This window comes from uncultured Sulfuricurvum sp. (assembly GCF_937936435.1).
GTDB lineage: Bacteria > Campylobacterota > Campylobacteria > Campylobacterales > Sulfurimonadaceae > Sulfuricurvum.
In genome coordinates this window covers 1-57,671 of the sequence record NZ_CALDDG010000037.1, presented here as the reverse complement: position 1 = coordinate 57,671, position 57,671 = coordinate 1, and the positions used below count along the sequence as shown (strand labels likewise).

Annotated in this window: 60 protein-coding genes, 1 other RNA gene and 1 pseudogene (1 of these 62 running past the window's edge); 26 read left to right on the top strand and 36 right to left on the bottom strand. The window is 43.7% G+C overall.

The window, feature by feature from the left end; all coding sequences use genetic code 11:
• Positions 1-324 carry the 3' end of an ABC transporter substrate-binding protein gene (locus tag Q0389_RS04690; RefSeq protein WP_298692113.1) on the top strand. It extends 2,235 nt beyond the left edge of the window, so the window shows 324 of its 2,559 coding nt (coding positions 2,236-2,559); the start codon falls outside the window, past its left edge; the stop codon is at positions 322-324.
• Here Q0389_RS04690 and Q0389_RS04685 read toward each other — a convergent pair.
• From Q0389_RS04685 to Q0389_RS04670, 4 genes are all read right to left on the bottom strand, one after another.
• Positions 284-1,540 carry an ArsS family sensor histidine kinase gene (locus Q0389_RS04685; RefSeq protein ID WP_298692111.1) on the bottom strand — a complete coding sequence of 419 codons (1,257 nt, stop codon included), beginning with the start codon at positions 1,538-1,540 and terminating at the stop codon, positions 284-286. The genes Q0389_RS04690 and Q0389_RS04685 overlap by 41 nt on opposite strands.
• 3 nt (positions 1,541-1,543) lie before the next feature.
• Entirely contained in the window at positions 1,544-2,209 is a 666-nt protein-coding gene (locus Q0389_RS04680) for a response regulator transcription factor (protein ID WP_298692109.1), read from the bottom strand.
• A 10-nt stretch (positions 2,210-2,219) separates the two neighbouring features.
• Positions 2,220-2,462: a hypothetical protein gene (locus tag Q0389_RS04675; protein ID WP_298692107.1), complete on the bottom strand. Its 243-nt coding sequence runs from the start codon at positions 2,460-2,462 to the stop codon at positions 2,220-2,222.
• 108 nt (positions 2,463-2,570) lie between these two features.
• Positions 2,571-3,740, bottom strand: coding sequence for an FAD-dependent oxidoreductase (locus Q0389_RS04670; protein ID WP_298692105.1), 1,170 nt, complete (start codon positions 3,738-3,740; stop codon positions 2,571-2,573).
• A 390-nt stretch (positions 3,741-4,130) separates the two neighbouring features.
• Here Q0389_RS04670 and Q0389_RS04665 point away from each other — a divergent pair, with 390 nt between their 5' ends.
• On the top strand, positions 4,131-5,195 hold the full coding sequence (locus Q0389_RS04665) for an SO_0444 family Cu/Zn efflux transporter (RefSeq protein WP_298692103.1): 1,065 nt from the start codon (positions 4,131-4,133) through the stop codon (positions 5,193-5,195).
• An 85-nt stretch (positions 5,196-5,280) separates the two neighbouring features.
• Positions 5,281-5,805: a peptide-methionine (S)-S-oxide reductase MsrA gene (gene msrA, locus Q0389_RS04660; RefSeq protein WP_298692225.1), complete on the top strand. Its 525-nt coding sequence runs from the start codon at positions 5,281-5,283 to the stop codon at positions 5,803-5,805.
• A gap of 41 nt (positions 5,806-5,846) precedes the next feature.
• Here the strand turns inward: msrA and Q0389_RS04655 are convergent, their stop codons facing one another.
• Positions 5,847-6,896 (bottom strand): OmpA family protein, encoded by a 1,050-nt coding sequence (locus Q0389_RS04655; protein ID WP_298692101.1) that lies wholly within the window; start codon positions 6,894-6,896, stop codon positions 5,847-5,849.
• A 79-nt stretch (positions 6,897-6,975) separates the two neighbouring features.
• On the bottom strand, positions 6,976-7,308 hold the full coding sequence (locus Q0389_RS04650) for a hypothetical protein (RefSeq protein ID WP_298692100.1): 333 nt from the start codon (positions 7,306-7,308) through the stop codon (positions 6,976-6,978).
• 109 nt (positions 7,309-7,417) lie between these two features.
• Here Q0389_RS04650 and Q0389_RS04645 point away from each other — a divergent pair, with 109 nt between their 5' ends.
• Positions 7,418-8,371 carry an NAD(P)-binding domain-containing protein gene (locus tag Q0389_RS04645; protein ID WP_298692098.1) on the top strand — a complete coding sequence of 318 codons (954 nt, stop codon included), beginning with the start codon at positions 7,418-7,420 and terminating at the stop codon, positions 8,369-8,371.
• Here Q0389_RS04645 and Q0389_RS04640 read toward each other — a convergent pair.
• The 4 genes from Q0389_RS04640 to topA are packed head-to-tail and all read right to left on the bottom strand — an operon-like array spanning position 8,352 to position 12,327.
• Positions 8,352-8,708 (bottom strand): AMMECR1 domain-containing protein, encoded by a 357-nt coding sequence (locus tag Q0389_RS04640; protein ID WP_298692096.1) that lies wholly within the window; start codon positions 8,706-8,708, stop codon positions 8,352-8,354. The two genes, Q0389_RS04645 and Q0389_RS04640, sit on opposite strands and share 20 nt — an antisense overlap.
• Positions 8,709-8,742: 34 nt before the next feature.
• Complete coding sequence (locus Q0389_RS04635) at positions 8,743-9,594, bottom strand: biotin synthase (RefSeq protein ID WP_298692094.1); 852 nt, start codon at positions 9,592-9,594, stop codon at positions 8,743-8,745.
• Positions 9,595-9,598: 4 nt separating this feature from the next.
• The gene (locus Q0389_RS04630; protein ID WP_298692092.1) at positions 9,599-10,114 is read right to left on the bottom strand and encodes a metallophosphoesterase; all 516 of its coding nucleotides are present in this window, start codon (positions 10,112-10,114) and stop codon (positions 9,599-9,601) included.
• A complete protein-coding gene (gene topA, locus Q0389_RS04625) occupies positions 10,111-12,327 on the bottom strand; it encodes a type I DNA topoisomerase (protein ID WP_298692090.1) in 2,217 nt (738 codons plus the stop codon). The genes Q0389_RS04630 and topA overlap by 4 nt, the downstream gene beginning before the upstream one ends.
• Before the next feature lie 156 nt (positions 12,328-12,483).
• Here topA and Q0389_RS04620 point away from each other — a divergent pair, with 156 nt between their 5' ends.
• From Q0389_RS04620 to Q0389_RS04560, 13 genes and pseudogenes are all read left to right on the top strand, one after another.
• On the top strand, positions 12,484-14,004 hold the full coding sequence (locus Q0389_RS04620) for a flagellin B (RefSeq protein ID WP_298692088.1): 1,521 nt from the start codon (positions 12,484-12,486) through the stop codon (positions 14,002-14,004).
• 176 nt (positions 14,005-14,180) lie between these two features.
• A complete protein-coding gene (locus tag Q0389_RS04615; RefSeq protein ID WP_298692087.1) occupies positions 14,181-15,710 on the top strand; it encodes a flagellin B in 1,530 nt (509 codons plus the stop codon).
• 95 nt (positions 15,711-15,805) lie between these two features.
• Positions 15,806-18,964 (top strand): 6-hydroxymethylpterin diphosphokinase MptE-like protein, encoded by a 3,159-nt coding sequence (locus Q0389_RS04610; protein WP_298692085.1) that lies wholly within the window; start codon positions 15,806-15,808, stop codon positions 18,962-18,964.
• A 15-nt stretch (positions 18,965-18,979) separates the two neighbouring features.
• Complete coding sequence (locus Q0389_RS04605) at positions 18,980-19,900, top strand: sulfotransferase (protein WP_298692083.1); 921 nt, start codon at positions 18,980-18,982, stop codon at positions 19,898-19,900.
• Between the two features lie 17 nt (positions 19,901-19,917).
• Complete coding sequence (locus Q0389_RS04600) at positions 19,918-20,679, top strand: class I SAM-dependent methyltransferase (RefSeq protein WP_298692081.1); 762 nt, start codon at positions 19,918-19,920, stop codon at positions 20,677-20,679.
• Entirely contained in the window at positions 20,672-21,745 is a 1,074-nt protein-coding gene (locus Q0389_RS04595) for a DegT/DnrJ/EryC1/StrS aminotransferase family protein (RefSeq protein WP_298692079.1), read from the top strand. Before Q0389_RS04600 ends, Q0389_RS04595 begins: the two co-directional genes overlap by 8 nt.
• Positions 21,742-22,509, top strand: a complete 768-nt coding sequence (locus Q0389_RS04590; RefSeq protein WP_298692077.1) for a WbqC family protein — start codon at positions 21,742-21,744, stop codon at positions 22,507-22,509. Before Q0389_RS04595 ends, Q0389_RS04590 begins: the two co-directional genes overlap by 4 nt.
• Positions 22,502-23,260 carry a class I SAM-dependent methyltransferase gene (locus tag Q0389_RS04585; protein ID WP_298692075.1) on the top strand — a complete coding sequence of 253 codons (759 nt, stop codon included), beginning with the start codon at positions 22,502-22,504 and terminating at the stop codon, positions 23,258-23,260. The genes Q0389_RS04590 and Q0389_RS04585 overlap by 8 nt, the downstream gene beginning before the upstream one ends.
• Positions 23,221-23,691: a flavodoxin domain-containing protein gene (locus Q0389_RS04580; RefSeq protein ID WP_366936852.1), complete on the top strand. Its 471-nt coding sequence runs from the start codon at positions 23,221-23,223 to the stop codon at positions 23,689-23,691. Before Q0389_RS04585 ends, Q0389_RS04580 begins: the two co-directional genes overlap by 40 nt.
• Positions 23,681-24,655, top strand: a complete 975-nt coding sequence (locus tag Q0389_RS04575; protein WP_298692071.1) for a hypothetical protein — start codon at positions 23,681-23,683, stop codon at positions 24,653-24,655. The genes Q0389_RS04580 and Q0389_RS04575 overlap by 11 nt, the downstream gene beginning before the upstream one ends.
• An 8-nt stretch (positions 24,656-24,663) precedes the next feature.
• On the top strand, positions 24,664-25,476 hold the full coding sequence (locus tag Q0389_RS04570) for a sulfotransferase (protein ID WP_298692069.1): 813 nt from the start codon (positions 24,664-24,666) through the stop codon (positions 25,474-25,476).
• 23 nt (positions 25,477-25,499) lie between these two features.
• Positions 25,500-27,236 carry a glycosyltransferase gene (locus Q0389_RS04565; protein WP_298692067.1) on the top strand — a complete coding sequence of 579 codons (1,737 nt, stop codon included), beginning with the start codon at positions 25,500-25,502 and terminating at the stop codon, positions 27,234-27,236.
• Positions 27,237-27,457: 221 nt separating this feature from the next.
• Positions 27,458-27,943 (top strand): annotated as a pseudogene (locus Q0389_RS04560) (hypothetical protein); the annotation flags it as partial.
• A gap of 85 nt (positions 27,944-28,028) precedes the next feature.
• Here the strand turns inward: Q0389_RS04560 and Q0389_RS04555 are convergent.
• From Q0389_RS04555 to Q0389_RS04475, 17 genes are all read right to left on the bottom strand, one after another.
• Positions 28,029-30,734: a glycoside hydrolase family 99-like domain-containing protein gene (locus Q0389_RS04555; protein ID WP_298692065.1), complete on the bottom strand. Its 2,706-nt coding sequence runs from the start codon at positions 30,732-30,734 to the stop codon at positions 28,029-28,031.
• 115 nt (positions 30,735-30,849) lie between these two features.
• Entirely contained in the window at positions 30,850-32,322 is a 1,473-nt protein-coding gene (locus Q0389_RS04550) for a hypothetical protein (RefSeq protein WP_298692063.1), read from the bottom strand.
• On the bottom strand, positions 32,319-33,749 hold the full coding sequence (locus Q0389_RS04545; RefSeq protein WP_298692061.1) for a CDP-glycerol glycerophosphotransferase family protein: 1,431 nt from the start codon (positions 33,747-33,749) through the stop codon (positions 32,319-32,321). The genes Q0389_RS04550 and Q0389_RS04545 overlap by 4 nt, the downstream gene beginning before the upstream one ends.
• Complete coding sequence (locus Q0389_RS04540; RefSeq protein ID WP_298692059.1) at positions 33,742-35,124, bottom strand: bifunctional cytidylyltransferase/SDR family oxidoreductase; 1,383 nt, start codon at positions 35,122-35,124, stop codon at positions 33,742-33,744. Before Q0389_RS04540 ends, Q0389_RS04545 begins: the two co-directional genes overlap by 8 nt.
• Positions 35,121-36,461 carry a fatty acid--CoA ligase family protein gene (locus Q0389_RS04535; RefSeq protein ID WP_298692057.1) on the bottom strand — a complete coding sequence of 447 codons (1,341 nt, stop codon included), beginning with the start codon at positions 36,459-36,461 and terminating at the stop codon, positions 35,121-35,123. Before Q0389_RS04535 ends, Q0389_RS04540 begins: the two co-directional genes overlap by 4 nt.
• A 9-nt stretch (positions 36,462-36,470) precedes the next feature.
• Positions 36,471-37,172, bottom strand: coding sequence for an SDR family oxidoreductase (locus Q0389_RS04530; RefSeq protein WP_298692055.1), 702 nt, complete (start codon positions 37,170-37,172; stop codon positions 36,471-36,473).
• Positions 37,165-37,455: an acyl carrier protein gene (locus Q0389_RS04525; RefSeq protein WP_298692053.1), complete on the bottom strand. Its 291-nt coding sequence runs from the start codon at positions 37,453-37,455 to the stop codon at positions 37,165-37,167. The genes Q0389_RS04530 and Q0389_RS04525 overlap by 8 nt, the downstream gene beginning before the upstream one ends.
• Entirely contained in the window at positions 37,452-37,994 is a 543-nt protein-coding gene (locus Q0389_RS04520; protein WP_298692051.1) for a GNAT family protein, read from the bottom strand. The genes Q0389_RS04525 and Q0389_RS04520 overlap by 4 nt, the downstream gene beginning before the upstream one ends.
• Positions 37,991-39,019 (bottom strand): pseudaminic acid synthase, encoded by a 1,029-nt coding sequence (pseI, locus tag Q0389_RS04515; RefSeq protein WP_298692049.1) that lies wholly within the window; start codon positions 39,017-39,019, stop codon positions 37,991-37,993. The genes Q0389_RS04520 and pseI overlap by 4 nt, the downstream gene beginning before the upstream one ends.
• Positions 39,016-39,843 carry a UDP-2,4-diacetamido-2,4,6-trideoxy-beta-L-altropyranose hydrolase gene (pseG, locus tag Q0389_RS04510; protein WP_298692047.1) on the bottom strand — a complete coding sequence of 276 codons (828 nt, stop codon included), beginning with the start codon at positions 39,841-39,843 and terminating at the stop codon, positions 39,016-39,018. Before pseG ends, pseI begins: the two co-directional genes overlap by 4 nt.
• On the bottom strand, positions 39,840-40,523 hold the full coding sequence (gene pseF / locus Q0389_RS04505; RefSeq protein WP_298692045.1) for a pseudaminic acid cytidylyltransferase: 684 nt from the start codon (positions 40,521-40,523) through the stop codon (positions 39,840-39,842). The genes pseG and pseF overlap by 4 nt, the downstream gene beginning before the upstream one ends.
• A complete protein-coding gene (gene pseC / locus Q0389_RS04500; RefSeq protein ID WP_298692223.1) occupies positions 40,523-41,650 on the bottom strand; it encodes a UDP-4-amino-4,6-dideoxy-N-acetyl-beta-L-altrosamine transaminase in 1,128 nt (375 codons plus the stop codon). The genes pseF and pseC overlap by 1 nt, the downstream gene beginning before the upstream one ends.
• A 5-nt stretch (positions 41,651-41,655) precedes the next feature.
• Positions 41,656-42,663 (bottom strand): UDP-N-acetylglucosamine 4,6-dehydratase (inverting), encoded by a 1,008-nt coding sequence (pseB, locus tag Q0389_RS04495; RefSeq protein WP_298692043.1) that lies wholly within the window; start codon positions 42,661-42,663, stop codon positions 41,656-41,658.
• A 65-nt stretch (positions 42,664-42,728) separates the two neighbouring features.
• Entirely contained in the window at positions 42,729-44,717 is a 1,989-nt protein-coding gene (gene fliD, locus Q0389_RS04490; RefSeq protein ID WP_298692041.1) for a flagellar filament capping protein FliD, read from the bottom strand.
• Between the two features lie 114 nt (positions 44,718-44,831).
• Positions 44,832-45,521, bottom strand: coding sequence for an SDR family NAD(P)-dependent oxidoreductase (locus tag Q0389_RS04485; protein WP_298692039.1), 690 nt, complete (start codon positions 45,519-45,521; stop codon positions 44,832-44,834).
• Positions 45,503-46,522: a spore photoproduct lyase family protein gene (locus Q0389_RS04480; protein WP_298692037.1), complete on the bottom strand. Its 1,020-nt coding sequence runs from the start codon at positions 46,520-46,522 to the stop codon at positions 45,503-45,505. Before Q0389_RS04480 ends, Q0389_RS04485 begins: the two co-directional genes overlap by 19 nt.
• Complete coding sequence (locus Q0389_RS04475; RefSeq protein WP_298692035.1) at positions 46,491-47,279, bottom strand: hypothetical protein; 789 nt, start codon at positions 47,277-47,279, stop codon at positions 46,491-46,493. Before Q0389_RS04475 ends, Q0389_RS04480 begins: the two co-directional genes overlap by 32 nt.
• 58 nt (positions 47,280-47,337) lie before the next feature.
• On the opposite strand from Q0389_RS04475, the gene ffs reads away from it, so the two are divergent.
• Positions 47,338-47,435, top strand: an RNA gene (gene ffs / locus Q0389_RS04470) — signal recognition particle sRNA small type.
• A 35-nt stretch (positions 47,436-47,470) separates the two neighbouring features.
• Here the strand turns inward: ffs and Q0389_RS04465 are convergent.
• The 9 genes from Q0389_RS04465 to Q0389_RS04425 form a co-directional block, all read right to left on the bottom strand.
• A complete protein-coding gene (locus tag Q0389_RS04465; RefSeq protein WP_298692033.1) occupies positions 47,471-47,701 on the bottom strand; it encodes a hypothetical protein in 231 nt (76 codons plus the stop codon).
• A 62-nt stretch (positions 47,702-47,763) separates the two neighbouring features.
• Positions 47,764-48,981, bottom strand: coding sequence for an ArsS family sensor histidine kinase (locus Q0389_RS04460; protein WP_298692031.1), 1,218 nt, complete (start codon positions 48,979-48,981; stop codon positions 47,764-47,766).
• 2 nt (positions 48,982-48,983) lie between these two features.
• Positions 48,984-49,655 (bottom strand): response regulator transcription factor, encoded by a 672-nt coding sequence (locus tag Q0389_RS04455; RefSeq protein WP_298692029.1) that lies wholly within the window; start codon positions 49,653-49,655, stop codon positions 48,984-48,986.
• A complete protein-coding gene (locus tag Q0389_RS04450) occupies positions 49,648-50,031 on the bottom strand; it encodes a periplasmic heavy metal sensor (protein WP_298692027.1) in 384 nt (127 codons plus the stop codon). Before Q0389_RS04450 ends, Q0389_RS04455 begins: the two co-directional genes overlap by 8 nt.
• A gap of 13 nt (positions 50,032-50,044) precedes the next feature.
• Entirely contained in the window at positions 50,045-51,148 is a 1,104-nt protein-coding gene (locus Q0389_RS04445) for a cytochrome b/b6 domain-containing protein (protein ID WP_298692025.1), read from the bottom strand.
• A 26-nt stretch (positions 51,149-51,174) separates the two neighbouring features.
• Positions 51,175-51,711 carry a diheme cytochrome c gene (locus Q0389_RS04440; RefSeq protein WP_298692023.1) on the bottom strand — a complete coding sequence of 179 codons (537 nt, stop codon included), beginning with the start codon at positions 51,709-51,711 and terminating at the stop codon, positions 51,175-51,177.
• Between the two features lie 17 nt (positions 51,712-51,728).
• Positions 51,729-52,136: a DUF1924 domain-containing protein gene (locus Q0389_RS04435; RefSeq protein ID WP_298692021.1), complete on the bottom strand. Its 408-nt coding sequence runs from the start codon at positions 52,134-52,136 to the stop codon at positions 51,729-51,731.
• A gap of 105 nt (positions 52,137-52,241) precedes the next feature.
• A complete protein-coding gene (locus Q0389_RS04430; protein ID WP_298692019.1) occupies positions 52,242-52,793 on the bottom strand; it encodes a ribonuclease HII in 552 nt (183 codons plus the stop codon).
• Complete coding sequence (locus Q0389_RS04425) at positions 52,790-53,866, bottom strand: ATP-binding protein (protein ID WP_298692017.1); 1,077 nt, start codon at positions 53,864-53,866, stop codon at positions 52,790-52,792. Before Q0389_RS04425 ends, Q0389_RS04430 begins: the two co-directional genes overlap by 4 nt.
• A 172-nt stretch (positions 53,867-54,038) precedes the next feature.
• Between Q0389_RS04425 and rpsJ the strand changes: the two genes are divergently transcribed.
• The 8 genes from rpsJ to rpsC form a co-directional block, all read left to right on the top strand.
• Positions 54,039-54,350: a 30S ribosomal protein S10 gene (gene rpsJ / locus Q0389_RS04420; RefSeq protein WP_013459053.1), complete on the top strand. Its 312-nt coding sequence runs from the start codon at positions 54,039-54,041 to the stop codon at positions 54,348-54,350.
• A gap of 9 nt (positions 54,351-54,359) precedes the next feature.
• Complete coding sequence (rplC, locus tag Q0389_RS04415) at positions 54,360-54,935, top strand: 50S ribosomal protein L3 (protein WP_298692015.1); 576 nt, start codon at positions 54,360-54,362, stop codon at positions 54,933-54,935.
• Positions 54,932-55,546, top strand: a complete 615-nt coding sequence (rplD, locus tag Q0389_RS04410) for a 50S ribosomal protein L4 (RefSeq protein WP_298692220.1) — start codon at positions 54,932-54,934, stop codon at positions 55,544-55,546. The genes rplC and rplD overlap by 4 nt, the downstream gene beginning before the upstream one ends.
• A gap of 1 nt (position 55,547) precedes the next feature.
• Positions 55,548-55,829: a 50S ribosomal protein L23 gene (locus Q0389_RS04405; RefSeq protein WP_298692014.1), complete on the top strand. Its 282-nt coding sequence runs from the start codon at positions 55,548-55,550 to the stop codon at positions 55,827-55,829.
• A 1-nt stretch (position 55,830) separates the two neighbouring features.
• Positions 55,831-56,676 carry a 50S ribosomal protein L2 gene (gene rplB, locus Q0389_RS04400; RefSeq protein WP_298692012.1) on the top strand — a complete coding sequence of 282 codons (846 nt, stop codon included), beginning with the start codon at positions 55,831-55,833 and terminating at the stop codon, positions 56,674-56,676.
• Positions 56,677-56,678: 2 nt separating this feature from the next.
• A complete protein-coding gene (rpsS, locus tag Q0389_RS04395; protein WP_294923003.1) occupies positions 56,679-56,960 on the top strand; it encodes a 30S ribosomal protein S19 in 282 nt (93 codons plus the stop codon).
• Between the two features lie 9 nt (positions 56,961-56,969).
• The gene (gene rplV / locus Q0389_RS04390) at positions 56,970-57,287 is read left to right on the top strand and encodes a 50S ribosomal protein L22 (protein ID WP_298692010.1); all 318 of its coding nucleotides are present in this window, start codon (positions 56,970-56,972) and stop codon (positions 57,285-57,287) included.
• A 2-nt stretch (positions 57,288-57,289) separates the two neighbouring features.
• A partial coding sequence (gene rpsC / locus Q0389_RS04385) for a 30S ribosomal protein S3 (RefSeq protein WP_298692008.1) occupies positions 57,290-57,671 on the top strand: 382 nt, incomplete at its 3' end.

Here is a 57,671-nt window from a genome sequence, read left to right as displayed (position 1 = left end):
AATAATGCCCGAGAAGCAATTGAACACCATAGAGGAGCCGAGAGGTGGATTCTCATCCGTTCCCAGAGTGATGAACGCTATTGTACGATCAGCGTAGAAGACAGCGGCGGAGGGATACCGATGACGATTATCGATAAAATATTCGACCCGTACTTCACCACTAAATTCGAATCGCAAGGAACGGGAATCGGATTGTATATGGCCAAGACGATTATCGAAAAACATTTTTTGGGAAAACTAAGCGTTTATAATACGCCGAAGGGAGCTTGTTTCGATATCCGCCTTAATCGAGCGGTACAAGCGGATTCCGGCATTCCAACGTAAAATAATGCTCGTTTGTGCTGTAATGGTGAGTGAGTTTGAAATTATGGGCATCGATGATGGATTGGACGATATAGAGCCCTAAGCCAAAACTGTACGAGTTCTCGTTCGAATGAAAAAAAGGCTCGCTCAATGCTTTGAGAGAGGTTCCTGCGGGCCACGGTTCTCCGCGGTTGCAGAAGACGATAGAAGAGCCCTGCTGAGTGATCCGGACCATATGATCCGGACTATACTTGATTGCATTATCGATTAAATTTTTAAAGACGGTGATAAAAACATCGCAATCGGCATAAAACACACTATCATCGTAGAGGGTGACGACGGTTTCATCGGAGAGAAAAAGGAGCTCTTTGGCTTTGTCGATCAGGGCTTTGGGCTGGCAGGGTTGTATGTTCGGGGCGAGTGCGCCGGAGGTGATTTGTTCGACTCGTACCAATTCGCCGATGAGATGTTCCATCCGAAAAAAAGCACGTTCCAAAATCGATTTTTCTTCGCCGCTATGTAAAAACGGCAGTGCCAATTTACCGACGGTAATCGGCGTTTTCAGCTCATGCATGATATTCCGAAGAAAAAGGCGGCGTGCTTCCATCAGGGTTTGATTTTTACGCATCGCTCCATCTAGGGCATTGGCAACGAGGGCGATTTCATCTTTTTTGGGACTGTTGATCGGCGTATAGTTTCCTTCTTTGCCGTAATGTACAATCGCATGGATCAATGTTTTCAAAGGGAAAAGCGTTTTGATGATAAGCCAATATAAAAGGAGAAGTGAAATCATCAAGACTAAAAAAACGATTTCGGGCCATACGGGCTTGGCGGCAGCCCCGGATTTGACGATCAGCATGGGTGGAGTGGCTTTAGTCAGATAGATATAAAGGTTTCGTTCATCTTTTAAAACCTGGATTCTCCCCTCCTGCATCGATTCTTTGATCTCTTCGGGGAAATTTTCGGGGATTGTATCAAACGTATTTTTGAGCGTTTTCAACAGATTCGCAGAAGGGCTGATAATACTGTATCCCCGTTTTTGGAGATAGATTCGGCGCATGGGATACGAGAGCGGGACACTTTTTCGCAAATGCAAAAAAAGATTTCCCGCTTCCATCTCCAGCTGATGTCGATGTTCTTTGAGAAGCTCTTCGTGGACGGCAAAAAAGCCGATTCCCATACCGATAAACGTGATTAGAAACAGAAGTGTGATTTTTAAAAAGATACTCTGACGCATCGATCAGCCGGTGAATCGGTATCCGCTTCCGCGGATGGAATGGATATAACGGGGATTTTTAGGATCGGCTTCGATTTTTTGGCGCAAACGGCTGATAATGACATCGATCGTACGTGCCGAACTTTCCCATGAAATGGATTCGCAGTTGTTCGCTAGATAGTCGCGGCTGAGCGTTTGATTTTGATGCATAATGAAGAGAGAAAGAATCTCGTATTCGGCTCGGGTCAATGAGAGGGGGGCGTCTCGATAGGTTATGAGCTGTTCGCTTTCGTTTAGCACGAAAGGTTTGTTCTTATTTTCCACAGATGGGCGGTAGCGTCTGAGGACACTTTTGATTCTGGCAATCAATTCTCTGGGTTCATAGGGTTTGGGCAGATAATCATCGGCACCGTATTCCAAGCCGACCAATTTATCATTAATATCGCTGCGGGCACTGGATATTAGAATCGGAATGTCCGTTTTAAGACGAATTTCCTTACACAGTTCGAGACCGTCCATTTGCGGCAGCGTCAGATCCAAAATAATCAGATCGAAATGATCGGTGTCCAGCAGATTCAGGCCTGCTGAAGGGGTTGAAACGGCATTGACGAGAATACCGTGCTGTTTGAGGTAATTGACTAACAGGGTTGTAATATCGGGATCATCTTCGACCATCAATGCTTGGATCATAGGCTCTCTTTCAGTAGTTGTCACATAGCGGTTTTTGTCGGGTACAGAAACGGGTTCTTTGATCAGGGGTAAGAACTTCGATCTGTTTGGCATAAGAGTGTCGTTTAACCTGTTCTACCGCGGCATCGATCCGTTGCAGTTTTTTGATTTGCTGTGTAGAAAGATTCAGATCGGTTGCCATGGACATCGGTGAGGGAACGGATGCACTGAGAAAGGTAAAGGCTAATGTCGACAATACGAGGGTTCGTAACATAGGGGGCTCCTTGTTTAAAATAGTGCTTCTTGATGAAGCGCTCGTATGACAGTATGACGCAGCGATGTTAACGAAAAGCAAAACAAAGATCAATAGAGGTAAATGTGTTTACAACCCAGGAAGGCGTGGAATACGACCCATTTTTGAGTTTTTATAGTAATGTCCCCACAACTGTTTCATCCAGTGCCCGACAAACGGCATCGGGATTAATAACGCTTTGGCGTCATCTCGATACACAAATCCTGCACCGTTTCCCATGTCCATAACGCATAAAATGTTCAGATGCTCATGATAGGTTTGAGGATCGTCTTGTTTGAGATGATGTTCGATTGCAAGATTGTGTGCCGTTATACGGGCCATCACTTCTGCGATATGCCCTTGTTTGGCCCTCCAATCGGGCCCTTCTATGGCTGCGGCATCGCCGATGGCATACCAAGAAGAGACCCCTTCGACCGCACACGTCGAAGTAATTCGGATAAATCCCGCTTCATTTTTCGGCAGATCGCTCTTAGCTATCATATCGCTTCCGTTTCCAGCAGGGATAAACATCGTCAAATCGCTTTCTAATACGGAATCGTCTTCAAAAACTACGCCATTTTCCTGAAATGCTTTGATCTTCTTCCCGTATCGGGTACAAAAGTTGTTTTTTTCGAACATATGTTCCATCATGGAGAGTGCTTTCGGTCCCATACGTGCTCCGGGTTGTGCCATCGGAGCAAAAAATGTCATGGTGTAACGATCTCGTATTCCAAGTTTTTTAAGTTTATGATGAAGATTGAAAAAAAGTTCGAATCCCGGTCCTCCGCGTACGGCACTGGTATCTTTGGGGTTGCCGCCGAAACCGAATGCGATCGAACCGCTCCCTTTTTCGATCAATCGGTCGATCTGTGTTTTTAGTTGAAGCGATTGCTCAGGTGTACCGCATATGCTAAGTGTATGTTCCAACCCCGGATGTCTCATCTTGCCGCTTCCCGTTGCGATAATCAGGATCTCTTCGATGCGGATTCCCCCTTTTTCCAGAGTGAGTGTTTTTGTATCGGTATGAATGGCTGTAACGGTATCGACGGTTAAAGAAAATCCGTGTTTTTCCGCCAATGTACTAAGCGACATTTTGGCTTCTTCAAAAGAGAGCGTCGATACGGGGATCCAAATAGCGATAGGATAAATAAAAAGATAGGTGCGATCACTGATCAGTTCGACCTCAAAACCCTCTTTCCGGCAGAAAATTGCAGCTTCGATTCCGGCGATTCCGCCGCCGATTACGGTTACTTTTTTCACAGGATTACGCTCCGATACGGTAATAAGTAAAGATATTGCTACGAATAATAGAGGATTATACGTTATGTGGCGGATAAAGTCAATAAGCGAAGATTATTAAAACGTCAGAAAAGCAGATGCTCTTGCGAGCAAAAAAAGTGTTTTAGTCAACCATCCAGCTGGCGCGTTTAGACTTGCGTAGTTTTTTAAGCAACATTTTTTCAAATGGCGTTAATTTGTCCATCGGGTTCTCCTTTTTATAAATTGAATGTCATTGTATCTTTAAATAGTTACTGAACGATAACTGTACTAACCCCGAGGTTATTGCAGTAATTACGCTATTTCAATAAAGCAAAAGATGAAAAGGGGATAATTCGATAATAATTATTAATTTAATAACTGGAAAAAGCCATGGAAGCGTTATGGGAATCGTTTTGGAATTTGACGGCGGCAATGGGAATTTATATCGTTATAGGATTATTTATTGCGGGAGTATTGCATGAATTGATCCCGGAAGGTTGGATCGGACGCCAATTGGGTGCCAAAGATACGAAGTCTGTCCTAAAGGCGACCCTTTTTGGAATCCCTCTGCCGCTTTGCTCGTGCAGTGTCATCCCTTTTGCCGCGGAATTAAAACGCAAAGGTTCATCAGACGGCGCCGTTCTCGCATTTTTAATTTCCACCCCTATTACCGGAATCGATTCGATTCTGGCTACGTATGGGATGTTCGGTTGGGCGTTTACTCTCTATCGTGTCGTTACGTCAAGCATCATCGCCGTAGTTGCCGGAATCGTCGCTAATTTAGGAAGTGATCCGAAAGTTGTCGCTACGCCGAAATTTTCGCTTTCTCCGAATGTTCCCCTCCAAAATACGATACAGGTCAAATCGCCATCTGAATCCGTGAAACGCCCATTTTCTCTTAAAAATGCACTCTATTACGGCTATGTATCGCTATTGGGAGGAATTGCGACCGCACTGTTTTGGGGATTGGTGATCGGATCTTTTATCTCAATGATGATTCCTGAGAGTTTGGGTCATTATTTCAGCCACAACGTTTGGCTGGGATATCTTATCGCCGTAGCGATAGCCGTTCCGATGTATGTCTGTGCCACTGCATCGCTTCCGATAGCAGCATCGTTGATATTGGCGGGCGTCTCTTCTGGAGCGGCTTTTGTCTTTTTGAGTGCCGGCCCGGCAACCAATACTGTGACGATGGGGGTGGTTAAATCGATGCTCGGCACACGAGCCTTGATTATTTATCTGGGGAGTATTATTGTAGGAAGTGTAGGATTCGGAATGATATTTGATACGTTTTTCGATCCCATGAGTCTCAAAACGATGATCATGCATCATGAAGAAAACGGATGGATCGAGAATATTGGAGCGGGGATATTATTGACCCTTCTTGCGTACAACTTTATACTGCTTCGCCGCAATAAGAAGAGTTCGTGCGGCGGCGGTTCATGTTGTGCTTAAACTTTTGGTTAGATACGATATCTCAAGACAGCCATAGTAAAATTAACGGATAATCCTCCTAAAAAAAGGGATTCCGATGAAGGCAATAGAAAAAGCTCTTTTGGGCGGCGGATGTTTTTGGTGTATCGAAGCCGTCTATAATCGGGTTCGTGGAGTTGAGTCGGCCATCAGCGGATATGCCGGAGGTGCACGTCAAAATCCGAGTTACGAGCAAGTATGCAGCGGTGCGACAGGACATGCGGAAGTAGTCGAAATCACCTTCGACCCCGACACGATTTCGTATGAAGAGATATTGGATATCTTTTGGGCTATTCATGATCCGACGACCTTGAATGCGCAAGGGGCCGATCGCGGGACGCAATACCGATCCGTCATTTATTATTACAATGAAACGCAGAAAGAGAAAGCGCAACTATCGATTGCAGAAGCACAAAAAAATCTGAACGATCCGATAGTTACGGAATTGACGGCGGCTCCGACATTTTATCCGGCGGAAACATATCATCAGAATTATTATAATGAGCATCCGACGCAAGGGTATTGTTATGCGGTGATTGCACCGAAGATTCAAAAGTTTATGATGAAGTTTGGAGATAAAGTACGAGAGTAAGAGGAAAAGTATTTCCCTCGACAGAGGGAAATGTTAAAGCGTTATTGGCAAAGTTCCACTTCGATACGGCGATTTTCAGCACGTCCCGCTTTTGTTTTGTTTGTAGCGACAGGCATTTTCTCACCCATCCCTTCAGATGTTAAACGTTCTGCGGCTACACCGTCTTCAACAAGCATTGCTTTTACTTTTTCTGCCCGTTTTTCAGAAAGTTTTTGGTTATGTTTGTCTGATCCGGTGCTGTCGGTATGTCCGACAATGTTTGCTTTATAGGCAGGACTTTCTTTTAAGAATGTAGCAAACTCGTTAACTTTTGCTGTTCCTTCCGCATCCACTTTAGCGGAATCGGTAGAGAAATTAAGGTGCAAAGTCGCTTTTAACGGACATCCGTCAACATCTACTTTGAAACCTGCCGGAGTGTTCGGACATTTGTCCTGAGGATCAAATACACCGTCTCCGTCGCTATCAATCGGAGCCGCTACAACCGGTTTCGGTGCAGGTGCAGGAGCCGGTTTCGGTGCCGGAGCGGCTACCGGTTCAGGTTTTGGCTCAGGTGCAGCGGCAACGGGTGCTGCCGGTTGCGCTTTTTCGCCGAACGCGAAAGAGAGACCCGCCATGATTAGGAGGTTGTTGTCCCAGCTATAGTTATTGAATTTAACCATATCGATCGCTTCGAGTTTAAGCGCTACTTGCTCCGCAAGGGCGATTTTTAGCCCTGCACCCGCATCGGCAAATGCGCTGTTATGATTGTCGAATGCATGTTCGCTCATTGTTTCGTATCCGAGACCGGCTTTAACAAACGGTGTTACGCCGTTGCTTGGAGTGAGGTTATAAACTCCGTTTAACGCCATACGGAAAATATCGGTATCGAGGTTGCTGTTGTCGTAATCGGCGTTGCTGTATAGAACCGACAATTCAGGTTTGATATCAGATTCAACACCGTTGTATTGGAACTCGGCACCGTAAACACCGTGATCATCCAAATGCTGTCCGCTAGGGAACGCATAGCCCGCCATCGGGCTGATTTCGAAATTGTATTCGCTTGCGCCCAGCAATGTAGCGGCAAGCAAAGCAGAGAATGCTATTTTTTTCATAATCTAAGTCTCCTTAAGACGTTTAGTTGATGGTGTCATTATAACATGCAATTGTAATTAAAATGTTGCAGGAGCCGAATTACGAGCCTTTTTTGATGGTCTCGAATTCGGATTTCATAGTCTGCAGTAATGCGGATATTTCGTGGTTCAATTGTGCTTCTGCGGCATCAATTTTTTCCAGATGGGTCCGTTTGAGACTTTCGAGTTTTTCGAGCGTGGTTTGAAAGAGTTCTTTATCATCCGTTAGAAGGATAATTTCTTCTTTTGGTGCCCATTTTCGTTTTACGACACCGTTTTGGGTAAATTCAAAAATAATATTTTGACTGGTATTTGAGCTGATATACCGCGGAACAGTGTAAGCAAGATAATGCTTTTTTATATCTCCGTGGTGACGTTGAATGACATAGTACATTTGAAAATGATAGCATAAATCGGATTTTATCCCTCTTTGTGATAAAGTATATCTCTAAATGGTTCTCTGCAACTTGGCAGCGTTTAGATTGAGAAAGTGAGGAGTCTTGATGGAACATACATACCAATTGGCAATTATAGGCGCAGGACCTGCTGGGATTGCGACGGCGATTGAGAGTTACGCGCTAGGAATGCGCGATATCGTATTGCTGGAAAAAGACGAGAATCATAATGCTACGATCCGAAAATTTTATAAAGACAACAAGCGGGTAGATAAAGATTGGAAAGGGCAAAAGGTCGAATTGGACGGGACGATCTATTTTGTCGATGGGACAAAAGAGAGTACTCTCGATTTTTTTGATCAACTGCTCGATAATGAGGTTGTTGAATTAAAAACGCATACCGAAGTACAAAAAATCGTCAAACAAGATGATGTATTTGATGTTTTCATCGCCGGGGGGACGCTTCGTGCAAAAAATGTCGTAGTGACGATAGGTCGGATGGGAAAACCGAATAAACCCGATTACAAGATTCCGCCCTCAATCAAAAATCAGGTCCATTTTACGTTGGACGGATGCGGAAACGGCGAAAAGATTATGGTTGTCGGCGGTGGAGATTCGGCGATTGAATATGCCGTAGAACTGTGTGAACGAAACGATGTTACGATTTGTTACCGTCGCGGAACGTTTCGCCGTGCCAATCCTACCAACCAAGCCGATATCGAACGTGCCGTTGATACAGGAAAAGTACGTCCTTTGCTAAACACGGAGATTACGGAGCTTGAAAGTGAAGGCGGACAAATCAAAGTGATCTTCTCGGACCGCGAGGCTGAAGTGTTTGATCGGCTGGTATATGCGATCGGAGGAACGACTCCGAGCGGTTTTTTGCAAAGCAGCGGTATTCGTGAAGAAGACGGTAAACCGGTACATGATGAAAATTACCAGACGAATATCCCCGGCCTTTTTGTCGCGGGGGATATTACGCAAGAATCAGGCGGTTCCATTGCTTTGGGATTAAATCACGGATTTGCGATTGCCCACTATATTATGGCTCTTTCAAAATAGGGCCGCTTTTGTGACTGAGTGTCCCCTCTTCGGTAAAGAGGGTAAGTTCGATCGTCGTATGCAGATATTCGGAAGTAACAAGAGGGTCAAAATCCTCATCTTGAAATGCGGCTATTTTGGCATTATGGATAATGTCGTCCAAAAGAGTTCTTTGCGGCTCTTCGCTTTTTGCTTTACCACGTATTTTATTATCTAGATATAAAGTCACCTCTGTGGCGATCGGTTGACTTAATATCGGGTACTCGCTGAGAAGTTTTTCTCGTTCAATCGAAAGTTCGGCTTGCAATACCTCTTCGATGGAACGACGGGCGATGGTCAATAATACCGACTGTGACACGGATTACCTCCTCTCCCTTTTACGTTATTATAGCTCACTTATCCTCAGGTGAAGAAGCAATTTCAAATCCGAGCTCTTGAAGCATCATAAGATCGGCATGGGCTTCACGGCCGGCAGTCGTAAGATAGTTGCCGATAACGATGCTGTTGGCACCCGCTTGAAAGATTTCGTGTTGGCGCTCTTTAAAGGTGATTTCGCGTCCCCCCGCAATCATAATCCGATCGGCTTTGTCCAGAATTTTTCGTGCTAAAGTGATTAAATCGAGCGATTCCTCTACTGTCAGCGGATTAGGATGCAGCGGCAGTGCCGGGTTGTGATGGTAAAAATTTAACGGCACGGAGATCGGATTGAGCGTTTTTAAAGATTCCAGCATACTGATACGGTCTTCTGGCGTCTCTCCCATTCCGAAAATTCCGCCGCTGATCAGTTTTAGACCCGAACGATTGACGTTTTCACAGGTCTCATACCGTTCATCCCACGGATGGGTAGTACAAACTTGGGGATAGAAAGCACGGCTCGTTTCAAGATTGTGGTTATAGGCGGCGACACCGGCTTGTTTTAATTCGCTTAATTGTTCCAACGACGCTGTCCCGTTACAGGCGATCAGACGCAGACGGGGCACTTCGCGTTTGATCGCCGATGCTACGGTGCAGACAAATTCCAGCGTTTTATCGTCTAAGCCTTTTTGGGCCGTTACGAGACAAAAACCGAGTGCTCCCAGTGCTTCGAGACGTCTGGCCTCTTCCATGATTTGATCGAGAGGCTTTTGTTTATAGCGTTCGATATCCGCTTTGTATTTGACGCTTTGCGAGCAGAACTTGCAGTCTTCGTTACAGGTTCCGCTGTTGATATTGCAGATAGAGCAGAGAAAAATCTTTTGTCCCATAATGTTATGGCCTTTCAAACGAATAATGTCGCTCTTCGAAATCGTCGCTTCCGATCGGACGGGAATAGTGGGTCACCTGAAATGTTTTTGCCGTCGTTTCCAACATGGCACAACTCGAAAACTCTTTGTCCCGTGCACAGGCTTCACCCGGGTTTAGAAACAGAGTACGGTTTTTGAAATCGCATTCGAAAATATGGGTATGTCCGAAGATAATCACTTCGGCGTCCGCATTCATGTAAAACGGCAGATGCATCAGTTTGAAATTGACACCGTCTAGTTTAAAATAATAGGGTTCTTGAACCAGATTATATTGGGTGTGATATTCAATGAGTTTCGCATCATTGTTTCCATATACCGCGATATAACGCAGGCCGCTGTTTTTGAGTTGGTCGAGAATTTCCGGTCGAACGATATCTCCGGCATGGATTAAAAACTCTGCCCCTTGTGCGATGAGGTGGTCAATCACTTTTTGGGAACGCCCTTTTTTGGTATGGGTGTCAGAGAGAAGACCGATTTTCATTCACCGGTTTCCCTTGGTGTTCGGTCTTTGCATTTGACACACTCGTAGACCTCTTTGTTACGGTATGTCCGCGGAGCCAAGGCACCGCCGCATCCTTCTACCTGACATTTTTTATCGCTCGGTTCGAATTTGGAGATGAATTTACATTTTGGATAGTGTTCGCATCCCCAAAACGCTCCTCTGCGGGATTGACGCCACAAGAGTTTTCCGCCGCATTCGGGACAAGGAACTTCGGAGGTTTTTTGTTCGGCAAGCGTTTTGGTGTTTTTACATTTCGGATAAGCGCTGCATGCGAGGAATTTCCCGTTCCGTCCGCTTTTGACTACCATCGGACTGCCGCATTTATCACATACTTCTTCACTCACTTCATCCGGAGTTGCCGGATTCTCTTTTTGGTTCTCTTCGGTTTGTTCGGTGTATTTACACTTCGGAAATCCGCTGCAGGCGATAAACTCTCCGAAACGTCCTGAACGCAGCAGTAATTCGCTGCCGCATTGCGGGCAGTTGCGCCCGAGAGGTTTTGCCATTTTGAGGCTGGCGATATTGGTTTTTCCCGCTTCGATCTTTTCGATAAACGGATAATAGAAGTCGAGCAGGATTTTATGCCACGATTTTCCTTCGTCACTGATTTCATCGAGCGTCTCTTCCATAGTAGCGGTAAAGGAGGCATCGACGATCTCTTCGAAGTTTTTTTCAAGCATTTCGGTTACGGTAAAGGCGATCTCGGTAGGGATGATTTGCCGTTTTTCGATGTCGATGTAATTGCGCGCCTGAAGTGTGGAGATCGTCGGTGCATAGGTAGAAGGGCGTCCGATCCCTTCACTCTCGAGTTTTTTGATCAGACTCGCTTCGGAGTAACGCGCCGGCGGTTCGGTAAAGTGCTGTTCGGGGATGATGCTTTGGATATCAATGGAATCGCCTGTTGTCAAAGATGGAAGAAGTTTATCTTTGTCGTCGCTTCCGATGACACGGTAAAACCCGTCAAACAGAAGTTTGCGTCCCGTTGCACGGAATTGTGCTTTGGAACTCTCAAATGTAATGCTCTGTTGCTCAAATTTTGCATCGTTCATTTGACAGGCTAAAAAGCGGTTATAGATGAGACGGTAGAGTTTGATCTCATCCGGCTTAAGGTAGGTTGCCGCTACTTCAGGGGTAAAAGCGAGCATTGTCGGACGGATCGCTTCGTGCGCCTCCTGTGCCCCTTTGGATTTTTTGGTATAGACTTTTGCCTGTGCAGGCAGATACTCTTTGCCATAGCGGCTTAGGATCACCTCACGTGCCGCTTCGACGGCTTCTGTCGCAAGATTCAGAGAGTCGGTACGCATATAGGTGATGACACCTGATGTCCCCTCGGGTGTTTTAACCCCCTCATACAGAGCTTGAGCTACCATCATCGTCTTTTTAGGAGAGAACCCGAGTTGGGAACTGGCCGTTTGTTGTAATGTCGAGGTCATAAACGGCGGAGGTGTGGAAGATTTACGCTCTTTCGTTTCGATTTCACCGACTTTAAAAGATTCGGATTTGAGAATATTGACGATTCGTGCAGCTTCATCGGCCGTTTTGATTGTCAATTTTTCAATTTTTTCGTTTTCAAAGATAACAAGCGTTGCTTCGATATCTTTTTTGAACAGGGTATCGATGCTCCAGTACTCTTCCGGAACGAATGCACGGATTTCGCGTTCTCGGTCGACGACGATTTTGAGGGTAGAAGATTGTACCCGTCCCGCGGAAAGCCCTTTTTGGATTTTATTGGCAAGCAGCGGCGAGAGTTTATACCCGACGATACGGTCGAGTAATCGGCGTGCCTGTTGTGCATTGACCCGATCCATATCAATGATACGCGGAGTTTCAAGAGCGTGAACGATAGCGTTTTTAGTGATTTCGTGAAACACAATTCGCGGCAATGAAGCGGGATCTTTATCAATCGCATGGGCGATATGCCATCCGATCGCTTCTCCTTCGCGGTCTTCGTCGGTCGCGATGTAGATTTGATCTGATTTTTTAGCCAGTTCCTGAATCTGTTTGACGGTGGCGGTACTGTCTTCGCTGATGCGATATTCGGGAATCAAGGTTTCATTATCGATTTTGATCCCGAAGCGATTTTTCGGAAGATCCCGAATGTGTCCTTTGGAAGCGATCACTTCGTAATCTTTGGAGAGAAAGTTTTTGATAGTCTTGGCTTTGGCCGGAGACTCGACGATGATGAGTTTCAAAAAGTGAATCCTATATATATGGATGAATTGCGAAAGTGTAACAAATTTTTTTACAAAACCGTTAAAGTTTTTCTTTTATGTCCCGATATAGTCTCTAACAGCAAGGACGCTGAACTAACTTAAGAGCAAAAAGCTCTTGCGATAAAAGGATTTATCATGGGTTTCAAAATTAATACTAACATTGCGGCAATGAATGCACATACCAATGCATTGGTTAATAACCGTAATTTGGATAGTTCACTCTCTAAACTCTCTTCAGGTCTCCGTATCAATACGGCTGCAGATGATGCTTCAGGTATGTCTATTGCAGACTCTCTTCGCTCACAAGCGTCAACTCTTGGACAAGCCATTTCGAATGCGAACGATGGTATCAGTATGATTCAAGTCGCCGATAAAGCGATGGATGAGCAGCTTAAAATTTTGGATACGATCAAAGTCAAAGCGACACAAGCGGCACAAGACGGTCAAACAACCCAGTCTCGTAATGCACTTCAAGCGGATATCAAACGTCTTATGGAATCATTGGACAATATCGCTAAAACAACATCGTTCAACGGACAATCGCTTCTTTCGGGTTCATTTACCAATAAAGAGTTCCAAGTAGGTGCGTACTCTAACCAAACGGTAGGTGTATCTATCGGTGCGACATCATCTGACAAAATCGGGAATGCCCGTTTCGAAACAACGGATGCGATCACTGCAAGCGGTGCCGTAACTTTGAAATTTAAAAATGTTGACGGTGTCAATGACTATACTCTTGAATCGGTTACTATCGGAACCGACGCGGGAGAAGGGCTTGGTGCATTGGCTGAAGTTATCAATAAAAACTCTGATATGCTTGGCGGAATTCAAGCGAGCGTTCAGGTTGTTTCAACCGGTACTCAAGCAATTGCAACCGGTACGATCACCGGATTGAAAATCAACGGCGTTACTATCGGTACGATTAAAGTCGAAGATAACAATGATGCAAACGGTGTATTGGTAGCAGCTATTAACAACTTTAAAGATACTACAGGCGTCGAAGCAAGTACAGATAGCCGTGGTCATTTGGTTCTTACCAGTCGTGACGGTCGCGGAATTCAAATCTCCGGTACAGGAATGGGTTCTGTAACAGGGCTTAATACTGCAAATGCAACTAGCGGTACAGCTGACAAAGTTGAAAACTATGGGCGTTTGACATTGACCCGTGTCGGTGCGGCTGATATTATTATCAGTGCTTCAGGCGCTGCTGCAACAAACGTTAATACTGCTATTACAGGTTCTGCAGAGGCAACGGTTAACTTACGAAGTATCGGCGGTCAATTTACTGCGGATCAAGCGAGTGCAATGGGTGTTAATGCGAACGTAAATGCGATCAATATCGGTGCTAAAATCGGAGCAGGGGTTACAACGTTGAAAGGTGCAATGGCGGTTATGAAAATTGCCGATGCTGCGATCCAACGTCTTGACCAAGTTCGTTCAGATCTCGGTTCTGTACAAAATGCGTTGGTTTCAACTGTGAATAATATTTCGGTTACACAGGTTAACGTCAAATCGGCGGAATCACAAATCCGTGATGTCGATTTTGCGGCAGAATCTGCAAACTTCTCTAAATACAGTATTCTTGCTCAGTCTGGCTCTTATGCTATGTCTCAAGCGAACTCTGTACAACAAAACGTTCTAAGATTGCTACAATAGTTCGGTTAATCTACCATAGAGTAGATAGGAACGTTTTTCAGGTACCCGTATCTCGCGGGTGCCTTTTCTCACATCTTTTTTTCTTTTCTCCCTTATAAATATAATTTTTGGAATACCTTTTGCTTAGGGATAGTTTTACTATTGCATGGACTGCAAAAAACACCTAAGGATTTATCATGGGTTTTCGAATCAATACTAATATTGCCGCAATGAGTGCGCATACTAATGCCGCAATGAATAACCGTAGTTTGGACAGTTCACTCTCTAAACTCTCTTCAGGTCTCCGTATCAATACGGCCGCTGACGATGCTTCCGGGATGGCGATTGCAGACTCTCTGCGCTCACAAGCTTCGGCACTAGGTCAAGCGATTTCAAATGCGAACGACGGTATCAGTATGATCCAAGTCGCCGATAAAGCGATGGACGAGCAGATCAAAATTCTCGATACGATCAAAGTTAAAGCGACACAAGCGGCACAAGACGGTCAAACGACTCAGTCACGTAACGCACTTCAATCAGACATCAAACGTTTGATGGAATCTTTGGATAATATCGCTAAAACAACGTCGTTCAACGGACAATCGCTTCTTTCCGGTTCATTTACGAATAAAGAATTTCAAGTCGGCGCATATTCCAATCAGTCAGTGAATATCTCTATCGGTGCAACTTCTTCGGATAAAATCGGTAACGCCCGTTTTGAAACATCCAGCATTATTACTGCGGCTGCTACCGGAGTATCGATGACGTTTAAAAACGTTGACGGTGTCAATGACTATACGCTTGAATCGGTAACGATCGGAACCAATGCCGGTGAAGGGATCGGGGTTCTCGCAGAAGTTATCAATAAAAACTCGGATATGCTCGGCGGTATTCAAGCCAGTTATCAGGTTATTACTACCGGTTCATCTGCGATCGCAACCGGTACGATCACCGGATTGAAAATCAACGGTGTCACTATCGGTACGATTAAAGTTGACGATCCGAATGATGCGAACGGCGTCCTGATCGCAGCGATTAACAATTTTAAAGAAACAACCGGTGTCGAAGCCAGTACGGATAGCCGTGGTCATTTGGTTCTTACCAGCCGTGACGGACGCGCTATTCAAATAACAGCATCCGGCGTTATCGGATCTTCGTCGACGAATATGAATCAAATGATCGGAATCGGCGGAAGCACGACAAGCAACTCAGATTTTAACGGAGGGCGATTGACGTTAACACGTGTTGGAGCTGCCGATATTATAGTGAGCGGCGGAGTAGGTACTTCTGTGACGCAAGCTTTAAACGGTTCTGCACAGGCAACTTCAAATCTCCGTGATATTGGTGGACCGATTAGTGCGGATATGGCCAGTGCTATGGGATTTAATGCAAACGGTAATATTGCGAATATTGGTACTCAACGAGGAGCAGGTGTTACAACGTTGAAAGGTGCGATGGCGGTTATGAAAATTGCCGATGCTGCGATTCAACGTCTCGATCAGGTACGTGCGGATATGGGATCGGTTCAAAATCAGCTGACATCCATCGTGAACAATATTTCGGTAACTCAGGTTAACGTCAAATCGGCAGAATCGCAAATCCGTGATGTCGATTTCGCAGAAGAATCTGCAAATTTCTCAAAATACAATATTCTCGCTCAGTCTGGTTCGTATGCCATGTCGCAGGCAAACGCGGTGCAACAGAACGTTCTTAAACTTCTCCAATAGATTTTTTTCGATAAAGCTGCATTTATGCAGCTTTCTACAGTCAAGATCAAATTATCCGATAGTAGTCTACGACATAGCCTCATTCAAGGAAACATATGAATACGTTTGAATCCAATTTGCAGTCCATAATCGCTCAAAATCCGATTTTAGGCGCAAGGCTGTTGGGCGTTGAAGAAAACAAACGTTTCGAAGTTTTCCAAGATCCGAAAGACACTCTCAATGTTAATTTATTCGATCACAATCACAACACAGTGTTATATCAGGATATTCCGCAGCAGGAGATATTGCAAAAGGTTGATACCTTTGAAGCCGAGTTTAACCGGTATCCGATACTGTTTATCTACGGAGTTGCAAACGGGTTATTTGTAAAGCTTTTGCTGCAAAATGCAAACCATGCGCATATATTTATTATCGAACCTGAGATAGAACTTCTCTATATTGCGTTTAATTTAATCGACTTTTCACAAGAAATTACTACAAAACGGCTCTTTTTCTTTTTAAACGATGAAATGGATTTTGTAAAAGCGACGGAGATTTTTAGCGATTCCGCAATTAAAGTGTATTGCAAAACATACCATTTAGAACCGAACATAGAATACTATGAGCATTACTATGGGGATTCTTTATTGCAATGTAACGCCAATATGATTCGTGCAATCGAACATGTCGTGACCGGGCTCGGGAATGATACCTCAGATGCATTGGTAGGATTGGAATGGCATTTAGCGAATGCTTCTAAAATTATAGAAACGCCAACTTTGGTAGACTTGATCCAAAAAGTTAAGAGCACGGAAACGGTTGTTATCGCCTCTACCGGTCCGTCTCTGGCGAAGCAGCTGCCGTTACTGAAAACGATCAAGAATCATGTTACTTTGTTTTGTGTCGATGCGAGTCTGCCGATCCTGGAAAAACATGATATTAAGCCGGATGTTGTTTTCTCAATAGAGAGGGTTGCCCTGACCGCCGAGTTTTATCGACGAACTTCGCGTGAATTTCAGGAGGGGATTATTTGTGCAATGTCATCAATATCCCATCCTGTATTAGTAGATAGCGTCAACGGCGCAACATTGCAGATGAGTATGCGTCCATTTGGGTATACGCGTTATTTCGATTTACCGGAGTATGGATATATCGGTGTCGGTATGTCTGCTGCGAATATGGCGTACGAAGTGGCATATCATGCCAAATTTACAACAGTGATCCTCATCGGACAGGACTTAGCTTATGGTGCTGATGGCAGGTCTCATAGTGAAGGGCACGTTTTACATACCATCAAACACAAAGAGAGTGATCTATATATTGAGGCATACGGCGGTTCAGGAATGGTCAGAACCGGAGTGTTATGGAATATGTTCCGGAATTTTTTCGAAAGTGATATTCAAGTAGCCAGAGCTGAAGGTATCGTAACGGTGAATGCTACTGAAGGTGGAGCGCGTATTCACGGCGCGCTGGAAATTCCTTTTGCCGAAGCGATTGAACAGTATGTCGATCCAAATGTAGTGAAAGCAAAAATCGTATTGGATACACCGGATACGGCTTTGGTCGCCGAGCATAAGGCATCGGTTGAAAATAAAATTACGGCTATGCATGAGTATGTTATCTCCATGCAAAAACATGTTTCGGATTTATTCGAAAAAGTTGCCGCATGCGTTGACGGTTTGGATCGGATCGATGCAAGATCGAATTTAAAATCAGTCGATTACGATGAGATTGCAAAATTGATGGGTGAAATTGATCAGGTAAAAGCCAAATTCGATGACCAGGAATTTGTCGATATTTTTATCGATGCCACTCAGGCAATCATCGTTCATAACGAATTGGAATTGGCGCGTATTCAAGTACGACCGGTACAAACTGATGATGACCGTCGTCTGAAAATGATCGATTGGATATATGCACATAAAACATGGCTTTTTTCTCTGGCGGGGATTATGGAAGCTGAAAGAATCGTTATTGAACGCAGGGGATCTCAAGCGTATATTATTCGTGATGCGCTGGTTATCGCAAATCAAGTAACCGGGTATATTTTTGATTTAAAAAATACGGATGCCATATTTGAGATTGAACTTTTTATCGACGGTGAAATAGTAGAAAAGAAATCGTCCGATCAGAAACTTCATCATCATCTTTTGAATCGGGACGGTAAAGGAAGATTCACCTTTGAAATACCGGAGCGTTTTTTTAATAATCATGTCCATACGCTTGCCGTAAAAGAGGTGAAAAACGGTATATACCTCAGTACCGATATAAGACCGATGATTTTATTGGAAGCGCAAAAAACGTATGGAGCGGCGTATCAAAAAACGGCAGCCGTATACTATGGATGGTGTAAAAAAGTTGGCACGGATGAAAAGCAAACCCTTGAAATTCTGATTGATAACGAGTCTATCCATACTCTTATATGCGATCAAAACACTCCTGAATTTAAGTATTTATTTGGAGAGGAAGGCTACGGATTCGAATTTGTAATCCCCGTTCGATATGCGGATGGAAAAGAGCATTCGATACGATTCGTATCCTTGGAAACAATGATCGTTTTGGAAGAGGGAGAGTATCGCTTTGTATTGGATATCGATGCAGCGGATGCTATTCGCGAAGAGTTGCTTCTTCAATCGTTGGATGAGCGTTTTTATGAACGACAAGAGACGAAGCTTAACGATAGCATCGGATTTTTAGCAACAAAAGAGAATATAGAAGATGAAAGTTTCATCTCTTATCTCAGAGAAGTTCAAAAACGTTTTCAAGGCGTTTCGTTCAAAGCGTTGTGTCTATCTAATGAGTATGATACTCGAATTGGAGAGCTATTTCCCGCTGTTGAAACCATTGACATTCAAACTGCTCTTGATATACAGGCAGTCGTAACCGTTTTGATTGTTAACGATCAGAGAACTTTTGACAAGAAAATAATGAACAAATGCTTGTATGAAAATCTTTTTATCTCCGTTTATAATCGAAACAATATTGATAAATCTCTTAACGATTGCAACTATTCGGTACTTGTTGATAAATACAGAGAAAATGCTGAACAGTTCTCTTTGGATTCGGCAGAGGTAGAACTCTATAACAATCATATTACGATAGCCACAAAAATTATTGTGAAAGGTACTAAGTTTGAATTTCAAGATGAGGCGATGATCGCTTTGGATCAAACAATGAAAGAGAGAAACTTTAAATTTATATCTGCTGCATTAAATGATCCACAATTTGTTAAAAATAGTAATAAGCTAAAAAGAACGTTGAATAAACTTTTATGACAGAGGATAAGAAGCGTGGAAACAAAAAGTTTTTTAAATACAGATGATTCTTTTGACTCCCACAATATACATTTTATAGTCGGTACGGGGCGTTGCGGAACGACCATTTTGGCACGAATATTAAATAACCATTCGGAAGTTGTGGTTCCTCATGAGCTTCAAATTCTATTTGAAATAAGTAATAATGGAAAAAGGCTTTATGAATTTTTTGACGAAGGTACGGCACAACAATGGGATGCCGAAGAGTTTATAAAACATATTTCAAGAATGTGTCCGCATGATTTTCAAAAATATTTTGACTATAAAAGTTTTTTTACCAATTATACCTATCCCGTCGTCAGCCTTGCGAAAATGGTTAGCGATATGTATCACGAAATCGCGAGAAGTCGACACAAAAGAATTTTTTTGGAACAAACACCTTGGTACGGCTTGAGACTGGATATAATCAAAAGTATATTTCCGCAAGCAAAGATTATTCATATTCTAAGAGACGGCAGAGATGTCGCCCTCTCTTTTAGTAAAACTCCATGGTGGCATGATGATCCGGAAGAAAATTTAGAGAGATGGAGTCAGGAAATTACCACAATTTCAAATGATCTTCAAACATTGTTTTCCAGTGACAAATATATTGAGGTGAGATATGAGGATTTGGTCAATGACCCTGCCAATGTATTGAAGGATATTTGTGTGTTTTTAGATATAGAATTTGAAGAAACCATGTTAAATCCTCAAAGCCTTATCGATTATAGTCTTTACAAAAAACGTAAGGATGGAGAGAGTATATCTTCAAATGAATATGAAAAATGGGAAAATGAGAAAGAAAAGATTACATTTTCCGATAATGTGTATGGTTGGAAAAAGAGTGCTGTATTCAGTTGTTTATCAGAAGAAGTAAGGTCTTCGTTGAATAGATACCAATACGATACAAATCCATAAGAAAGAGGTGAATGATAATGCCGGATATGATTAAACAAGCAAATATAGAGAGCTCCGTTCACTGCTTCTGTCCAATATGTAAAAATACAGATATACAATTCAGACCCTTACCCGATTTTTATAGAATTCAAGCGGAAAAACACGGTTATCAATATTTTGGTCAAGGTGAAATGACGGCACATGAGACATATTCCTGTTCCAAATGCGGAGCTTCCGACCGAGAACGATTATACGGATATTGGCTCGAACAAAAGCTTCAAACGTGCAGTACGAAATTAAATATACTTCATATTGCACCGGAATCCGGCTTATCAACATTACTACAAAAACAGAGTTGTTTAAATTATAAGACAGCTGATTTGATGATGGATAATGTAGATTATAAGATTGATATGATGGCAATGCCTATAGAAGACAACAGTATCGACTGTTTTATATGCAGCCATGTTTTAGAACATGTTGAAAATGACGATAAAGCAATGAAAGAGTTATACAGAATTCTTTCACCCGGCGGATGGGGTATTTTGATGGTGCCGATATGCACGACAATAGAACATACTTTAGAAGACGCGTCTCATATCTCGGAAGCAGAAAGATGGAAACATTATGGTCAAAATGATCATGTCAGGCTCTATGCACATGATGATTATGTGAAAAAAATCAAAGAACACGGTTTTAAGCTTACTGAATATGGCGAAGAATATTTTGGAATCGAAACATTTAAAGGCTTGGGCTTGAAGCAGACTAGTATTCTCTATATTGTAGAAAAATATGATTAATGTAACCAAGACATATTTGCCGGATAAAGAAAAGTATAAAAAATATATTGATGAAATATATGCTGCCGGAAAAATAACGAATAATGGTTTTTTGGTACAAAAATTGGAAAAAAAACTTGCTGAATATCTGGGAGTAAAAAATATTGTATTGGTAGCAAACGGTACGGTAGCGTTAGAAATCGCATATCGAACGCTAGGGCTTAAAGGTTTCGCCGTTACCACGCCGTTTAGTTTCGTCGCCACGACAAGTTCGCTCGTAACAAACGGATTATTACCTATTTTCGCAGATATCGATCCTGAAACTCTGAATATCGATCCTGAAAAGATAGAAGAAAAAATTACGCCGAATACTTCTGTCATAGTCGGTACGCATGTCTTTGGCAACCCTTGTGCCGTTGATAAGATTGATGCGATTGCAAAAAAATATGACCTTAAAGTGATTTATGACGGAGCGCATAGTTTTGGAGTCAGGCACAAAGACAAAAGTATCGCCGAATACGGTGATATTATGACGCTCAGTTTTCATGCTACCAAACTTTTTCATACGATTGAGGGGGGTGCTTTAGTCATCAATGATGACGCTTTGGTCGAAAAAGCACGATACCTCATTAATTTTGGAATTAAGAATCAAGAAGAGATTCCAGAACTCGGGACAAACGCTAAAATGAACGAATTTGAAGCTGCCATGGGGTTGTGTGTTCTTGATGACATCGCGGAGATCAACGCAAAACGAAAAGAACTATTTGACCGCTATAAGCAGGCGCTGGAATCGGCGGTTACTTTTCAGAAAGTTCATCCGCAAACGATAAAAAACTACAGTTACTGTCCTGTGCTTTTTCAAAATGAAACCCAACTGCTTAGAGTGCAAAGAGGGCTAAATGAGCATAATATCTTTCCACGGCGGTATTTCTACCCTTCCCTCGATACATTAAGCTATATCGAACCGAAACAATACATGCCTATAGGGAGAGATATTTCTAAACGGATACTGTGTCTTCCTATCTATGCTGAACTCTCTTTCGAAGAGCAAAGTTCAATTATCGATATCGTCAAGGCTCATTTATGAATGTTGCTATCATGCAACCTTATTTTTTCCCGTATTTAGGCTATATTCAACTCATTGCGCATTGTGACCTTTTTGTATTTTTTGATGTAGTCCAATATAATCAAAAGAGCTGGATGAGTAGAAACAGGATTCTGCACCCTGATCAAAAACAAGGGTTTCAATATATAAACGTGCCTGTTAAAAAACAGACGAAAGGTACATATATTAAAGATACCTATATCGACAATACACAAGATTGGCAAGAGAAAATACGGGGACAGTTAAGTATATATAAAAAGCTGCATGCCCCGTTTTATACCGAAACACTCAAATTATTAGAAAGCATTTTTCAAAAGAAGTATGAAAAGCTGCTGGATCTTAATCAAACCGCAACCGTGTTGCTCATGGAGTATCTTGATATCGGAATAGATTATAAAGTAGCTTCTGAACTGCAACTGGATTATGGTGCCATAGCATTGGCAGGGGATTGGGCTTTCGAGATATCAAAAGCACTCAATGCAAAAATGTATACTAATCCCTATAGCGGATATGAAATTTTCGATGAAGAAAAATTTACGTCATCCGGTATACAGCTCACTTTTTTGAAATCAAATCTTAGCCCGTATAAACAATCACAAAGAGAACCGTTTATACCGGGGCTCTCAATTGTCGATATACTGATGTTTTATTCTAAAGAAGATGTGAAAAATTTAATACTCAATGATTATAAGCTCTACGGTAAAAAAGATTTAGAGCAATTATTGCGAAAGGATTGTAATGGATAAGTTCGAAGAGGAAAAAGAGTTTTTAAAAAATGTGTATTCCTCTCATGTTACCAAACCGTCAATGCAGACCAAAGTATTGAGAGAACTGACATTTAGAACTTTGTCGCGTTATTTAAATAGCGAAAGCAGTGTCTTAGAATTAGGATGTTCAGACGGTTATCTAACGCAGAAATACGCCATGATCGTCAAGGAGATAGACGTAGTGGATGGATCAGATTTCTTTATCAGCATGGCAAAAGAACGGATAGAGGCTTCCGGCGTCCAAAACGTCACTTTTTATACGTCGTTGTTTGAAACGTTTGAAAGCAGCAAACGGTATGATGTGGTTGTAGCAAGTTTTATTTTAGAGCATGTCTTAGAGCCTTTGGACGTATTGCGTATGGCACGTAATGTGCTTAAAGATGATGGATTGCTTCTGGTAGTCGTTCCTAATGCAAATGCACTCTCTAGACAATTAGCCTTGGAAATGGGACTTTACAAAGATTTGAAAGAACTCACTGAACATGATTATAAAGTCGGGCATCGAAGAGTGTATGATAGAGAAGCGTTAACGCAAGATATGGAAAATGCAGGATTTGAAAGTATAGAGGACGGGGGGATAATGGTCAAGATTCTGGCCGATTTTCAACTGGATCAACTTTATGAGCACGGGATATTGCAAGAACGGCAGATAGAAGGGCTATATCGATTAGGGTTAAAATATCCTGATCTATGCGGAGGGATCTATTCGATATGCAAAAAATCAAAATAGGTATTTTTTACGGAAGCACGCATCATACTACTGTAAAGATAGTGAAGCATGTGTCGGAAGTTTTAAATATAGAATCCGTCTATGATGTGAAAAATATCGATGATGTATCAATTGTTTCGCAATACGATTGGTTAGTGTTTTTTTGTCCTACATACGGAGATGAAGAGTTGCAAAGCGATATGGAAGATTTTTTTCAAAAGCAGGCGTTGGTATTAACGGATAAAAAATTTACCATATGCGAAACGGGCAATTATTACGGATACGATGATTTCACCTTCGGTGCCAGGAAGATATTGGAATACGAGATGGAAAAACACGGTTGTCGGCAGCTATATAAAAACCTCTCTCTCGATACACTTCCGAGGATTGATTGGGAGTATTTGAATGAATGGCTCATCGGATTAAAGGAGTATATCCAAGATGAACGATAGTGATATCCTTGCGAGATTAAAGATTCTGATAAAAGATGAGTTTCAGTATAAACTTGACAATGACAAATGTATAGAATTGAGCCTAAGCGATAAAAACTACATTTATCACGGATTGATCAGACACTATACGATTGATGAGAAAAAAAATATTTTAGATTTGATCGCGAGATTGGAATCTTTGCAAAAATTAGATCTCAGACGAAATAAGCTTTTGCATATTGAAAGTAATTTTTTTGAAAGATTGAACGCTTTGGAGTATTTGGACTTAGGTTCAAATTATTTGCAAACCATTCCGGAATCCATCAGTCAATTAAAGCAGTTGAGGTATTTGAATATCGGGGTAAACGATCTCGAGACCTGCCCATCATTTTTTTCTGAGTTTGAGAATCTTCAAACTCTTTCTCTGCATAAAAATCGCTTTAGCGTATTGGATGCCTCCGTCGGAACATTAAAAAATTTAAAATCTCTGAATGTATATGGTATGAATTTTAAGTCCGTACCTGTATTTATCTTCGATTTGACGAACCTATACAATTTGACTTTGTCCCATTTCTCACAGATTCCAAGAGAAATTGCTAATTTGCAGAAATTAGAGTATTTTACCAACAATATCGCAATAAAGCTAACATCTTTGCCAGACGAATTTACCTCGCTGAAACGATTAAAGATGACACGACTTTATCAAAACTCATTGAAGTATCTGCCTGAGGAAATTGGTAATTTACAAGAGTTGGAACAACTCTCTTTGTATCAAAATCATTTGACATACCTGCCGAAATCGTTTGAGAAATTGCAAAAATTAGAAAAATTGAATTTAGGATGGAACGATTTTGAAGCTTTTCCACGGGAAGTTTTGTCACTGAGACATTTAAAATGGTTTGGATATTTCAAAAATTCGACAGAGATACCCGATTTGAGTTTTATAGATACCGTCGTAACGGATAGAATTAACGAGGTGGAATAGCGATGAGTATGAAAAGAGTTATAGCAATTGTAGGAATGCCGCGTTCGGGGACAAGTTTTGTCGGACAGATTTTTGACAGCCATTATGACACAGTTTTTCGGATGGAGCCCTTGTTCGCCTATAAGCTGAAAAATATGATAGATGAACATTCGACAAAAGAAGAGTGTATGGACTTCTTGCAAAAAGCGTATGATTCCGACGAAGACTATTTCATGAATCAGCTTGATAAGAGGGAGAGTGGAAGTTACCCTATTTTTCAAAAAAAACATAAAGATATTTTAGTGATCAAATCAACAAGATTTCATGAAATGCTTCCTCTCTTTTTGAAATATTTCGATGAAGATTTTTTGAAAGTCGTTTCGATAGTAAGACATCCTGCCGGTTCCGTAAGCTCGTGGATCAATCATCCCCGAGAATTTCCAAAAGGGTCCGATTATCGTCAAGAATGGAGAAGCGGAAGCTGTAAAAAGACGGCGAAAGAGGAATATTGGGGATTTGACGATTGGAAAAAAGTGATGCAGCAGCATCTGGAACTTGAACAACGTTATGCACATTTTAAGATTTTTCAGTACGAGCATCTTGTGAATGATATTCACAACGAGACAAGCAAACTTTTCGAATTCACGGGACTGGAGATGAATGAACAAACTCGACAGTTTTTAATCGATTCTCAAAGTAAAAATATACAAGATCCCTATGCCGTTTTTAAAGATAAGTCTGTAACGTTAAAATGGAAGCGAGAGCTGGATGAAGATATTCAAAAAACGATTATACAAGAGATCGAAGGTACTGTATTAGAGAAGTTTTTAGTTGAATTGTAGATGTTTAAAAAGGGGAAAATGGAATGACTGTCAGTGTTATATTAACATCGTATAATCAAGCAAAATATATTCATCAGGCAATTGATTCCGTTTTGAATCAGACGTACACCGATTTTGAATTTTTAATTTGGGATGATGCTTCGACGGATAACAGTTGGGACATTATTGAGAGCTATCGTGACGAGAGAATAAAAGTCTTTAGAAATGAAACGTCAAAACGCGGTATCCATGCTCTCAACAAGGGGATTTTAGAAGAAACGGACGGGAAATACATCGCGGTTCATCATGCCGATGACGTATGGGAACCGACAAAACTTGAAAAACAGGTCGCGTATCTGGAATCGCATCCGGATATCGGAGCGGTTTTTACCAATGCGATGGCAATAGATGAAAACGGTGCCATATTTGAAGATAAAGACCATTTTTATTACTCTATTTTCGACCAGCCGAATCGTTCTCGATATGAATGGCTCAACTTCTTTTTTTATCAGGGAAATGCCTTGTGCCATCCCAGTGTATTGATACGAAAAGAGTGTTACGACGAATGTGGATTATATCGGTTTGGACTGGCGCAAATCGGTGACTTTGATATGTGGATACGGCTTTGTATGAAGTATGATATTCATGTTATACCCGATCAGCTAGTTAGATTCAGAGTCAGAGAAAATGAAGCAAATAGTAGCGGGAATACCCCTGTTACACGTATAAGACGCATGAATGAGCATTTCATTGCTACACAAAATTTTTCAAAAATAACTTCCAAAGATACGATGCGAAAAATTTTTCCCCGTGCTGAGAAATATATGGAAGCTGATGGGTTTGTTCCTGAATTTATACTCGCGATGATGGCTTTAGAAAATAATTCTTGGAGGGATGTCAAGCTCTTTGGTCTGTCACTGTTATATGAATTGATAAACGACCGAGAAAAATCCCAGAAAATCAAGGAACTGTATGATTTCGATTATTTGGATCTAGTCTCTTTATCGGGTAAACATGATGTATTTAACGTGGAAGAGTTGAATAATAATGTGATTCGACTTTTTATTGATTACGGAGAGGGGTTTTCAGGGAAAAATTTCCTTGAGCAGTATGTTTCGCCACACGATAAAGTCCAAACGTTTGTTTTCGATCTCACCGAGCAATCGGATATTCGATCCCTGCGGTGCGATTTGCTCGATGAGAGCTGCATCGTCTACATAGAAAAAGTGGCTTTGATCGGATACGATGGGGTAGAAATCGACTTAATTCCGGAACTGCGTACTAATGCCTTAATAGATGAGGGGGATGTTTACTACTTTGACACGGAAGGGCCTCAAATACAATTTAACGCGATAGAGCGGGATGTTTTGTCCGGTTGCCAGTCTCTATGTGTTCAGATAAAATATTTGTATTTCGGTAAAGAAGCGCTGGCTGAATGCGTCAAGAAGCTTAAGAGTGAAAAAAATAAATCGTTAAAACTTCTTTTAACAAGAGACAATCATCATAAAATTGTTTTTTTCGGGGCTTCCGGTGCATTGGAAAAGCAGTTTGACTCATTATTGGAACACCGTATTGTGCCGGACTATATCTGTGACAACGATATCCGAAAACACGGTCAATTATTTAGATCATCCGTTCCGGTTCGATCTCCGGATGAAGTATTGTGTCAGGATAGCAATTTTTATGTGCTTATTACGAGTTCGTATATCGATTCCATTAAACATCAATTGCAAAAATATACAAATATTGTGAAGATAATGAGTTTGACGGATATAAAATAGCAATTGTTGAAAAAAGCGATATTCATCCATATATAAAAAAACAGCGGGAAGCACCATGGTGGATTTGATACGTCAAACCTATGGAAATGGTCAGGTGATCAGTCACGGCAATTTCGTGGATACGGGTAGAAATATTTTGAAACACAAGGATATCGCATTTGTATCCGGCCATTTTAGATTCGAATATGCTGCTCCGTTGATAAAGTCAGTTTTCTTTTACATTTCTAAGAGAGCCGAGAGACAGAGTGGTTTCGCTGTATTGCTATACACGTTCCAGATACAGAAATGAGGGACCGTTGTATGCGTTGGCACAAGAAGTTTCATTGGAAGATTTTCTATTGACAGGACGGGTTCGTCCTGAGATAGAATACGCCATTCGAAATCATCAGACATGGGAATTTGCAAGCGGATGGGGCAGTGCAAAGATGTATCAGGATTTTGGCGATGAAAACGAAATGCTAAAACTTGCCAAAAAACATCTAGGCATGCTTCCATTTGTAGGGTTGACGGAAACGTTTGAAGAGGGTCTAGATATTATATTAAGAGAGCTCGGTATCGAGCCTGCTCAAAAAGTGGTCGTTAATGCAACCGGCGAAAGACTTCAGCTGGAAGATTTGCCACAATCGACACTATCCATTTTAGATGAATTGGTGAATTTGGATAACGAGTTATATTATTATGCCTTGTCGAAACGCAACAGGATTTAAATTTATACATTAAGCGTCTCAATCAGCATTTTTATGGATTTGTCAATAATGCTAATTTCATTTTAGCAAAGCCTCCTAAAAAGCTTTACAAAAGAATAATTTTTTCTTTCGCAACATTATGCGAAAGCAGAGTTTTAATCACTTCTTTTTCTCGGCCGATAACCGTTACAATGATACAGTCATAGTCGTAGGCTTGAATTTCCGAAGGGTGTATAACAGGAAACGTTGCTGCATTTTTATTCATATTTTTGTCAATGACGGCAACAACTTTTTCTTCAAGACTTTGAAGTACTATTTTCCCCAGGTAACCGTAACCGTAAATAACGATATGTTGGTAATCTTCTTTTATTTGATCAATCTTTTTAAACATTAGACTCAATTTGTTTGAGAGGGCTAGGGTATTTGATTTTGGGATTTCAATATCGTCTTTTGCGTCCAATTGATGGATAAGGTTGTCGATGTTATCGGCAGTATCTTTCGATGGGATTTCTTCATCTTCTTCGTTTAATGCAAGAAGAGAGTCCGGATCACAAAATTTTACATCTAAATAATTAGACAGTTCTGCAATCTTCTTGTCGTCGTAGTCAAAATGAACTAACAGTAAGTTGTATTGATAATCTTGATCCGGAGAGAGACGTAAATAAGCTTTCCGTTTTGAATGAAGTTTCCAAATGTGTTGATATCCGAGAGGTTGTATCTGTCTGTAAATTTGTAAAAAAGAGAGGGCATCTTCCCCCGCTCTTTCTACCAGCGTGATACGGATATTTGGATAATGCTGTCGTAACTGTTGTACCAGATTTTCTGAAAATGTCACGATCGTTGCGTAAAGATCGTAATCGATACCCTCGTATTTATCCAGGAGCTGTTTAATGCAGTCAAAATCATCCCCCTCATGCACATGCAAAATGATTGCCGTGTTTTGTTGTTTAGATAACGGTCCGCTGTTTAAAGAACTTAAATTGTCGAGATCGTAATTTTTGAGGACATTATAAGTTGACTCGAGATACCCGTAACCGAATTTTCTATCCGGTTCCAGATGGGTGCCTTCCGCCCATTCGTTCCATGCATTGACAAATATGAGCTTTTCGTTGTCCGGCAAATTGCTGTTATAGGTATTGTGTGCGATATGCGACAACCATTGTTTGTATTTATGCAGTGTGAAATTAGTAAAGATATTGCTGTCATTTTGTTTTCGGGCTGTATTGTCCCAAGACAAGGTAACAGCTTGAAAACATTTATAGTCCGGAGTTTTTTTCGTGCATTGATCGTTGACGATTTTTGAGTAATCGTAAATATTACCTTTGAATTGCGTATTGATCATTTTTTTACGCGTGGTGAATTCAAGATTTAGAGCATTATGCGGAGGAAATTCCATAGCTGCGTCGAATCCGTAATCTTCAGGATTCGTTACTCCGTATGTTTGAGCACATACCAAATAGATTCCGTCATAGCCTGCTTTTTCGACTTCTCGCCTCCATAGTTTGACGGTATCGACGATATTGGGGATGATATCGCATCTGTAGATGACAAGCAAAGGTTTATTGTCGATCGTAATGTAGCGTTTATCATTGAAATACGGAAACAGGCTATGGATAAATTTGATTGAATCTTCATCCGAATGTTTTTGCGCGATTAAAATGTCATTTTCGGAAGCATCCCAAATCCTTGTCCAATTTTCATTGGCCCATGTTATACAAAAATTGATATCGATATTCTTATTGTTGAGCAGAATTTCAAACGGTTTATGCATCAATACTTTACCGTCAAACCAATAATAGTAAAAATTAAAGCCGTGGATACCGTAGTTTTTTGCTAAACGAGCCTGTTCGATCATGACTTCGGGGAGTCTTAAATCGTAAAATCCGTTGTGAATCGGCAGATGCGGTTGATAATGACCAAAGAAATTCGGAGTTGCTTTTGTAACATTGGTCCATTCGGTAAAACCTTTTCCCCACCATTTGTCGTTTTCTTCAAACGGATGAAATTGAGGCAGGTAAAACGCGATTGTTTTAATCTTGGACGAGAAACTCTCATGTTCTTTAAAATCGACGAAAGGTTCTTCTTGATAAAAGAGTTCGATGTCTTCGGCGGTATTGATATCTGAAATAACCTGCTCAGGTTTGTCGGCCACAAGTTCCAAAATGAACTGATAAGCCTCGGAAAACGGTTGATGTTTTAAAAAAGAAGCCACTTCGGAAGGAAGCTCGTTGTAAGAATTATGAAATTCGGTTGTTTCGGGATGTTTATTGACACTGGTTTCGTATTTGATGAATAATCCGCTCTCTTGTACAAGAGCATTTAATGTCGTTTTGGTAAAAAACCGTATATGAGTATCATCCAATAGACCGACTGAGCGATACGTGAAATTATTATGTAATAAGTCAATAAGGATAGAAGCGTGAGCGACATTCGGGATAGAAATAAGTATGCTTCCGTTTTCTTTCAAATATTTTTTTGCAGTGAGTAATACGTTTTTCGGACGATATAAATGCTCGAGAACATCGGCAAAAATGATATGATCAAAGAGATGCTCTCCAAAATGTTTTTCCCAGTAGAAACTTTCGATATCGCCTACAAGCATCTCTTCTGCATATTGAGAAGCTTCCGCAGCTGCATTTTCGTCAAGCTCGACGCAATAAACGCGGCATTCCATTTTTTCTTTTAAAAACTTTGTCAATCTTCCATGGGATGGACCGAATTCTAATATCTTACTTCCGCGTTTAACTCTATTTAGAATCAAAGCTAGACTGTTTTTGGTTTCTAAGTCTAATTCTATATTGTATTTACTCACTAGACACTCCTAATCCTTGAAAATAGAACATTATCCGAATGCTTTTAAAATTTAAGATATTATAGCCCACTTGCCTTAAGCCAAAAAAACAGTAGTGCTATTGTTGATAGGACGATTACTGTAATATATCCTCCAAAAATACTAATCGAGGATGAACGTCGATTGGAATTGAATCATAGAGCGTTTGTTTCCTGAAAAGTATCGTAACAAGTATTGGATTACTAGTAAATGATTGTAGAGTATCGAGCGGTCGGATAGGTATGGATGCAATGGTTGATTCCCATTTTTTTGGATCATTGTCCACAATAAACGCGACTTTTTCCTGGATCATCGGGATAATGATAGAGGCAGCCGTCCCGGCACCCCAAATGATGAGTGAATCGTATTCGCTGAGACGAGACGGGATATCGGCGATTTTTGCAAACATCAACTGCAGATTTTCTCCCCCATCCGTACTGTTGTGTTCGAGACGGGGGGCGTGCAGTTTGGGGACGAAATCGGGTGTCGCACGATACTGTGCAGCGAAGTGATAGAGTTTCTCGATATGCTCTTTCCAGATGTCGGGATGGTCGAGATAGCTTTTAATGGCGATATACAGTGCATCATCTTCGGAGTCATAAAAAAAAGAGGTATCCCTAAGAGCTTCCCGTGCGATGTCATGACCGTTAGTGAGGTAAGGCGTTAAAGTCCCTAAAAAAGAGCGATAACGGTTTCGAATCGCAAAAAAATCTTCTGCTTCAGCACTTTTGAGCGTTGTAACGCCTAAATGCGCTTGGCGTATCAGGGTATGATATTCATCGGCATTGAGCCATGTCTGCGATCGAATACTGATAATGGAACCCTCGGGGTCGAGACGTTTTATCTCATCGAGCAGCCGGTTGTTTAAGTGTGCCTGAGAGTGATCGAACCGGTTTAAAATCGGAAAAATCAATCTAACGGAATACCCCTCGCGATATAAACGGCAAACCGTTTCGATGAGAGAAAAAGGATCGTACCAATCGTATAATGCGCCGCCCCATACAATAGTGAACGGGGTATATTGTGACGACAAAGAAAGTTTGTGCTGTTTCAAAGCAAAGAGCGTTTCATGATCGAGCTTCGGTATCCAGGCGGGTTCATCGATGATGCAGCGCGAAAAGAAAGATGATTTATCCGCATTCATTCCTGCAACGTAGGAAAAGATTCTTTCCGATTGAAAATAAAACGAAGATACCGGAAACGGGGTTTGCATCAAACGAACGTAATACGAGTAGAGCCCCTGGTCGGAGTAGAGTTTTTCAATCGGATAGATAAGATCAAAAAAGATAATCGTGTTGTTTTGCTCAAGCTGCGAGACGAGAGTCAGCGGTGCTAAATAACGGAGAGTATCGGTATCGGCTGAAGCCGCCTCGAGCGTAGAAACACGGTAGGTAACGGTGTTTGAGAAACATACTCGATACAATTTTTTTTCTGCAGCGCAATAGATGATACCTTTAAAATCAGGGCACCACGAAAGTAAATCGAGCATTTTAATCTCGGTCGGAGAGAGAATGTTTAGAGCCAAGTTCTTTTGAACGTTTTTAAAAACCGGAACGATCACGGGGGTCATTGCGTATCTCCGGAAATGAGAAGTTGACTGAGTAATTCCGAACTTGATTGTCGTTTTGATGAGAGAAAGAGTCTTTTTAGCGCACATTGTCTGTGTGAGAGAGAGACGTTTTCTGTCGAATGTTTCAATAAGTCGATTAAATCAGAACCGTTTTCAATTTCGATACCGGGCGTATAGCGGTCATAATCGAATAAAAAATTTTCCATAGTATGTTCATACTGTTTTTTATCATAATTGAACAGGATAATAGGTCTGTCCAAAAGAAGAAAATCATATATGACGGAAGAGTAATCGCTGATGAGAATATTGCTATGTTTTAAAATAGGATAGACATCGCTTTGCGGCGGATAAAAAACAATATGGCTTAGATTCTCTTGTTGCAGGGTATTGCCCAATTGTTCCATCACAAAAGGGTGAAGTTTGACGATAAACAGCATATTCAGCGAGCAAAGCGTTTCGTTGAGCAACTTAAAATCTAGAGGAAGCAAAGGCTCGTCGCAATGAGCGGCAGAGTCGGTGAAGATATATTCACGGGTCGTCGGCATATAGAGTATCGTTTTGGTATACGTTTGGTTCCGTACTGCGTCGTAAATATCCCGATCGCAAAACAATAAATCCAACGGATCGTCATCTTTTTGGAGTAGAAAATCATTTCTCGGATAGCCGTAGTCTAAAAACTGTTTTGCTTTAAAAATATGTTTGAAATTGGTTTCGTTAGTCCACGTGGACGTTGAAACAAAATAGTCATACGTAATGTGAGTATGCGGTGCCATTTTTTTGAGCCCGACACCGTGCCAGAGCTGAACCGTGGTTTGATTTGGGCTGATATAAAAGTAGGTGTAATTGCCTTGGTCGAAGATAAGCGTTTTTGCCTCTGCAATAAGTCGTTCCCCTGCGGGAGTAGTGAGATCTGCACATGGTAAACCATGGGAACGCAGTTCTTGAAGTTGCTCAATATTGTCGGTAATCATCACTGCGGTAATGTTGTTTCGGATGCAGTAGAGATAGAAATACTTGTTGTTTCCTCCGATGAATCCTTTGCTGATGAAGACTGTTCCCGTCCGTTTGGCGCCCGATTCGTCATAATGTTTGGAATAGCGTTCAATGGCGCTTTCTCTGAGAGGTTCGATTGATTGGGTTAGAGAGTACGTTTTGTCTTTAATATGGACGAGATAGAGTTTGGACGGTGGGATGCGCGTGCAATATTCTTCGTATATTTTGTGAAAGTGATTCGGACTGAGAATAATGACCGCATCAACGGTGTCGGGATCGACAGACTCTATCCGTACGACATCGGCATCTTCTTTGACTTTGTCAACAAAACCTTCGAACGTGCAGGTAATGTTTTTCAAAAGATAGTCTTTGAATGCAATGCTCATTGCCGTTTTAGGGGCGATTCGGACCCTTTTGCCGGAGAATCTATCCATCGAGTCCCTTTTTAATGTCGATGATTAGACCGGAGTAATTGCTTAATAGGCTTTGCAGTGTTTTACGTGCGACATATTTGGCATCGAGCAGGGTGTCCTCAGGTTCTTCTCCGAAGTTTTGAGTTCTCATCGGAGTTTTAGTGCGTGCGGGGTTGATGGCATTGATCCTGACATTCTCCGATTGCCACTCTTGCGAAAGTGCCTGGGTCAGATTGACGATAGCTGCTTTGGTAGAACTGTACAAAGCATAAAAAGGACGACCTTGGGTATATGAACTGGAAGTGAAAAGTGTCAGTGAACCTTGTGACTGTCGAAGATAATGAAAACCGTATTTGCAGAGGAACGTCGTTCCGGTAAAGTTTGTCCGGATCATCTCTTCGATTACCGTTTCATCCGTCTGATCCAGTCGGTGCTGGTTTAAAAGTGCGGCACAGTTAATGATATGGTCAATTCTTCCATAGCGTTCGACCACCTGATCGAGACTGCTCTGGATGTCGGAAGCGTTTTGCAAATCGACGCCGTTGCTGCGGCTGAATGAAAGACAGATAGCCCCCGCCTCGGAACCCAAAACGGCGATCTCTTTGCCGATACCGCTGTTACCGCCGTAGATGACGATGATTTGATCTTTCAGTAGGGATAAGCCCTGATCGGAGGTCAGTTGACGACTGTTGAGTTGGATCAGTTTTTCGGCAAAGAGGAGGTCTTCCGGATAGGTGATTTTTATATTTCTCTCTTCTCCCGGGACGACATAGACAGGCGTATCGGGAAGATAGTGTTTGACCAGTCCGCAATCATCGGTTACGCTGATCGGATGGAGATCGGTTTGGAGGGAGAGATGAGCTTTCTTGATGGTCGATAATGCAAATGCCTGAGGCGTTTGACCTCTGCGAAGAATACTCCGAACAGGGATGTTGTCGATAGTATCGTCTTCAGGATCGATTTGGATGATCGTATCGGCTGAAGGAATGGCGACGTCGACGGCAGAATATTTTTCCAGAGCGGCAATAGTCGCACTGATGATGGATTGTGATACAAACGGTCTGACGGCATCGTGAAATATAAGGTTTACGTCGGAATCGGATTCTCCATATTCGGTGATGGCTGCAAAGCTTGAATCGCTCCGTTGTGCTCCTCCGCGGATAATACGGCGCGCTTTATCATAATGGTTTTTGGAACAGAGGGTTTGTAGCGTATCGTGAAATTCGGGATCGGCAATAATGCAGATTTCGTCGATCAGCGGATGATTTTGAAAGACTTCTACGGTGTATTCGATAATCATACGTCCGGCTAAATGGAGATATTGTTTTGGTTTTTCGGCTCCGAAGCGGGTTCCGCTCCCTCCTGATAAAATGACGGCGATATTTTTTGTGTTCATTGATGTCCCAGCCTCATTTTTTTAAACCGTTCGCTAAAATTGGTACGGTCGACCACTTTGACATGGGTTGGGATTTTGTAGGAATCGAGTTTATCCTTGCAAAACTGCCGGATTGTTTTTTTGATCCCCTCTGTATCCTCGGCGTTGTGGAGAACCACTTCGGCGGCGACGCTTTGTCCGGTGATGGCATTAGGCATGGCGTAAATGAGAACATCATCAATTTGGGACATCTGCATCAAAACCGATTCCACTTCGATCGGGAGGACTTTTTCCCCACCGACGTTGATCACCTCTTTGCTTCGTCCTACAATCCGCAGGTATCCGTTGTCCCCCTCTTCGACAAGGTCGCCCGTTTTGAACCATCCATCCTCGGTGAAACTCTCCATCGAGGCGTTGAGATAGCCGAGGATCTGGGTATGGCTCCGAAGCCACAGCTCACCCTCAACAATCCGGTACTCCAGATCGGGGTCGTCTATTTTCATAAAGGTGGAGTTGGAGGATAGGGAACTGGTAGTGGCGATTCCGGTCTCGCTGGTACCGAAGGTTTGCAAAAATTTGACCCGAGGAAAGGCAGGTTTCAGACGCTCCAGCAGCGAATCGCTCATCGCTTCGGTGCCATAGGTAATCATACGCAAACTGGAGAGATCGAAACGATGGGGCGCATCGGCGATCATCATCAGATTTAAAAAGGTGGGGGATGCGGGAAGAACCGCAATGGCGTATTTTTCTATCAGGTGGCAAATCTCCTCGACGTTGCGCGACGAGGGGATCACCATCGTAGAGCCCATCGAGAGGATGTTGAGGAGGGTATTGAGCCCCCCGATATGATCGAACATCAAAAAGAGGAGCAGATTCATCGATTTGGGCTTTTTGCCGTTGTAGCTTTGGGCGAGGGTATCGAGATCGTGAATCATCGCTTTGGGCTTTCCGGTACTGCCGCTGCTAAAGAGAACCAAGCCGCTGTGATTGCGTGAGCGAAGGGTTTCGATCATCGGATGTTGTTTGGTCTCATGACGTTCGAGAATTCGGCATTCTCCCCCTTCGATCCGGATCGCTTTGTCGGCATACGATTCACTCAGTTTTTCATCGATTTCGCTCTCGATCGTAGTGGTGATCGGGACGATAATATTGCGATTGTGCATGAGTGCCAAAAACAGAGCAACCGACTCAAAGGAGTAGTCTGAGAGGATCGCAACTACTTCCCCCGGTGTTATAGCTGTTATAAGGGTGTTATGGAGTTCTAAGAGCGCGTTGGAAAGGTCGTTGTAGGTATAAACTCTCTCCCCGTCGATAACACTGGTTTTATCGCCGAATGCGCTAAAGTCCATCCACTCCATACGTTTCCCCTATCGGCTGACCCCGCCCAGATAGAGAATCTGGCCGGTAAGAAAGTCGCTTTTTTCATCGATAAAAAAATCGGTCACATGGGTAATATCGTCAAATGTCCCGAGTCGTTTGAGGGTTTGTTTCTCGATCAGAGCATCGATTTTCTCTTGGGGTATCGCTTTGATCAGATCGGTTCGGATCGGGGTCGGACCGATCGCATTGACCGTAATACCGTAGATTGAGAGCTCTTTGGCGGTGGTTTGGGTGAGGTTTTCGATCGCCGCTTTGGCACTGGCGTAGATCGCTTCCCCTTCCAGATGGAGCGGTGAGGCTACGGTGGTAAAATTGATAATCCGCCCCCGCTCTTGTTTCATCATCACTTTTCCGCATTCGCGCATCATGAGCGCCGTCCCCAAAACGTTCACCCGCAACACTCTCTCCATTGTGGAGAGGGGGGTAGTGAGGAAGTGGTTCATTGAGGCGATTCCGGCATTGTTGATGAGAACATCGAGTTTTCCAAACTCTTTTTTGACGCTTCGCACCATCGAAACGACGGCAGTTTCATCGGTGACGTCGAGGCAAAAATGGCGATAGGCATCATGAGTGATGCTCCCATCTTCTCGCGAGCATCCGATAACGGTGTGACCCAAAGCGAGATAATGGCGCGCTAACGCTTCTCCGATCCCTTTGCGGGTTCCGGTGATGAGGATCACTTTAGTCATTGAGGAGCTTTTCGACATAGTGGCATAGTGTTCCGACATTGCGAAACGGGGATGTGCGCTGGCTCATTGCCCTCTCATCGGCGAGTACGACGGAACGATTAAACGTATCGTCAATTTTATCTTCGATATCGGCGATCAGAGAAACGAGAGCGAGACTATCGAGCGCACCGCCATTTCCGAAAAGCTTTGTCTCTTCGTTCACGTTTTGCAAGGTTTCATTGCCCAACTCTTCGCCCATCTCACGAACAGTGGAAGCGATGATTTCATAAATAGTTTCTTTCATAAACTCTCCGGTTGGATGGGGTAATGTGCGGCGTATTGTAGGATGTTTTTGAGGATTTTTTTCTCTTTTTGAGCGTTCCAACCCAGTTTATCCAATTCCATGAGGACAAAATCGTCGTTTTCCTCCAGAGGTTTAAATCCGAGTTGACGGTTGAAAGCGATGGCACCTGTATTTTCGGTTCGGATCAAAGATCTGAGAGTCTGCAACCCAAGAGACTCAAAGCATCGGTCGATAAAATAGAGGGTAACCGAAGCAATAAGCCCCAAAGGTGTTTTCGGATCGAAAAAAATCCCCCATGTAACGCCATGATCATCGTCGCGGATGAGGTGGAGACCCCCTCGGAGGGTATCGTTTTCAACGACGGCATAGTAGAATTTTTGATTGGAATGTTTGAGCGATTCGATCCACTCCAGATGGTGTTGAAAATCGATTGTCTCTCTATTGCCCGAGGTGTTGCGTATGCTCTCAAGGTTGCGAATCGTTAACAGTGCGTGATGCTCTTGCGGCGATAAATCGCAATAGTTTTTAAGTATTATCATATCAGCTCTACAGAGACCATCGTCGTATCTAACGGTGTTCCCCGTTTGATGTCGGTGGTCGCATACGCCTGCAAGAGGGTTTTCATATGGCGCGGATGCAGCCCGTCTCCAGGGCGGATACTGCGGACATTTTCTGTCGTGAAAGGCTCTCCTGTTGCGATATCTTTGATGGAGAAGAGGCTTCGGGCAAATTTTTTGTTCCCGCCGAGATAATCAGGTTTTCCGATCATCTTTTCGACGTTTCGGATACTGTGAACCAGCGCTTTAAGCTCGTCGGGGTTGAGTGAGAATGCCTGATCTGCGGAGGGGACGCTCGGATCGGGAGTGAAGTGTTTTTCGAGGATACGTGCACCGAGGGAAACTGCCGCAATGCAGGCTTCCAATCCCAGCGTATGATCGGATAGCCCGACTGTAACGCCGTACTTTTGCGCCATATCGGGGATCGTCGAGAGATTCATCGACTCAGGCGGAGCGGGGTAGGAACTGGTGCATTTGAGGAGTGCGATTTGATCATTCCCGACGTTTCGGCACGCTGTGATTGCACGGTGTATATCCTCTTCGTTGGCGATTCCCGTAGAGATGAGAATCGGTTTTCCAAACGCCGCGACATGCTCGATGAGGGGGATGTCGGTGATTTCAAAGCTGGCAATTTTATAAGCGGGCATGTCGAGCGATTTGAGCAGATCGGCGCCGGAGAGGTCAAATGCGGAGGAGAAGAGGATGATCCCAAGCTCTTTGGCATACGCTTGCAGCGGAGCATGCCACTCCAGCGGCATATGCGCCCTTTGGTACAAATCATAGAGGTATTCGCTGCTCCATAAATGTCCTGCCTTGAAACGCTCTTCTTTGACATCGATAGTCAATGAATCGGCGGTATAGGTTTGGAGTTTGATCGCATCGGCACCCGCTTCGAAGGCGAGTCTCACCGCCTCTTTGGCAAGATTGAAATCTTGGTTATGATTGGCGGAGAGCTCGGCGATGATAAAGGTTTTCCCCTCGTTAAAATCAAAATCCCCTATCTTCATCTGATACTCTCCAAAACGGTATAGCCGTTTGTCTTTAAATATTCAACCATATCGTCCTGATTGCGGGCGGTTTGAATCGCTTTGAACGGAAGCCCCATAAAGAGAGCTTCATGAACGATTCCACTCGGGGTTAAGATCGCTTCTTTGCTTTCGTTCATGATTCTGGCGACATCGGAGGTGTTAATAAAAAGGTGAACATGAGGATGGGTTTGCGCATACGTTTGCAGTTGCGGCAGATGGAAATTTGCCGTTGTTGTGATAACCGCGACGGAAAGATTTTCCGTGCTCGGGAGTATTTCGAGTATTTTATTGGCGGTATCCGCTCCCCCCATCGCGATTAAGAGATCGTATTTTTTTTCACGAACGACCGATTTTTCCTGTATGAATTCAGGCCGTATCAGGGTATGCTCTTTCCCGCAGAGCAAGGTGCACCCCTCGGGGACTAAAGAGTTATATTTTTGAGGTTTTGCGCTAATGTTATGGTTCAGCAAAATATCGCAATGGTGCTTTTCATAGGTATCATCGAGAACCATGATCTCTATTCCTGTGGCGTCTTTGACTTTTTTTTCAAAGTTTCGGTCGATACCGTAATGATCGAAGACAAGGCGTTCATAACGGTTCATGCGGATCAGTTCGATCAGTTCATAGGGATCGTTGCTCATCAGCGTATGTACGGGATAGGGGATTTGATTGATGATATTTCCCTCTAAAGGGATACAGGCAAAGGCAATTTCACCCTCCAGCCTTTGAGCCAGAACGATATCGCGCATGATATGCCCCACTCCGATCGATCCGGAGCTGTCGGCGCGGATCAGCGTTTTCATGAATGGAGAGCTTTGTACATAAATTCGGCTCTGATCCAATCTTCGGGGGTATCGATATCCTGAACCAGATGACGAGGCAGAATAATCGGAGCGCTGTAAGGGGCAAATATCTTTTTTTGCTCACGCCATGATTCGGTTTTTCCCCAGTAAAACTGCCCCGCATCATGGTAGGTCTCGATGAGGTCCTGACTTCGTGTGGAAGCAAATTCGGGCCATACCATGGCGACTCCGTCCTCTTCTTTTTTTAAAGCACGAAATATCGGATAGGGAAATGTCGTGACCGAAAAAGAAAATTCCGAATCGGTGTGGACGAGCGTTTCATAGCCATGGATTAAAGAAGCCGGTGAGAGAAAAGGGACGGTTGCATAGATGCAGCAGGCATAATCGGGATGGACCCCTTTGGATGCAAGTTCCTCCAAGGCATGAGCAACGACCGCTGTCGTACCGGTGTAATCATCGCTCAACTCTTTCGGCCGCAAAAATGGTATTTCTGCATCGTATGAGCAGGCTATATCGGCGATCTCCTGATCGTCGGTACTGACGATGATTTTATCAAACAGATTCGAGGAATGGGCTGTTTGGATGGCGTAGGCAATCATCGGTTTTCCGTGGAAAAGTTTGATGTTTTTACGCGGTATCCGTTTGCTGCCGCCTCGGGCGGGAATGATGGCGACACGCATTAGAATGTGCATCCTCGATAGGCATACTTTTCCATCATGTCCAAAACGGTATCGGCGACCATGCAGGCATCTTCCAGCGTCATTTTTTGATGGCAGGGGATGGAGAGCTCGCTGCGGTAGAAATGTTCGGCATTCGGTAAACGGATTTCGCCGTAATGCTCTTTATAAAAACTGTTTTGATAAATCGGTTTGTAGTGTACTTGCACACCGATCCCCTTTTCGTGAAGTTCCGTAAAAATATCTTCTTTGACACAGTGAAGCTCCGGATTCAATAAAAGAGGATAGAGGTGTCTGGCACTTCGTTCCGAGGAATCGATAGAGAGAGTGGAAAAAAGTTTGTGTTCGGAAAAACGGGTATCATAATAGCGGGCGATTTGCTCACGTGTATCGATAAATTTTTCAAGCTTATGCAGTTGGGAAAGCCCTAATGCCGCCGCAAATTCGCTCATGCGATAATTGTGTCCCAGACTTACCATATCTGAATTCCACAGCTGTTTTTTGATAATACCGTGCGATCGGAAGAGACGAAGTTTGCGGGCAAACTCTGCATCGTTTGTAACAACCGCACCCCCTTCTCCTGTGGTAATAGGTTTGATTGCATGAAAACTAAAGATCGTCATATCGGCATTTGAACCGATTTTTCTCGTTCCGACAGAACTTCCAAGTGCATGAGACGCGTCTTCGATTACCAGAAGACGATGCTTTTTTGCCAGAGCATTGATGGCATCGATTGCTACGGGTTTGCCGGCGAAATCGACCGGAACAATCGCTTTGGTATGGGAGGTTATGAGCTCTTCTATGCGGGTTTCATCAATATTGCCATCATATTTGACATCGCAAAAAACCGGTTTTCCTCCCAATGCTATTATCATATTGGAAGTTGCGACAAAACTGATGGGAGTAGTGACGACTTCATCGTTTTGCGTGATTCCGCATACACTGTACGCGGCGTGTAATGCTGAAGTGGCAGAGTTAAATACGACACAGTTCTGAGCATTGACATAGTCCGCTATTGCATTTTCAAATGCTTCGACTTTGGGACCTTGTGTCAGATGGGAGCTTCTGAGTATCTCTATAACAGCGTTGATATCTTCTTCGTCAATCAGCTGAGTCGAATAAGGGAGCATCGCAATTATTTCTCTTCGTCTTTGGTCAGTTCGATTTTTGCCAGCAAGGCTTCCGGTGAAAGCCATTGAGTGTTTTTATCGGATCGGTACTCAAATCCGTAAGGGACGGCAGTTCCGCTTTCTCCTAATCCGTTAAAAAAATAATTCGGTTTGTGGGAAAACTGAATCGTAGGCTGAATCACAAAGTGGTCCTCAAATTCGATCGTCAGATGGGAGTCGTCTTCCGGGCACATAACTTCATGCATCTTTTCACCCGGACGGATACCGATGATGGCATGGTTGAGTGCAGGAGCTATGGTTTTGGCGACGTCGATCACTTTCATTGAGGGGATTTTAGGGACGAAAATTTCCCCTCCTTGCATCCGTTCAAAATTTTTAAGGACAAAATCAACCCCTTCTTGCAGGGTGATCCAAAAACGTGTCATTCTCTCATCCGTAATCGGAAGGGTATCGGTTCCTTCGTTGATCAGTTTTTGGAAGAAAGGGATAACAGAGCCGCGGGAACCCATAACGTTCCCATAGCGCACGACGGAAAATTGTATGGGTTTGTCTCCGGTAATGTTGTTGGCGGCGACGAAAAGTTTATCGGATGCGAGTTTTGTAGCACCGTAAAGATTGATAGGATTGGCCGCTTTATCCGTGGAAAGAGCGATCACTTTATGAATTTTGTGAGCAATAGCCGCGTCGATGACGTTTTGCGCACCGTTGATATTGGTTTTGATACATTCCATCGGATTGTACTCTGCGATAGGAACATGTTTGAGTGCTGCGGCATGGACGACGTAATCGACCCCGTTCATGGCTTTGAGCAGCCGCTCTTTATCGCGGACATCGCCGATAAAATAACGCATACATTTATCGTTAAAACGTTGCGCCATTTCGTATTGTTTGAGTTCGTCACGGGAGTAGATGATGATTTTATTGGGCTTGTAGCGTTTGAGAATGGTTTTGGTAAATTGTTTTCCGAAACTTCCGGTACCACCGGTGATTAAGATATTTTTACCATCAAGCATTCATACGCCCCTGTCTGTCAAATAATAATTTTAGAGTATCATAATTTATGTTAAAGGATCGCTGTTTAACCACCTGATGCCATTGCATCGATTTGCATTTGCAGTGATGAAAATTGGCTCGTAAGTTTTGTCATAATCGAATCGTATTCGACGAATCGGGCGGTCATCGTTTCGTAACGTGCATCCAGAAGCGCTTGGGCTTTGGTTTTATCGGTAGCTAATGATGTGACCGCATCGGATGATGCAGTGGTTAAATTATCCAGAATACCATCACTGCCATAACTTCCTAAATAACGGGTAGTAAGAGCATTGAGTTGAGTGAAAATACCGTCTTTTTGAGAGGCAACGTTGCCGTTGTCATCATAGGTTGTCAGACCGCTGAAAAATTGTTCGGAGAGGGTGGTATCTTCATTGAATTTCGTTTTAAATGTCGCGGAATTGAAACTCATAGTCCCTTTTTCAGATAAATCGATTCCGAATTGAGCGAGTGAATAGCCGTCATTATTGATCGAAGTGAACAACCGTGTGATATCACGGCTGATACTGGTGATGGAGCTGTCTCCGTTAAAGACACCTACGGTTCCGGCTTCGGTATCGGCTGTCGTCATACTGGTCAGTTGTGAAATCAGTGAATTATAGCTGTCGACCAGCGTACTCATCTCGGTTGAGATCGAATCGACGTCTTGGGCAATATCAATATTGGCACTGCTGCCGTCTTTTAAGAGGTTAATTGTAACCCCGCTGATAATATCGGTGATTTCATTGCTGCTTCGCGTGACCGTAATCCCATTGTACTTGAACGAAGCGTCTTGCGCCTGTTGGACTTCGGCTCCGGGTGTATAGTTTGTAACTCCGGTTGTGAGTTTAGAGCTCAAATAGCCGCCTGAATCGGAAACGGAAAACGTAGAATCGTCTCCTTCCGCTGTTGATTCGATCACTAACTGATACGAACTGCCGACCTGTTTGATCGAAGCGACATTGCTTCCGACCGTCGAATTGATGCTATTAACCAAGCTGTCTAACGTCGTATTTTGATCGTATGCTACATTGTAGGTTGTGCCGTTCATCGTGATGTCGTATGTTCCCGATACGGTAGGTGTCGTATCGGTTGTAGATACACTGGCGGAAGAATCGGTAGTAGAAAATGGGGAGGTAATGGTGTAGTTTGCCCCTGCGGTATTGGCAGTGATCGTGATATCGTTACCGCTGATTGTCGCAGTATACAGGCCGCTCGCATCGATGGCATCTTTAAAGTTAGCCAGAGTGGTAGCATGATCGGTATCAAAAGCGGTACTATATTGTACCCCGTCGATTTCGATCGAAACCCCTCCGTCGCTCAGTGCCTGAGAGAGGGAAAGTTTAGTGGATTGGGTTACGGGACTGGACAAAACCGATGATGTCGCCGAAGTAAAAAGTCCGCTTCCGATAGTGTCTTGTTGTTTGTACAGAGCATAGTCCAGACTTCCGTTTGCCGAGTCGCTGAGGGTAATCGCCTGGGATGCACCGGTTTCATTAGATGTCAATATGAGTCGATAGTCATTGGTTCCGACTTGCAGCGTGGAAGCTTTCAGGTCGCTTCCGGCTTTATCGTTGATAGCCGTAACGAGATCGGCAAGCGTTGTCGATGAAGTGTAGTCGATATTATACGTCGTTCCGTCGATGCCGATGGACATCGTCCCGCTTCCGTTAGAGATATAACTGCTGGTTGATGAAAATCGTCCGGATTCAATAACGCTTTTTTTGGCTAATTGGGTATCGGAAATGGAAAATGACTGTACGGCAACCCCGGCATCGGCTGTAACGCTCACTTCGTTTTCCACGTTGCCGCTAACGGTTCGTTTTTGATAAATGGCACTGTCATTTAATGCACTGACACTGCTTTGAAATGTTGTGAAAAGGCTGGTTAAAAGGGAAAGCGCCTGTCCTTTTTGCTGCTGCAAAGTGATTTTTGTTTCAATCGGAGTTATGATCGACGCCGTGTCAGCTGCCTTGAGCTGATCGATAACGCTTTGTGTTAGTACCCCTGAACCGGCACCGAGTGAACTGACTGCCATGGTAAATCCTTTTACTGTACTATCAATTGATTAAACTTACAACTACTATCGGCTAAATGAAGTTAAGTTTTAATTCTGTTAGATACTGGAAAAGGACAAGCAAAAAAGATACCACTACCGTTTTTTGGTAATGGCAAACCGTTGGGGACGAATGGTGAGTTCTGTGACGCTGAGCCCATCACGCATAGAGAGTAGATTTCGTATCGCATCGGCGATGTCGCTGCTGAGTAAACGGGTGTCGTGTTCAGTACCGACGCCGAAACGGAGGGTGTCGAAGAACGGCGTATCGGTCATGTCGGGGTTGAGGGTGACGACGCCTACCCCGTGGTTTCGAACCTCTTCGAAAAGGCTTTGCCCGAATGTCCGCAATCCCGCTTTGGTTGCACTATAGAGAGCGGAAAACTTAGAAGATCGGGTTGCTTCGATCGAGGTGATATTGATAATCGTCCCTTTGTTCTCTTTGAGCGAGCGAAGCAAAAGATTGCTCAAGACGATCGGAGCGGTGAGATTGAGAGAAATCATCTCTTGGATCGTTTTCATACTCAATTCTTCATGCGGTTCAAACCGTCCGAATCCGGCGGCATTGACTAAAAGTTCAAGATCGTGATTAGCTAACAGAGATGTTCTAAGATTTTCGATCTCTTTTTGATCGCTTAAATCACAGGGGCAATGCTGAAAATTGGAGTGCTGTATTTCCCCTCTGCGACGGCTTAGGCCGACAACTTCATATCCTTCGTCTAACAGCATGCGGGCGATCGCTTCGCCGATACCGCTGCTGCTGCCTGTTACGATTGCCGTTGCCATGTTCGTATCCTTGTCTCGTCGATGTAGTGATGAGCGTATGATAGCAAAGTCTCTAGAATATGCGATTCGATTGTCTCGGGATAGGTGACCATATCATCACGTACTGCATAAGGATAAAAGGCTACGTCGCTTCGGCGAAGTTTTTTGAGTGAGCGCAGATGGGACGTACTCATCCGAAAACTTCCCAAGGTAAGCTGGGAGATCGCTGAGGGATCGATTTTCAGAAAGAGGGTATCGATCAGCTCTTTGTAAAGCGTCTCGAATTTTCCGGTATAAATAACGGGATCGATGCAGATACGGACGTTCCACCCTGCAAAGATCACTTCACTGATCGCATTCAGCCGTTTCTCCAGCGATGGAGCATCGTGTTCGTACCGATCAATGATCGATTGCGGCGAAAGGGTCCATGCCAGAGTAATGTTGGGATTGGGTGAGAGTTTTAACAGAGGCTTGTAATTGGCACTTTTGGTGCGGATCTCCAGATGCAGGGAAGGGTGCTTTTCGGCAAATTCGATCCATTGGCGTGTTTGAGATGTTAGCGACTCGATAGCCATCGTATCGGTATCGTATGACGTCGCTACTAGCGTAGTTCTCTCCAAATGTGGGAGAAGTTCCCGGAACGCATCTTCGAGGTTGATAAATAACACAGTGTTAGCGGAGGGATAGAGCCCCTGCAAGTAGCAATAATCGCAGTCGTACAGACATCCCATGACGCTCGAAGCATAAAAGAACTGTTCATGGCCGAACCCGTCGCTATACTGGCTTCCTACATGCAAAAATTTTCCTTCTTTATGGGCAAGGATCAGTTTTTTGGAATGGCTTTGGGCTGCAAAGCTTTGACCGGATCGATTGAAGACTTCTTTGTAATGATCGATTAGAATGATTTGAGATCGGTCAAACTTTTCCATGATTTTTTGGGTCTGAGGGTGTTCAAGAATTTTTTTCTCAATGTAAAGATGTGAAAACATTTTAGGAGACGAGGGTTGCGGTAAAGCGTTCAAGCAGTTCACTCCTTTCGCGTTTGGAGTGTGGGATCTCTTCCTCTGGAAACGGCAGAGGAAGGGTTGGATATCTAAGCCGAAAATAACAGAGGGCCTCTTCGAGTATAGTTCCCTGTGAAACGGTAAAATGGGATTTGAAATCATTGATTTCTTTGAATTCTTCGGCGGTAAAGAGGGGTTTCGTATCGGTAACATGTTTCAGTGAATCGATCAGGATATCGAGTGTTTTTCGGTGGCTGCGCAATGATTCGATCACTTTTTCTTTGGTGACGGTATCCGGTTTGAAATGATCGGAGACAATTTTTAGAAAGGCAATCCGATGGAGAGGAAAGAACTTGGAAGCGGCGCGAAAGACGGCAGAACTTTCCATATCGACGGGTGATTCCAGCATCGAATCTTGTGCTGCCTCGAGGGATAGGAGAGTCGCTTCTCGATAGGGGTAAGGATATAAAATATCGGGATAAAAAGAGCGCCCGTTATCGATAATTTTATGGATAAGCAGGGCTTCGCCGATCGGATATTCTTCGGGAGCTCCGCAAATTCCTATATTAATCAGAATGTCTTCGGCTTTGGGTAGTATATGTCCCAAAAGTGCGCTTGTCGCCATCAGCGCATTGGTTTTGCCCGGTTGGGTCACCAATAAGACGATTTCTTCACTGCGGTATAACGTGAACGGGAGAGTATAATCGCGTTTAAGACGATAGTACTCTATCAGCGGTCTGGCTTCGGCATCGAGGGCGGTAATCAGATAAGTCATAGGGTAATTATAACACCATCTTGCATTTAAGGCTATAAACGGCTATAATTCCACCTCTCCTCTAGACCTGTGCAAGGGTGCGTTCAGACACCGTGTCAGGGTAGGAATACAGCAGCACACCTGTGCGTGCTTTGTGCCGCAGGTATCTGGGGGAGTCCCTTCTTTAAATACTTTTAAATCCCTAAATTTTTTTATTTCTCTTCTCTGTATTGTCCCGCTTTACATCCGCTTGGACTGCTTGGCGGATTATCACGCAAATAGCATAAATCTTCATGTGTTTGTTTAAGTACTTTGCTCTCGCGCAAGAGGGGAAGCATCTTCTCGTCCTTTTCGCTCAAAGAAAGTGATTGATTGTATAGCAATGCCTTGATTTCGGCATCTATAGCGGCCAAAGCCGCTTCGATATGGGGCAGTGAAACCATGAATTCTCTTTTTTAGAGTGATTATAACGATGCGGTTCTAAAACCAACTTGGTCGAAGCGATTTAAGTCAAAAGATCAGACCGGAAGATAATCGAAAAACGGTGATATCCCTCATGATACTCGTATGAGAGTTGAAATCCGTGCTTATCGAGAATTTTATGGACAATATTCAAGCCCAATCCGAATCCGTGCGTTGTTCGGGAATGTTCATCGCGGGTAAAAGGGGCCAACAGATTCTCAAACGGTTTTTGGAGTGCTGCAGCGTGATTGGCGACGGTGATATGATGAAGAGATACTTCGACGATGACCGGTAAAAGATCGGCGTATTTCAATGCATTGTCGAGCAGGTTTTTTAATGCAAGAGACAAATAATTCAAGTCTCCCTGTACGGTAAAATTGGCGTGCATATCGATGCGGATCGCCGATTCGTCATTGAGACAAAGTTTGGAGAGGGCGCTCAAAAGCAGTGTTTCGGCACTGAAAGATTCGTAGCGAAGCGTATCGGTCGCATGGAGTTTTTCGATATCCAAAAGAGTCTGGGTCAGCTGATCGAGTTCGTGCAGTGACCGTTTCAAAGTTTCGGAAGCATCGGAAGATTCGATTTGCTCCATAGCAAACAGTCCTCTGGCAATCGGGGTACGCAGTTCATGCCCGACATCGCGCAGAAGCTCTTCCCGGGCGCGGATGAGATTTTCGATGGTTTGCGCCATGTCGTTGTAAGTTTGGGAGACCTCTCCGATCTCATCGGAAGATCGGACACGGCTGCGGCTGTCATACTCTCCGGAGGCGAAACGGCGCATGCTTGCGGCAATGGAGTGAAGCGGGGAGAGCATCCGGAGAATAATCGCGAAAATGATGATCAGCACGGCGATGTCGGCAGCGACCAGGGCATTCAGTACCCATTGCTCTTTTTGATTTGTTTGCAGAGTCGTATCGCGCAGATAGATATCATCGTCGATATAGCGTATATGTAAAAGATACTCTTCACTGTGCGTTTCATAAATCTCAAAGACTCCAAAAGTGTGGGGTTGTTGCAAGAGGTATCGTTGGGGAGGCTGGGCAGATGTTTGAATCAGATTTAAGGTTTTTAATTTACGGTTCAGTTCATCATTCGACGCCGTTGCCATCCATGTAAAGATCTTGCGTCCGTCGAGGAGATATTTTTGGAGAATGAGCGATTCGTATTTTTGGGAATTGATTTTATCGATTTGATAACTGATCCCGATCATCAGGGATAAGCTGATGAGAAACAATACGGTGATTTTTGTAAAAATTGACATGCTTATCCTGTAAATTTGTAGCCGATGCCCCATACCGATTTGATATAACGGGGTTCTTTCGCATCGTCTCCGATTTTCTGGCGCAGATTGCTGATATGCATATCGATCGTGCGGTGTTTGGTCTCATCGTCCAGCCCGAGCGAGCCGATGATCTGATCGCGTGAAAGATTCTTGTTGCGGTTTTTCAGCAACAGTAAAAAGATATCGAATTCAATCCGGGTCAAATCGATCGGATAGCCGTCCATCATGACCGATTTATTGGCCTCATCGATAGTAAAATCCGAAACGGTAAACGTATTTTGCCGACCGTATCGCCGCAACACCGCGTCGATACGCAGGACGAGCTCCCTGGGTTCGTACGGCTTGTCGAGATAATCATCGGCTCCCAAATCATAGCCGTATATTTTATTGCCGATATCGGTACGTGCCGATGAGATAATGATGGGGATGTCGATGCGGCTTTTGATTATTTTGGCGACATCGAAGCCGTCCATTCCGGGGAGCATCAAGTCCAAAACGACAATGTCGAAAGACTCTTTTTTCGAGAATAGCGTTTCCAGTGCTTCTTTTGGATCGCTAAAGCCGAGCGCATCAAATCCGTACGCTTTGAGAAAAGAGACGATCATTTCCGATAAAGTAAGGTCGTCTTCGATCAAAAGGACTTTTTTACTCAATTTCCCACTCCTGCAGATGGTGAATAAAGCGTTCCCGCTGTTCCGGAGTCAGTATCGCGTGCAATCGGGAAAAAAGCTGTGTACGTATTTCAATCGCTGTGCGTTCAGCTTCTACACTTTTGGCCTGATAGAGTGCCTGATCAAATCGGGGGTTTAAAAATATCGTGTTGAGCTCTTCTTGCAACGTATTGTCCTGCCGACGATAACGGCGATAAGAGTGCTGATACTCTTTCATCGCATTTTCGACGGCTTTATGCTGTTGCGGCGTCAGTTTCAAATCGTGCAAATCCATCGGAAAGCGGGAACTGTCACTATGATGAGAAGAATCGGCAAAGGCGAAGGAGAGAGCCGTTGCCAAGATTAAAAACCATTTCATCTCTTCTCCTTATTCATATAGGTTTGATTGAGGTGTCTTCGATGATCCCCTGTTCGACATCGTTATGACACGCTTTACAGTTGGCACGACTTTTGACTGTGTCGTTTTTAAAGACCGTAACCGGAATATCTTTATGCGTTCGTTTCCAAAACGGGGTTTGGGTAATTGCTATCATATCGCGATTTTGCAATGATTGCATCATCTTAACCGACATTTCCTGCGTTGAGCTTTCGGCAGAATGCGCGAGTAAATAGGCTAAAATAGACGCATGATCGGCAGGATCAAGCGAAGCATCGTCTCCGAAATGATTTGATAAATCCCCCATGAGTTTCCTCCACGATGCTTGGGGCAAAAGGGTCGGAGGATAGAGGGTATGGCATGAACCGCACTCGTTTACAAAAGCCGGATTGGCTTTTTCATAATCTATTTTTTGATTGTATCCGGCAGTGAGCGGATTGTTCGGTACACTGAGCGTATAAATGAGCAGAGCTATCGTGCCGCCGATTCCTATGAGTGCAACTATCTTTTGCGGTCCCGTCAATACAGCATTCTCGCCGTCAACATTTTTATGTCCGTCGATCATCGAGTTGAGGGTACGATCCGATTGATGCAAGACTCTGTCACTCAATACTCCCATGACATGTGCCGCGATCAACACCCATAAAAGGTTGACAAAAAACTCGTGTATTTCACCGAACCAATCCATCTCAGCAAAGAGCCCTGTATGCATAAATGCCAACAGCCCTCTGTTTTCCTGAATACCGTACGCCAGCATTCCCGTAATGATGGCAAGTGCCACGGTGGAGAGCATCGCGATCATCACATAGCTGGCGGCAGGATTATGACCGGCATAATGTTTAGAGGGGTTAAAGAGTGTAAGCAGATATTCCTTCACTGCATCCGGACGTAGATTAAAATCACTGAAACGGGAATATTTCGGTCCTATGATTCCCCATACCACACGAAATACGAGCAATAGGCCAAGAGCACTGCCGATCGTCGCATGCGATGAAAGCCAACGATCTTCCAAAGAGGCGATCCATGCTCCGAGTATCAGCAAAACAAACAGCCAGTGGAATAACCGTGTGGGAAGTGTCCAGACATATATCCGTTTCATTATGATCTCCTTTTGTGGTTTGCCCTTTATTCCCAGCTGCCGTAATTGGGAATACGGACTTCGCGTTCCCGATAGCTCCCGCCGGCGGCTTTGGTATGACATGCCGTGCAATTGGCAAAACTTTTAACTTCTGCCTGAGTGACCATTTTTTGAGGTATTTCACGGTGCTCGCGTTTGAAATTCGGCGTTTCGGATATACGGATAGCGACTTCACCCCCCATACCCGTCATACGATCGGATTTGGAAGCATGTGTTGTTAGATAGCCTTGTATCGTCTTGTGATCGGCGGGATCAAGTGTCGCATTTGTACCGAAATGGTTATCGAGCGTATTCATTGTCTTGTCCCACGAACGTTTAGGCAAAAACTCGGGCTGATAGGCAAAATGGCACGACCCGCATTCTTTGGTATAGAGCGCCATAGCTGATTTGTCCCGCTGGGTCATCGGTTTTGCGGCAACGGAAGAAACATGATGCCCATGCTCTTCATAGTCGTCCCCGGCATAAAGATAAATACTTCTCGCCAGTACAAGAGCCGCTACCGATAGGTTTAATACAGTTTTCATAGTCATTCCTTTATTTTTTAGTTTTTCATGATGTACGCGAGTACATCCCCTTTTTCTTGAGCCGTCCCTTCTCTATTATAGACATCGACGAAGTTGCGTCGCAGCCATTTCGTCACCTCTTTGGTGCTGGTAAGACGTTGCGGATTTGCACGCGGTGAGAGCGGATCGATGACTTTTCCGGTGAGAGCGTTTTTCCCGGGATTGGACAGATTTAGGGTATGGCAGCTGGTGCAAGCCATCGGTTTCCCCTGTTTTCCGGTATGGGTAGAGGTAAAGATCTCTTTGCCACGAGCGGCGTCAAATCCGTTAAAAGCGCGATTTTCGGCTTTTGCCGTAGTTTCAAGTTCTTTCATATATTGAACGACTTCGCTCGTTGCCGCCATAAGCGACATCGAGAACATAAAGACAATTGCGAGGTATTTCATAACCTGCCTCCTGTGTTTTGATAATCACAGTTTAGGAGAAAGGTGTCAATAGCTCTTTAGAACTCTCTTGACACTTTTTTGACAATTAGCAAAGGGGTATTGAGTTTAGAAAAGGGTAGGTTGAAGCGCTTTAAGTTTAAATGTTTTTCGATGGATTTCACAATGCCCGTATCGGCGGATCGCTTCGATATGGGCGGCACTGCCGTACCCTTTGTGCCCCTCAAAGCCGTATTGGGGATAGAAGAGTGCGAGTTCGACCATTTCCCGATCTCGCGAGACTTTGGCGAGGATTGAAGCGGCACTGACTTCGGGAATGGTCGCATCGGCTTTGACCAGTGTTCTCAAACCGCTGACACCGAACGTGGAGTTGCCATCGTACAGATAATCGGCTTCACCGATCATACTCATGATCTCTCTCAGTCCAGCCGCAAGGCAGGCCGAAATTCCTAACTTATCGATCTGTGCCGCATCGAAACGACTGATATGAAACCGACTTTTGGCTTGAATCTCGTCGAAAAGGGCTTCCCGTTTTTTCTCGCTTAGTTTCTTCGAATCTCCCAGCCCCGCAATCGGCTCGTTCAGGATCACTCCCGCGATATACAAAGGTCCGGCCAGCGGCCCCCGTCCGGCTTCATCGATTCCGCATAAATTCATCATGTCGTCTCCTCCTGATCAGCTAGTGCCCATTGGGCGAAAGGGATCATCTCGATCCGCGATATCGGATGCGAAAGGGTACTCTCCAGATTCATTGTTACGGCGATTACTTCCCTGACACGATTCGAGACGATAAACGCTTCCAGTGCCTCTACTTTTTTAAAGAGGGCATGTTCATTGGCAAACGGAGATGCCAGAACGATTTGAGCCTTGCTCGGCAGATAAAAATCGATCCCCTCATCATAATAACATTCGACGCCGTGTTTATCGAGTTCGGAAAAGACCAGATTTTCAAATACCCGTCCGAAATGTTTTTGCAGCGTCAACGCCTGTTTGATGGCAATATCACACAGATAGAGTTTCTTGACGGCACTGGGGTGATTGAACTTATCCAGTGATTTGAGATAGCCTCGGTCATATAGGGATTGAAGATGAAGATAGAGTTTGTCTTTGGAAATCTTTCGTTCCCCTTTGAGCCGTTCATAGAGATTGAATGCGGAGACTTTTTGGGTCACCATCTTGGACGCTTGCATCAGGATGGAGAACTCGATCGGCTCCAGCGCACGTGTTAGGATTTTTTGCAGATACAAGAGCCGCTCTTCGCTCGGGATACGGTGCATGGCCGGAAATCCGCCGAGCTGAAAGAAATGGTTGAGCGCGGTGTCGTCGTATTTGTTTTCAAAAGCCAGGAATTCTTCATAATCGAGCAAATCCAGACGCAGGGTCTGGAAAGGGGTCTCAAAGGAAATCTCGCTCGTCAGAAGGATCTGCCCCAGTTCAAACAGAGCGATCTCTTCCCGATAATTGTCGAGTGCGAGTATGGCGATTTTGTTTTCCCGGCAGAAGGGTTCCAGGGCACGGTTGAGTTCATCGATGTTCAACCGCACGTCGCGGCAGTCGAGGTAGAGATAGGTCGCTTTTTTATGGCCGAGCAGATAGTGTTTGATCAGAGAGCTTTTCCCGGATTGGGCGATGCCGCAAACGAGGGTATGCTCCTCACTGATTGTTTGCTTACGTTCTATAAAACCGGGATTGTGTAAATCGTACCGATAATACTCGTCTAATAAAGTGTTCATGTCTAGAATCATACCTTAAAATCTATTATTTCCTTTTAAAAAGGAAGTAAAATTACATAAATATCCATTTTTTACCCCTAAAATCCTTGACCCTAGAGAGGTATCTCAGTATAATTTCGCCGCCTTATATAGTCAGCATTGACTGACGAGTTCTTTATCTAAGGAAAACATTATGGAAAAAATTCGTTTGAAACTTAGAGCATACGATCATCGTGTACTTGATCGTTCAGTTGCCTCTATTGTTGAAGCTGTAAAGCGAACGGGTGCGGAAATCCGCGGACCGATCCCTTTGCCAACCAAGATTCGTAAATATACGGTTCTTAAATCTCCGCACGTCAATAAAGACTCTCGTGAGCAATTTGAGATCCGTATGCACGCACGTTTGATCGATATCGTATCGGCTACGCCGGATACTGTTGATTCGTTGATGAAGCTTGACTTGGCTCCGGAAGTGGACGTAGAAGTTCGCTCTATGGACAAGTAAGGAGTGGGTGTGGAATACATTGTAGAAAAAATCGGCATGAGCCGAACGATTAGCGTTCCGAGTAAAGTGGTAACTCTTTTAAAAGTAAAAGAGATCAAAGTTTGCGAAGTGAACGACGGAACAGCGTTGGTTGCATACAGCGAAGGTAAAGCAAAAAACAAATCGATTGAAGGTCAACAAAAGAAATATAATCTTTCTGCTGAATTCAATAAATTCGCTACGTTGGCGGTTGCTAACACTGAAGCGGGTGATTTGGATATGGCTCCTTTGGCAAATGCACAAACAGTTAAAGCGTCTTTCAATACAAAAGGTCGCGGTTTTACCGGTGTTATGAAACGCTGGAATTTTGCTGGTGGACCTGGCGCACATGGTCACCGTTTCCACCGTACAAGCGGTTCGATCGGTAACCGTGAATGGCCGGGTAAAGTCCAAAAAGGGCGCAAAATGTCAGGTCAATACGGTAACGAACAAGTTACTGTTAAAAATGAAGTAATGTCATACGACGCAGAAAACGGTGTATTGGTTGTCGTGGGTTCAATCCCTGGCGCTAACGGTGCACTAGGTCGAGTAAAGGTTGTTAAATAATGAGCGCGATTGTACTGAACGAAAAATTCGAAAAAGCCTCAGAAGCAGCATTGCCAGAGAGCTTTAGCGGTATCAACCCACATAACCTCTACTTGTACGTTAAATCGTATCAAGCGAGTCTTCGTGCGGATACTGCATCGTCTAAAACAAGATCGATGATTAGCGGTGGTGGTAAAAAACCATGGGCTCAAAAAGGTAAAGGTGGCGCACGTGCCGGTTCACGTCGTTCACCGATCTTTGTTGGCGGTGCGATTGCACACGGGCCGAACACTGGTCGTAACTACGATCAAAAAATCAATAAAAAGCAAAAGAAACTGGCGCTTAAATGTGCGTTGGATGCTTTGGCAACAGCTGGGAAATTGTTCATCGTTGATACGATCGAAGTTCCAAGCGGTAAAACAAAAGATGCGAAAGTATTGTTCGACAAATTGAACGTACGCGATGCATTGTTGGTGAAAAAGATTCTCGATGAGAATACCTATCTTGCATTCCGCAACATTGCTTCTACCTATGTTGTAGAAGAAAATGAACTCAACGCCTTTTTGGCTGCGACATACCGTTCGGTAGTTATCGAAAAAGCGGTATGGGAAAATCTGACTAAAGAGAGCTAAGATGGCAGATATTACTGATATCAAATCAATCCTGTATACAGAGAAGACCCTTGGTCTTCAAGAAGAGGGTGTAATCGTTGTTCAAACGTCTCCACGTATGACAAAGAACGCTCTTAAAGAGGTGTTCAGAGAGTATTTCGGAATTGTTCCGGCTCGTGTTAACTCTTTGAACCAAAGCGGAAAAGTAAAACGTTTCCGCGGTCTTGCTGGCAAACAAAACGACTTTAAAAAGTTCTATGTGAAATTGCCAGAAGGCGCACAACTCGATAGTTTGGCGGTGTAATATGGCGATCAAAACCTATAAACCTACTACGCCGAGCCGACGTTTTTATACAAACGTTGACAACTCGGATATCACGGCAAAAGCGTCTGTTCGTTCATTGTTGGTAAAACTTCCTGCAGCAGCGGGTCGTAACAACAACGGTCGTATCACATCACGTCATAAAGAAGCGGGAGCTAAAAAGCTTTACCGTATTATCGATTTCAAACGTAACAAGTTCGGAATCAACGGAACGGTTGCGGCAATCGAGTACGATCCGTATCGTAACTGCCGTATCGCTCTCATCAACTATGTAGACGGTGACAAACGTTACATCCTCCAACCAAAAGGTTTGGTAGTCGGTGACGTTATCTCTGCTGCAGAGAGCGGTCTGGATATTAAAGCGGGTAACGCGATGAAATTGATGAACATCCCTGTGGGGACAACGGTTCACAATATCGAGCTAAAACCTGGTAAAGGCGGACAAATCGTTCGTTCTGCAGGAACATCTGCGCAAATCATGGGTCGTGAGGGGAAATATGTTTCTCTTCGTCTTCCGTCAAGCGAAATGCGTTACGTTCTCGGCGAATGTATGGCAACTGTCGGTACTGTAGGTAACGAAGAGTACATCAACGTTGTTTTCGGTAAAGCAGGTCGTACACGTCATATGGGTATCCGTCCTCAAACGCGTGGTTCTGCGATGAACCCTATCGATCACCCGCATGGTGGTGGTGAAGGTAAAACGAATTCAGGACGTCACCCGGTTACTCCATGGGGTAAACCGACTAAAGGTGCTAAAACACGTAAGAAGAAAGCAAGTGATAAATTGATTATTACTCGCCGTAAACCAAATGCTAAAAGGGTAGGCTAATCATGGCTAGATCAGTAAAAAAAGGACCGTTTGTTGACGGACACCTTATGAAAAAAGTGATTGCTGCCAAAGAGACGAAAAGCAACAAACCAATCAAAACTTGGTCACGCCGCAGCGTTATTTTGCCAGATATGATCGGATTGACGTTTAACGTTCACAATGGCCGTCAATTCGTGCCGGTTTTCGTAACGGAAAACCACATCGGATACAAACTAGGTGAATTCGCACCAACTCGTACATTTAAGGGCCATAAAGGTTCTGTACAAAAGAAAATCGGGAAATAAGGAAGAGATATGGCAAGAGCACTATTAAAATTCGTTCGCGTATCTCCGACTAAGTCTCGTTTGATCGCTCGCGAAGTTCAAGGTATGAATGCTGAGCAAGCATTGGCTGCTTTGGAGTTTACTCCGAATAAAGCGGCAAGAATCATCGCTAAAGTGGTTGCGTCTGCAGTTGCTAACAGCGGCAACGAAGCGGAAGATTGTGTTATCACATCATGCCGCGTGGACAACGGTCCGGTACTTAAACGTTTCACTCAACGTGCACGTGGTACCGCTTCTGGAATCCGCAAGCCGACAGCACACATTTTGGTAGAAGTAGAGGGTAAATAATTATGGGTCATAAAGTTAATCCTATCGGACTTCGTCTCGGTATCAACCGCAACTGGGAATCACGCTGGTTCCCTAACTTCAAAACGGCTGCGGTTTCATTGGGCGAAGATCATAAAATCCGTACATATTTGAAAAAAGAACTCTACTATGCAGGTGTGAGCAATATCGTTATCGAGCGTACTGCGAAACGTCTTCGCGTTACAATCATTGCGGCTCGCCCGGGTATCATCATCGGTAAGAAAGGTTCTGACATTGAAAAAATCAAAGAATCTCTTCAAAACCTTATCGGTAAACCGGTAGCAGTTAACATCAAAGAAGAGAAAAAAGCACAAGCTTCTGCACAATTGGTTGCAGAAAACGTTGCGACTCAACTTGAAAAACGTG

What these genes read in the sequence shown, in the direction of transcription:
- Q0389_RS04550 (WP_298692063.1), bottom strand. Translation starts at nt 32,322, where the DNA reads ATGACCCCCGTGATCGTTCCGGTTTTTAAAAACGTTCAAAAGAACTTG.
- Q0389_RS04545 (WP_298692061.1), bottom strand. Translation starts at nt 33,749, where the DNA reads ATGGATAGATTCTCCGGCAAAAGGGTCCGAATCGCCCCTAAAACGGCA.
- rplV (WP_298692010.1), top strand. Translation starts at nt 56,970, where the DNA reads ATGGCAAGAGCACTATTAAAATTCGTTCGCGTATCTCCGACTAAGTCT.
- Q0389_RS04435 (WP_298692021.1), bottom strand. Translation starts at nt 52,136, where the DNA reads ATGAAATACCTCGCAATTGTCTTTATGTTCTCGATGTCGCTTATGGCG.
- Q0389_RS04685 (WP_298692111.1), bottom strand. Translation starts at nt 1,540, where the DNA reads ATGCGTCAGAGTATCTTTTTAAAAATCACACTTCTGTTTCTAATCACG.
- pseG (WP_298692047.1), bottom strand. Translation starts at nt 39,843, where the DNA reads ATGAAAACGCTGATCCGCGCCGACAGCTCCGGATCGATCGGAGTGGGG.
- Q0389_RS04440 (WP_298692023.1), bottom strand. Translation starts at nt 51,711, where the DNA reads ATGAAAACTGTATTAAACCTATCGGTAGCGGCTCTTGTACTGGCGAGA.
- Q0389_RS04525 (WP_298692053.1), bottom strand. Translation starts at nt 37,455, where the DNA reads ATGAAAGAAACTATTTATGAAATCATCGCTTCCACTGTTCGTGAGATG.
- Q0389_RS04465 (WP_298692033.1), bottom strand. Translation starts at nt 47,701, where the DNA reads ATGGTTTCACTGCCCCATATCGAAGCGGCTTTGGCCGCTATAGATGCC.
- Q0389_RS04445 (WP_298692025.1), bottom strand. Translation starts at nt 51,148, where the DNA reads ATGAAACGGATATATGTCTGGACACTTCCCACACGGTTATTCCACTGG.
- Q0389_RS04475 (WP_298692035.1), bottom strand. Translation starts at nt 47,279, where the DNA reads ATGACTTATCTGATTACCGCCCTCGATGCCGAAGCCAGACCGCTGATA.
- Q0389_RS04570 (WP_298692069.1), top strand. Translation starts at nt 24,664, where the DNA reads ATGAAAAGAGTTATAGCAATTGTAGGAATGCCGCGTTCGGGGACAAGT.
- Q0389_RS04635 (WP_298692094.1), bottom strand. Translation starts at nt 9,594, where the DNA reads ATGGGACAAAAGATTTTTCTCTGCTCTATCTGCAATATCAACAGCGGA.
- rplB (WP_298692012.1), top strand. Translation starts at nt 55,831, where the DNA reads ATGGCGATCAAAACCTATAAACCTACTACGCCGAGCCGACGTTTTTAT.
- Q0389_RS04600 (WP_298692081.1), top strand. Translation starts at nt 19,918, where the DNA reads ATGCCGGATATGATTAAACAAGCAAATATAGAGAGCTCCGTTCACTGC.
- Q0389_RS04630 (WP_298692092.1), bottom strand. Translation starts at nt 10,114, where the DNA reads ATGAAAATCGGTCTTCTCTCTGACACCCATACCAAAAAAGGGCGTTCC.
- Q0389_RS04610 (WP_298692085.1), top strand. Translation starts at nt 15,806, where the DNA reads ATGAATACGTTTGAATCCAATTTGCAGTCCATAATCGCTCAAAATCCG.
- Q0389_RS04620 (WP_298692088.1), top strand. Translation starts at nt 12,484, where the DNA reads ATGGGTTTCAAAATTAATACTAACATTGCGGCAATGAATGCACATACC.
- pseC (WP_298692223.1), bottom strand. Translation starts at nt 41,650, where the DNA reads ATGCTCCCTTATTCGACTCAGCTGATTGACGAAGAAGATATCAACGCT.
- pseB (WP_298692043.1), bottom strand. Translation starts at nt 42,663, where the DNA reads ATGCTTGATGGTAAAAATATCTTAATCACCGGTGGTACCGGAAGTTTC.
- Q0389_RS04590 (WP_298692077.1), top strand. Translation starts at nt 21,742, where the DNA reads ATGAATGTTGCTATCATGCAACCTTATTTTTTCCCGTATTTAGGCTAT.
- rpsJ (WP_013459053.1), top strand. Translation starts at nt 54,039, where the DNA reads ATGGAAAAAATTCGTTTGAAACTTAGAGCATACGATCATCGTGTACTT.
- fliD (WP_298692041.1), bottom strand. Translation starts at nt 44,717, where the DNA reads ATGGCAGTCAGTTCACTCGGTGCCGGTTCAGGGGTACTAACACAAAGC.
- Q0389_RS04615 (WP_298692087.1), top strand. Translation starts at nt 14,181, where the DNA reads ATGGGTTTTCGAATCAATACTAATATTGCCGCAATGAGTGCGCATACT.
- pseF (WP_298692045.1), bottom strand. Translation starts at nt 40,523, where the DNA reads ATGCGTGTCGCCATCATTCCCGCCCGAGGCGGCAGCAAACGGATACCG.
- Q0389_RS04540 (WP_298692059.1), bottom strand. Translation starts at nt 35,124, where the DNA reads ATGAACACAAAAAATATCGCCGTCATTTTATCAGGAGGGAGCGGAACC.
- Q0389_RS04430 (WP_298692019.1), bottom strand. Translation starts at nt 52,793, where the DNA reads ATGATGAATTTATGCGGAATCGATGAAGCCGGACGGGGGCCGCTGGCC.
- Q0389_RS04650 (WP_298692100.1), bottom strand. Translation starts at nt 7,308, where the DNA reads ATGTACTATGTCATTCAACGTCACCACGGAGATATAAAAAAGCATTAT.
- Q0389_RS04680 (WP_298692109.1), bottom strand. Translation starts at nt 2,209, where the DNA reads ATGATCCAAGCATTGATGGTCGAAGATGATCCCGATATTACAACCCTG.
- Q0389_RS04535 (WP_298692057.1), bottom strand. Translation starts at nt 36,461, where the DNA reads ATGGAGTGGATGGACTTTAGCGCATTCGGCGATAAAACCAGTGTTATC.
- Q0389_RS04645 (WP_298692098.1), top strand. Translation starts at nt 7,418, where the DNA reads ATGGAACATACATACCAATTGGCAATTATAGGCGCAGGACCTGCTGGG.
- Q0389_RS04450 (WP_298692027.1), bottom strand. Translation starts at nt 50,031, where the DNA reads ATGAAATGGTTTTTAATCTTGGCAACGGCTCTCTCCTTCGCCTTTGCC.
- Q0389_RS04675 (WP_298692107.1), bottom strand. Translation starts at nt 2,462, where the DNA reads ATGTTACGAACCCTCGTATTGTCGACATTAGCCTTTACCTTTCTCAGT.
- Q0389_RS04580 (WP_366936852.1), top strand. Translation starts at nt 23,221, where the DNA reads ATGCGGAGGGATCTATTCGATATGCAAAAAATCAAAATAGGTATTTTT.
- Q0389_RS04595 (WP_298692079.1), top strand. Translation starts at nt 20,672, where the DNA reads ATGATTAATGTAACCAAGACATATTTGCCGGATAAAGAAAAGTATAAA.
- Q0389_RS04425 (WP_298692017.1), bottom strand. Translation starts at nt 53,866, where the DNA reads ATGAACACTTTATTAGACGAGTATTATCGGTACGATTTACACAATCCC.
- rpsS (WP_294923003.1), top strand. Translation starts at nt 56,679, where the DNA reads ATGGCTAGATCAGTAAAAAAAGGACCGTTTGTTGACGGACACCTTATG.
- pseI (WP_298692049.1), bottom strand. Translation starts at nt 39,019, where the DNA reads ATGAAGATAGGGGATTTTGATTTTAACGAGGGGAAAACCTTTATCATC.
- Q0389_RS04575 (WP_298692071.1), top strand. Translation starts at nt 23,681, where the DNA reads ATGAACGATAGTGATATCCTTGCGAGATTAAAGATTCTGATAAAAGAT.
- Q0389_RS04485 (WP_298692039.1), bottom strand. Translation starts at nt 45,521, where the DNA reads ATGGCAACGGCAATCGTAACAGGCAGCAGCAGCGGTATCGGCGAAGCG.
- Q0389_RS04585 (WP_298692075.1), top strand. Translation starts at nt 22,502, where the DNA reads ATGGATAAGTTCGAAGAGGAAAAAGAGTTTTTAAAAAATGTGTATTCC.
- Q0389_RS04655 (WP_298692101.1), bottom strand. Translation starts at nt 6,896, where the DNA reads ATGAAAAAAATAGCATTCTCTGCTTTGCTTGCCGCTACATTGCTGGGC.
- Q0389_RS04460 (WP_298692031.1), bottom strand. Translation starts at nt 48,981, where the DNA reads ATGTCAATTTTTACAAAAATCACCGTATTGTTTCTCATCAGCTTATCC.
- Q0389_RS04530 (WP_298692055.1), bottom strand. Translation starts at nt 37,172, where the DNA reads ATGACTAAAGTGATCCTCATCACCGGAACCCGCAAAGGGATCGGAGAA.
- Q0389_RS04565 (WP_298692067.1), top strand. Translation starts at nt 25,500, where the DNA reads ATGACTGTCAGTGTTATATTAACATCGTATAATCAAGCAAAATATATT.
- Q0389_RS04520 (WP_298692051.1), bottom strand. Translation starts at nt 37,994, where the DNA reads ATGATAATACTTAAAAACTATTGCGATTTATCGCCGCAAGAGCATCAC.
- Q0389_RS04665 (WP_298692103.1), top strand. Translation starts at nt 4,131, where the DNA reads ATGGAAGCGTTATGGGAATCGTTTTGGAATTTGACGGCGGCAATGGGA.
- Q0389_RS04405 (WP_298692014.1), top strand. Translation starts at nt 55,548, where the DNA reads ATGGCAGATATTACTGATATCAAATCAATCCTGTATACAGAGAAGACC.